This window comes from Streptomyces flavochromogenes, assembly GCF_000717595.1.
Taxonomy (GTDB): domain Bacteria; phylum Actinomycetota; class Actinomycetes; order Streptomycetales; family Streptomycetaceae; genus Streptomyces; species Streptomyces flavochromogenes.
In genome coordinates this window covers 1-57026 of the sequence record NZ_JNZO01000036.1, presented here as the reverse complement: position 1 = coordinate 57026, position 57026 = coordinate 1, and the positions used below count along the sequence as shown (strand labels likewise).

The 57026-nt window shown below is 72.2% G+C and carries 48 protein-coding genes and 1 pseudogene (1 of these 49 running past the window's edge); 30 read left to right on the top strand and 19 right to left on the bottom strand.

Features of this window, described 5'->3' with window-relative positions:
* The 4 genes from IF00_RS0134695 to IF00_RS0134680 all read left to right on the top strand — a co-directional run.
* A protein-coding gene (locus IF00_RS0134695; RefSeq protein ID WP_030325079.1) for an ABC transporter ATP-binding protein crosses the window boundary here: on the top strand, window positions 1-332 show its final stretch. Its footprint begins 3412 nt before the window's first position; only the last 332 of its 3744 coding nucleotides appear in the window; its start codon lies beyond the left edge, outside the window; its stop codon occupies window positions 330-332.
* A gap of 71 nt (window positions 333-403) precedes the next feature.
* Entirely contained in the window at window positions 404-757 is a 354-nt protein-coding gene (locus tag IF00_RS0134690) for a hypothetical protein (RefSeq protein ID WP_030325077.1), read from the top strand.
* An 80-nt stretch (window positions 758-837) separates the two neighbouring features.
* Window positions 838-1263, top strand: coding sequence for a hypothetical protein (locus IF00_RS0134685; protein ID WP_245234711.1), 426 nt, complete (start codon window positions 838-840; stop codon window positions 1261-1263).
* A 99-nt stretch (window positions 1264-1362) separates the two neighbouring features.
* Window positions 1363-2808 (top strand): alpha/beta hydrolase family protein, encoded by a 1446-nt coding sequence (locus IF00_RS0134680; RefSeq protein ID WP_030325073.1) that lies wholly within the window; start codon window positions 1363-1365, stop codon window positions 2806-2808.
* A 53-nt stretch (window positions 2809-2861) separates the two neighbouring features.
* Here the strand turns inward: IF00_RS0134680 and IF00_RS0134675 are convergent, their stop codons facing one another.
* Window positions 2862-4688 (bottom strand): glycoside hydrolase family 3 protein, encoded by a 1827-nt coding sequence (locus IF00_RS0134675; RefSeq protein ID WP_030325071.1) that lies wholly within the window; start codon window positions 4686-4688, stop codon window positions 2862-2864.
* 113 nt (window positions 4689-4801) lie between these two features.
* Window positions 4802-5731: a LysR family transcriptional regulator gene (locus IF00_RS0134670; protein WP_030325069.1), complete on the bottom strand. Its 930-nt coding sequence runs from the start codon at window positions 5729-5731 to the stop codon at window positions 4802-4804.
* 110 nt (window positions 5732-5841) lie between these two features.
* Here IF00_RS0134670 and IF00_RS0134665 point away from each other — a divergent pair, with 110 nt between their 5' ends.
* Window positions 5842-6810, top strand: coding sequence for an EamA family transporter (locus IF00_RS0134665; RefSeq protein ID WP_030325067.1), 969 nt, complete (start codon window positions 5842-5844; stop codon window positions 6808-6810).
* Window positions 6807-7370 carry an AAA family ATPase gene (locus tag IF00_RS0134660; protein ID WP_030325066.1) on the top strand — a complete coding sequence of 188 codons (564 nt, stop codon included), beginning with the start codon at window positions 6807-6809 and terminating at the stop codon, window positions 7368-7370. The genes IF00_RS0134665 and IF00_RS0134660 overlap by 4 nt, the downstream gene beginning before the upstream one ends.
* A 60-nt stretch (window positions 7371-7430) precedes the next feature.
* Here the strand turns inward: IF00_RS0134660 and IF00_RS0134655 are convergent, their stop codons facing one another.
* The 3 genes from IF00_RS0134655 to IF00_RS0134645 all read right to left on the bottom strand — a co-directional run bounded on the left by IF00_RS0134655 (window position 7431) and on the right by IF00_RS0134645 (window position 12146).
* On the bottom strand, window positions 7431-9716 hold the full coding sequence (locus IF00_RS0134655) for a S9 family peptidase (RefSeq protein WP_030325058.1): 2286 nt from the start codon (window positions 9714-9716) through the stop codon (window positions 7431-7433).
* A gap of 68 nt (window positions 9717-9784) precedes the next feature.
* A complete protein-coding gene (locus tag IF00_RS0134650) occupies window positions 9785-10444 on the bottom strand; it encodes a DUF4097 family beta strand repeat-containing protein (RefSeq protein ID WP_030325056.1) in 660 nt (219 codons plus the stop codon).
* Between the two features lie 655 nt (window positions 10445-11099).
* Window positions 11100-12146: a LacI family DNA-binding transcriptional regulator gene (locus IF00_RS0134645; protein ID WP_030325054.1), complete on the bottom strand. Its 1047-nt coding sequence runs from the start codon at window positions 12144-12146 to the stop codon at window positions 11100-11102.
* 110 nt (window positions 12147-12256) lie between these two features.
* Here IF00_RS0134645 and IF00_RS0134640 point away from each other — a divergent pair, with 110 nt between their 5' ends.
* The 3 genes from IF00_RS0134640 to IF00_RS0134630 are packed head-to-tail and all read left to right on the top strand — an operon-like array spanning window position 12257 to window position 15374.
* On the top strand, window positions 12257-13408 hold the full coding sequence (locus IF00_RS0134640) for a Gfo/Idh/MocA family protein (RefSeq protein ID WP_030325052.1): 1152 nt from the start codon (window positions 12257-12259) through the stop codon (window positions 13406-13408).
* Window positions 13405-14571, top strand: coding sequence for a dihydrodipicolinate synthase family protein (locus IF00_RS0134635; RefSeq protein WP_030325050.1), 1167 nt, complete (start codon window positions 13405-13407; stop codon window positions 14569-14571). The genes IF00_RS0134640 and IF00_RS0134635 overlap by 4 nt, the downstream gene beginning before the upstream one ends.
* Window positions 14571-15374: a sugar phosphate isomerase/epimerase family protein gene (locus IF00_RS0134630; RefSeq protein ID WP_030325049.1), complete on the top strand. Its 804-nt coding sequence runs from the start codon at window positions 14571-14573 to the stop codon at window positions 15372-15374. Before IF00_RS0134635 ends, IF00_RS0134630 begins: the two co-directional genes overlap by 1 nt.
* Window positions 15375-15403: 29 nt before the next feature.
* Here the strand turns inward: IF00_RS0134630 and IF00_RS0134625 are convergent, their stop codons facing one another.
* From IF00_RS0134625 to IF00_RS0134615, 3 genes are all read right to left on the bottom strand, one after another.
* The gene (locus tag IF00_RS0134625) at window positions 15404-15820 is read right to left on the bottom strand and encodes a PIN domain nuclease (protein WP_030325047.1); all 417 of its coding nucleotides are present in this window, start codon (window positions 15818-15820) and stop codon (window positions 15404-15406) included.
* Window positions 15817-16053, bottom strand: coding sequence for a type II toxin-antitoxin system VapB family antitoxin (locus tag IF00_RS0134620; RefSeq protein ID WP_030325045.1), 237 nt, complete (start codon window positions 16051-16053; stop codon window positions 15817-15819). Before IF00_RS0134620 ends, IF00_RS0134625 begins: the two co-directional genes overlap by 4 nt.
* A 78-nt stretch (window positions 16054-16131) precedes the next feature.
* The gene (locus IF00_RS0134615) at window positions 16132-16602 is read right to left on the bottom strand and encodes a DUF937 domain-containing protein (protein ID WP_037639769.1); all 471 of its coding nucleotides are present in this window, start codon (window positions 16600-16602) and stop codon (window positions 16132-16134) included.
* A 323-nt stretch (window positions 16603-16925) separates the two neighbouring features.
* Between IF00_RS0134615 and recD2 the strand changes: the two genes are divergently transcribed.
* Together recD2 and IF00_RS0134605 are read left to right on the top strand one after the other, a co-directional pair.
* The gene (gene recD2 / locus IF00_RS0134610) at window positions 16926-19157 is read left to right on the top strand and encodes an SF1B family DNA helicase RecD2 (protein WP_030325041.1); all 2232 of its coding nucleotides are present in this window, start codon (window positions 16926-16928) and stop codon (window positions 19155-19157) included.
* 179 nt (window positions 19158-19336) lie between these two features.
* Window positions 19337-20626, top strand: a complete 1290-nt coding sequence (locus IF00_RS0134605) for a citrate synthase (protein ID WP_026057844.1) — start codon at window positions 19337-19339, stop codon at window positions 20624-20626.
* 431 nt (window positions 20627-21057) lie between these two features.
* Here the strand turns inward: IF00_RS0134605 and IF00_RS0134600 are convergent, their stop codons facing one another.
* Both IF00_RS0134600 and IF00_RS0134595 read right to left on the bottom strand, forming a co-directional pair.
* Complete coding sequence (locus IF00_RS0134600; RefSeq protein WP_030325039.1) at window positions 21058-23307, bottom strand: heavy metal translocating P-type ATPase; 2250 nt, start codon at window positions 23305-23307, stop codon at window positions 21058-21060.
* A 73-nt stretch (window positions 23308-23380) separates the two neighbouring features.
* Complete coding sequence (locus IF00_RS0134595) at window positions 23381-23605, bottom strand: heavy-metal-associated domain-containing protein (protein WP_030325038.1); 225 nt, start codon at window positions 23603-23605, stop codon at window positions 23381-23383.
* Between the two features lie 126 nt (window positions 23606-23731).
* On the opposite strand from IF00_RS0134595, the pseudogene IF00_RS44255 reads away from it, so the two are divergent.
* Window positions 23732-24154, top strand: a pseudogene (locus IF00_RS44255) (cation:proton antiporter domain-containing protein); the annotation flags it as partial.
* A gap of 5 nt (window positions 24155-24159) precedes the next feature.
* Here the strand turns inward: IF00_RS44255 and IF00_RS0134580 are convergent.
* Window positions 24160-24846 (bottom strand): TetR/AcrR family transcriptional regulator, encoded by a 687-nt coding sequence (locus tag IF00_RS0134580; protein WP_245234709.1) that lies wholly within the window; start codon window positions 24844-24846, stop codon window positions 24160-24162.
* 162 nt (window positions 24847-25008) lie between these two features.
* On the opposite strand from IF00_RS0134580, the gene IF00_RS0134575 reads away from it, so the two are divergent.
* A complete protein-coding gene (locus IF00_RS0134575; protein WP_037639759.1) occupies window positions 25009-27303 on the top strand; it encodes an MMPL family transporter in 2295 nt (764 codons plus the stop codon).
* Between the two features lie 134 nt (window positions 27304-27437).
* Here the strand turns inward: IF00_RS0134575 and IF00_RS0134570 are convergent, their stop codons facing one another.
* On the bottom strand, window positions 27438-27635 hold the full coding sequence (locus tag IF00_RS0134570) for a helix-turn-helix transcriptional regulator (RefSeq protein WP_030325034.1): 198 nt from the start codon (window positions 27633-27635) through the stop codon (window positions 27438-27440).
* A gap of 272 nt (window positions 27636-27907) precedes the next feature.
* A complete protein-coding gene (locus IF00_RS0134565; protein ID WP_030325031.1) occupies window positions 27908-28837 on the bottom strand; it encodes a sugar phosphate isomerase/epimerase family protein in 930 nt (309 codons plus the stop codon).
* A gap of 188 nt (window positions 28838-29025) precedes the next feature.
* On the opposite strand from IF00_RS0134565, the gene iolC reads away from it, so the two are divergent.
* The 4 genes from iolC to mmsA are packed head-to-tail and all read left to right on the top strand — an operon-like array spanning window position 29026 to window position 34210.
* Window positions 29026-29982 carry a 5-dehydro-2-deoxygluconokinase gene (gene iolC / locus IF00_RS0134560; protein WP_030325029.1) on the top strand — a complete coding sequence of 319 codons (957 nt, stop codon included), beginning with the start codon at window positions 29026-29028 and terminating at the stop codon, window positions 29980-29982.
* Between the two features lie 9 nt (window positions 29983-29991).
* Window positions 29992-30816, top strand: a complete 825-nt coding sequence (iolB, locus tag IF00_RS0134555) for a 5-deoxy-glucuronate isomerase (RefSeq protein ID WP_030325027.1) — start codon at window positions 29992-29994, stop codon at window positions 30814-30816.
* The gene (gene iolD, locus IF00_RS0134550) at window positions 30813-32684 is read left to right on the top strand and encodes a 3D-(3,5/4)-trihydroxycyclohexane-1,2-dione acylhydrolase (decyclizing) (protein ID WP_030325025.1); all 1872 of its coding nucleotides are present in this window, start codon (window positions 30813-30815) and stop codon (window positions 32682-32684) included. Before iolB ends, iolD begins: the two co-directional genes overlap by 4 nt.
* A gap of 14 nt (window positions 32685-32698) precedes the next feature.
* Complete coding sequence (gene mmsA / locus IF00_RS0134545) at window positions 32699-34210, top strand: CoA-acylating methylmalonate-semialdehyde dehydrogenase (RefSeq protein ID WP_030325023.1); 1512 nt, start codon at window positions 32699-32701, stop codon at window positions 34208-34210.
* A 128-nt stretch (window positions 34211-34338) separates the two neighbouring features.
* Here the strand turns inward: mmsA and IF00_RS0134540 are convergent, their stop codons facing one another.
* The gene (locus tag IF00_RS0134540) at window positions 34339-34788 is read right to left on the bottom strand and encodes a GNAT family N-acetyltransferase (protein ID WP_030325022.1); all 450 of its coding nucleotides are present in this window, start codon (window positions 34786-34788) and stop codon (window positions 34339-34341) included.
* 134 nt (window positions 34789-34922) lie between these two features.
* Between IF00_RS0134540 and IF00_RS0134535 the strand changes: the two genes are divergently transcribed.
* Together IF00_RS0134535 and IF00_RS0134530 are read left to right on the top strand one after the other, a co-directional pair.
* A complete protein-coding gene (locus IF00_RS0134535) occupies window positions 34923-37595 on the top strand; it encodes an alpha/beta fold hydrolase (protein ID WP_030325020.1) in 2673 nt (890 codons plus the stop codon).
* Window positions 37592-38485: an ABC transporter permease gene (locus IF00_RS0134530; protein ID WP_051820767.1), complete on the top strand. Its 894-nt coding sequence runs from the start codon at window positions 37592-37594 to the stop codon at window positions 38483-38485. The genes IF00_RS0134535 and IF00_RS0134530 overlap by 4 nt, the downstream gene beginning before the upstream one ends.
* Before the next feature lie 182 nt (window positions 38486-38667).
* Here the strand turns inward: IF00_RS0134530 and IF00_RS0134525 are convergent, their stop codons facing one another.
* Window positions 38668-39387: a hypothetical protein gene (locus IF00_RS0134525; protein WP_030325016.1), complete on the bottom strand. Its 720-nt coding sequence runs from the start codon at window positions 39385-39387 to the stop codon at window positions 38668-38670.
* Between the two features lie 216 nt (window positions 39388-39603).
* Between IF00_RS0134525 and IF00_RS0134520 the strand changes: the two genes are divergently transcribed.
* From IF00_RS0134520 to IF00_RS0134505, 4 genes are all read left to right on the top strand, one after another.
* Window positions 39604-41214, top strand: coding sequence for a vWA domain-containing protein (locus tag IF00_RS0134520; RefSeq protein ID WP_030325013.1), 1611 nt, complete (start codon window positions 39604-39606; stop codon window positions 41212-41214).
* Window positions 41215-41247: 33 nt separating this feature from the next.
* On the top strand, window positions 41248-41715 hold the full coding sequence (locus IF00_RS0134515; RefSeq protein ID WP_030325011.1) for an anthrone oxygenase family protein: 468 nt from the start codon (window positions 41248-41250) through the stop codon (window positions 41713-41715).
* A 410-nt stretch (window positions 41716-42125) separates the two neighbouring features.
* Window positions 42126-43007, top strand: coding sequence for an AfsR/SARP family transcriptional regulator (locus IF00_RS0134510; protein ID WP_030325010.1), 882 nt, complete (start codon window positions 42126-42128; stop codon window positions 43005-43007).
* Between the two features lie 213 nt (window positions 43008-43220).
* Complete coding sequence (locus IF00_RS0134505) at window positions 43221-45251, top strand: helix-turn-helix domain-containing protein (RefSeq protein ID WP_030325008.1); 2031 nt, start codon at window positions 43221-43223, stop codon at window positions 45249-45251.
* Window positions 45252-45286: 35 nt separating this feature from the next.
* Here IF00_RS0134505 and IF00_RS0134500 read toward each other — a convergent pair whose 3' ends face one another.
* On the bottom strand, window positions 45287-46558 hold the full coding sequence (locus tag IF00_RS0134500) for an IS701 family transposase (protein WP_037639756.1): 1272 nt from the start codon (window positions 46556-46558) through the stop codon (window positions 45287-45289).
* A gap of 384 nt (window positions 46559-46942) precedes the next feature.
* On the opposite strand from IF00_RS0134500, the gene crcB (IF00_RS0134495) reads away from it, so the two are divergent.
* Together crcB (IF00_RS0134495) and crcB (IF00_RS0134490) are read left to right on the top strand one after the other, a co-directional pair.
* A complete protein-coding gene (gene crcB, locus IF00_RS0134495) occupies window positions 46943-47386 on the top strand; it encodes a fluoride efflux transporter CrcB (RefSeq protein WP_030325004.1) in 444 nt (147 codons plus the stop codon).
* The gene (gene crcB, locus IF00_RS0134490; protein ID WP_030325002.1) at window positions 47383-47736 is read left to right on the top strand and encodes a fluoride efflux transporter CrcB; all 354 of its coding nucleotides are present in this window, start codon (window positions 47383-47385) and stop codon (window positions 47734-47736) included. The genes crcB (IF00_RS0134495) and crcB (IF00_RS0134490) overlap by 4 nt, the downstream gene beginning before the upstream one ends.
* A 9-nt stretch (window positions 47737-47745) precedes the next feature.
* Here the strand turns inward: crcB (IF00_RS0134490) and pucL are convergent, their stop codons facing one another.
* Window positions 47746-48663, bottom strand: coding sequence for a factor-independent urate hydroxylase (gene pucL / locus IF00_RS0134485; RefSeq protein WP_030325000.1), 918 nt, complete (start codon window positions 48661-48663; stop codon window positions 47746-47748).
* A gap of 456 nt (window positions 48664-49119) precedes the next feature.
* On the opposite strand from pucL, the gene kdpF reads away from it, so the two are divergent.
* From kdpF to IF00_RS0134460, 4 genes are read left to right on the top strand one after another with little or no spacing between them, the layout of a single operon-like run.
* Window positions 49120-49209: a K(+)-transporting ATPase subunit F gene (gene kdpF, locus IF00_RS43260; RefSeq protein ID WP_033204243.1), complete on the top strand. Its 90-nt coding sequence runs from the start codon at window positions 49120-49122 to the stop codon at window positions 49207-49209.
* An 8-nt stretch (window positions 49210-49217) separates the two neighbouring features.
* Window positions 49218-50882 carry a potassium-transporting ATPase subunit KdpA gene (gene kdpA / locus IF00_RS0134470; RefSeq protein ID WP_030324998.1) on the top strand — a complete coding sequence of 555 codons (1665 nt, stop codon included), beginning with the start codon at window positions 49218-49220 and terminating at the stop codon, window positions 50880-50882.
* On the top strand, window positions 50879-52984 hold the full coding sequence (kdpB, locus tag IF00_RS0134465; RefSeq protein ID WP_030324996.1) for a potassium-transporting ATPase subunit KdpB: 2106 nt from the start codon (window positions 50879-50881) through the stop codon (window positions 52982-52984). The genes kdpA and kdpB overlap by 4 nt, the downstream gene beginning before the upstream one ends.
* Window positions 52985-52986: 2 nt before the next feature.
* Window positions 52987-53661, top strand: coding sequence for a potassium-transporting ATPase subunit C (locus IF00_RS0134460; RefSeq protein ID WP_030324994.1), 675 nt, complete (start codon window positions 52987-52989; stop codon window positions 53659-53661).
* Between the two features lie 48 nt (window positions 53662-53709).
* On the opposite strand, the gene IF00_RS0134455 is transcribed toward IF00_RS0134460, so the two are convergent.
* A complete protein-coding gene (locus tag IF00_RS0134455; protein WP_030324992.1) occupies window positions 53710-54861 on the bottom strand; it encodes a winged helix DNA-binding domain-containing protein in 1152 nt (383 codons plus the stop codon).
* A 159-nt stretch (window positions 54862-55020) separates the two neighbouring features.
* Between IF00_RS0134455 and IF00_RS0134450 the strand changes: the two genes are divergently transcribed.
* A complete protein-coding gene (locus IF00_RS0134450) occupies window positions 55021-56358 on the top strand; it encodes an esterase-like activity of phytase family protein (protein WP_030324990.1) in 1338 nt (445 codons plus the stop codon).
* Window positions 56359-56390: 32 nt separating this feature from the next.
* Here the strand turns inward: IF00_RS0134450 and IF00_RS0134445 are convergent.
* On the bottom strand, window positions 56391-57026 hold a 636-nt coding region (locus tag IF00_RS0134445; protein ID WP_030324988.1), incomplete at its 5' end, for a class E sortase.

Genomic DNA, 57026 nt, shown 5'->3' with positions numbered 1-57026 from the left:
CAGGTCAGCGCCAGCTCATCGCCCTCGCCCGCGCCGAGCTCGTCGACCCGGACATCCTGCTCCTCGACGAGGCCACGGCGGCCCTGGACCTGGCCACCGAGGCCCAGGTCAACCAGGCCACCGACCGCCTCGCCGGCCGCCGGACGACCCTGGTCGTCGCGCACCGGCTGACCACCGCCGCCCGCGCCGACCGGGTGGTCGTCATGGACCACGGCCGGGTCGCCGAGGACGGCACCCACGAGGAGCTCCTCGCCCTGGACGGCCGGTACGCGACGCTGTGGCGGACGTTCATCGGCGAGGCCGTGGACGAGGAGGAGCCGGAGCGGGTGTGAGTACCCGCCCGTCCGGCAGGTGAGTACCCGGGCGGATACCGGGGAGCGCGGGCGGCGGGTGGGATGGGGGCATGAGCCACGAGCCCCGCCCCCGCGCCGCCTCGCCCCTCCCGATCACCCCGCCGGACGTCGAGGGCCCGCGCCTGCGGAAGCTTTCGATGATCGGGGCGGGGCTGTTCGTGCCCGCGACCCTGCTCGCCGGCATCCTCGTGCTCACCCGCGAGAACACCGCCCGCTGCCTCACCTACGGGGAGGCCTGCGACGGCACCCCCGGCTTCCTGTACGTCGCCGCCCTGGCGATCGCCTTCGCGGCGCTCGTCACCGTGCAGAGCACCTCCCGCCCCGAGGCGCGCCGGGCGGCGCTCCGGACCCAGCTCGGCGCCGAGGCCGTCTTCCTGCTCCTCCTCCTCACCGCGTTCGCCTAGCGATGCCCACAGCGGAGGCAACCATTCCGGGGGTGGGTGCGTCGTACGCCTGTACGTCGATCCGTTCGGGAGGGAAACGCATGTCCATGGACGCGCAGCACGCACGACGTGGCCCACGGCTGTTCGCCCGAGTCCTCGCGCCGCTCCTCGCCGCCCTCGCCCTGGTCCTGACCCCGGCCACCCTCGTCCCCGGCGCCGCCGCCGGCACGGCCGAGGCCGTCTCCGTCTGCCAGGGCCGCCCCACCCGGACCCTCACCTTCGCCACCGGCGAGCTCCGCCTCTACCGCACCCGCCACTACGTCTGCGCCGTCACCGTCGCCAAGCGCCCCGGCGCCCGCCGTCCGATGGCCGTCTCCCTCCAGCCGCGCGGCGGCCGGCCCGCAGTCCAGGCCGGACGGTTCGACCGCCAGGCCGGGCCCGTCACCGTCCACGCCCTCAACCGCTGTGTCCGGGCGAGCGGTTCGGTGGCCGGGCGGGGCACCTCCACCGGCTGGATCCTGTGCTGATGTACAGGAAAGTCCAAGGGTAAGGAGCAACTGGGGCTGGCGGTCCACACGTTGCCCCCGCTAGGTTCGCGACACCGTTGTGAACCAAGGGGAGGGTGAATGCGCAAGTCGCTGAGATGGGCGCTGTCGCTTTCGGTGCTCATAGGCACCGTGGCACCGACCGGCGTGGCTACCGCCGCGGACACGGACACGGGCAGCACGGCCGTCGTCGACTCGCAGAGCACGGACATCAAGGACCGCATCCTGGCGATCCCCGGGATGAGCCTGATCGAGGAGAAGCCGTACGCGGGCTACCGCTTCTTCGTCCTGAACTACAAGCAGCCGATCGACCACCGGCGCCCGTGGGCCGGCACGTTCGACCAGCGGATCTCCGTCCTCCACAAGGACACGAGCCGCCCGACCGTCTTCCGCACCAGCGGATACTCGCTGAGCACCACCCCGAGCCGCGCCGAGCCGACGCGGATCATCGACGGCAACCAGGTCTCCATGGAGTACCGTTTCTTCACGCCGTCCCGTCCGCAGCCCGCCGACTGGTCGAAGCTCGACATCTGGCAGGCGGCCAGCGACCAGCACCGGATCTTCACCGCTCTGAAGAAGATCTACGGCCAGAAGTGGCTCTCCACCGGCGCTTCCAAGGGCGGCATGACCGCCACCTACTTCGAGCGCTTCTACCCGCGTGACATGGACGGTGTCGTCGCCTACGTCGCTCCGAACGACGTGGTCAACAACGAGGACTCGGCCTACGACCGGTTCTTCGAGACCGTCGGCACCAAGGAGTGCCGCGACCGGCTGAACAACCTGCAGCGCGAGGCCCTCGTCCGCCGCGCGCCCCTGGAGGCCAAGTACCAGGCATGGGCCGAGTCGGAGGGCGCCACCTTCAACACGGTCGGCACGCTCGACAAGGCCTTCGAGGCCGTCGTCCTCGACTTCGTGTGGGGCTTCTGGCAGTACTACGGCGAGGACGTCTGCGACCAGATCCCGGTCGCGAAGACCGCCACCGACGACGAGGTGTACAACACGATCGACGCCTACTCCGGCTGGGCCGCCTACACCGACCAGGGCCTGGAGCCGTACACGCCGTACTACTACCAGGCGGCGACCGAGCTCGGCTCGCCCACGATCACGCAGCCGCACCTCAAGGGCCTGAGCCGCTACGGCTACCAGCCCGCGCGCAACTTCGTGCCGCGCGAGATCCCGATGAAGTTCAAGCAGCACGCGATGCGTGACGTGGACACCTGGGTCCGCAAGAACGCGAACAAGATGCTGTTCGTGTACGGCGGCAACGACCCGTGGGGCTCCGAGAAGTTCCACCTGGGCAAGGGCGCGCGCGACAGCTACGTGTACGTGGCGCCGGGCGCCAACCACGGTGCGAACGTCGCCGGGCTCGTCGAGGCCGAGCGGAACAACGCCACCGCCCGCATCCTCGCCTGGGCCGGCGTCCCCGCCCCGGCCGTCCAGGCGGCGCAGCCGCTGGCCCGCTTCGACGCGCGCCTCGACCGGCAGGTCGACGAGGACGCGACGAAGGAGCACGGCCTGCGGCCGTAACCGCTTCGAGGAGGGTGGGGTGCGTCCGGCGGCGCACCCCACCCTCCGTCGTGTCAGCGGTACGACAGGCCGTGTCCGACCGGGTAGAGGACCTTCGCCGGGTCGTCGGCGCTCTGCACCGGGACCGGCAGGCGGCCCCTGGGCCTGGCCTTGCCCGCCAGGACCCGTACGGCGGCCCTGAGTTCGACATCGGTCCAGGAGTAGGCGGCGAGCGTCGCCCGCTGGCCGTCGATCCGGGCGATGTCGTACGGGTTGCGGATCGCGATCGTCACGACGGGCACCCCGGTCGCCACGAGCCGCGCCACGAGCGTGCGCTGCGGGCTCGTCGCGGTGACGTTGTACGTGCCCACCACGACGACGTCCTTGCCCGCTGCCGCCGCCACCGCCTCCTCGATCTTCGCGGCCGTCGGGGTGATCCCCGTGGAGAGCGCGGTCGCGCTGAACCCGAGATCCGTCAGGGCGGTCGCGAGCGTCGTCGTCGGCGGTCCCGTCGTACCGGACGGGGAGGCCGGGTCGGCGCCGACGACGAGGACCGAGCGCTGCCGGGCCGGGCTCAGCGGCAGGAACCCGCCCTCGTTGAGGAGCAGGGTCGTGGTGGCCTCGGCGATCCGGTCGGCCTGGGCGAGATGGGCGGCCGTGCCGACCACCCGCTCGACGCCGGCCCGGGTGACGTACGCGTTCCGGAACAGACCGAGCTTCGACTTGAGCCGCAGGATCCGCAGGATCGATTCGTCGAGCCGGGCCTCCGTCAGTTCGCCGTCCCTGACGGCCTTCAGGACCGCGTTCCAGGCCACGTCGAGCTTCGGCGGGTTGAGCAGCTGGTCCACACCGGCCTTCAGGGCGAGGACCGGGACGCGCTCGTCGCCGTACTTGGTGCGCACCCCCTCCATGCCGAGCGAGTCGGTGACCACCACACCGTCGTAGCCGAGCTCCTCGCGGAGGATGCCGGTGAGGATCGGCCGGGACAGCGTCGCCGGGTCCTCGCTCGCGTCCAGCGCCGGCACCACGATGTGCGCGGTCATGATCGAGTCGATCCCGGCGGCGATCGCGGACCGGAACGGAGGGGCGTCCAAGGTGCTCCACTGCGCCCGCGTGTGGGTGATCGTCGGCAGGCCGTAGTGGCTGTCGACGGCGGTGTCGCCGTGCCCCGGGAAGTGCTTGGAGGTGGCCGCGACCCCGGCCCGCTGGTAGCCCTTGACCTGCGCGGCGACCATGCCGGCGACCGCCGCCGGGTCGGAGCCGAAGGAGCGGACGCCGATGACCGGGTTGGCCGGGTTGACGTTGACGTCCGCGACCGGGGCGTAGTTCTGCCGGATGCCGACGGCCGCGAGCTCCGCGCCCGCGATCTGCGCCGCCCTGCGGGCGTCCGCGTGCGAACCGCCGGCGCCGAGGGCCATCGCGCCGGGCACCAGGGTGGCGGGCTCGCCCACCCGGCAGACGATGCCGTGCTCCTGATCGGTGGAGATGAGCGCGGGGACCGGCGTGGGCTGCGCGAGCGCCGCCTGCTGGATGCCGTTGGAGAGCGCGGCGATCTGCTGGGGGTCGCGGGTGTTGTGGGCCCAGGAGAAGTAGATGACGCCGCCCACGTGGTAGCGCTCGACCAGCTCGGCGGCCGTACGGACACCGATCTCCGCGAGGTTGGCGTCGATGTCGGCCTGGTCGGGTGCGGTGGCGGAGTGGCCGTACACCCGCATCACGAAGAGCTGGCCGACCTTCTCCTCAAGGGACATGCGGTCGATGATCCGCCGGAGCTTCCGGTCGTCGTGCCGGTCCTGCCCGGCGAGGGCGGGGGTGCTCATCCCGGTGACGGCGGCCGCTGCCGCGGCGGCGGTCACCGTGAGGAGGGTGCGTCGGGAGGGGGCGGGGGCGCGGTGGTGCACTGATGCTCCTTCCGGCCGTGCGAGGTTGAAGGGATCCATGCGCGAAATCCTCGGAAGCCGCCTCTGAAGGAAACTTCCAAGGAGTCACGGATAGCCCGAAAGTAACTGCCAGGTCAAGGACCCGCGCACGAATCGCCCACGGCGGCGATCCCGGGCCAGAGCTCCTGGAGCGTACGGACCGTCTCCCGGATCGCGGGGCGCCGCGCCGCCCCGGTCCGCCACATGGCGTGCAGGCGACGCGTCGGCATCGGGTCGAGCCGCACCGGCGCCACCTCCGCAGGCAGCGCCCCGCGCCCCAGGCGCGGCACCAGCGCGATCCCCAGACCGGCCGCGACCAGGGCGACCTGCGTGTGGTTCTCCTCCGCCTGATGGACGATCAGCGGCTCGAAACCCGTCTCCCGCAGCGTCCGCGTCAGCCAGTCGTGGCAGACCGTCCCCGGCGGCTGCGAGATCCACCGCTCCGCCGCCAGCTCCTCCCGGCGCACCGAGTCCCGCGCGGCGAGCGGATGATCCCGGTGGACGAGGATGTCGCACAGGTCGTCGCCGATCACCGCCTGCTCGACCCCCGGCGGCACGGGAAGCGGGGCGATGTCCCAGTCGTGCGCCACCGCAAGGTCGATGACCCCGCGCGCCACCAGGTCGATCGACACATGGGGGTCCACCTCCGAGAGCCGGGCGTCGACATCGGGATGGACCCGGCCCAGCTCCGCGAGCACCCGGGGCATCAGCCCGCGCGCCGCGCTCGCGAAGCAGCCGATCGCGAGCCGCCCGGCGGGCCGGCCGCGCCGCTCCTCCAGCCGTACCTCCGCCTCCTCCACCAGGGCGAGCAGCTGCCGGGCGGTGGCGGCGAGGTGATGGGCGTCGTCGGTGAGACGGATGCCGCGACCGCTGCGTTCGAGCAGGGTCGTACGGGTCTCCCGCTCCAGCTTCGCGATCTGCTGGGAGACCGCGGACGGCGTGTAGCCGAGGGCGGTGGCGGCGGCGGCGACGCTGCCGTGGACGGCGACGGCATGCAGGGCGCGCAGACGGCCGAGATCCAGCACGGACGCTCCTCCTCTTCGATGCGCGGGACGGATGGATGAAGCGCTGCTACATCCCACCATGAAGGAACCCGTGCTGGTGCTACACAGTCGGGACGACCATCCTCGACAGCATGCGCCCCGCCCACCTCGCCCTCGCCGCCCTGGTCGCCGCCGTCTGGGGAGTCAACTTCGTCGTCATCGAGATCGGCCTCGACCACTTCCCGCCGCTGCTCTTCTCCGGCCTCCGCTTCCTCGCCGCCGCTCTGCCCGCCGTCTTCCTGGTGGGCCGGCCCACCGTCGCCTGGAAGTGGATCCTGGCGGTGGGACTCGTCCTCGGCGTCGCCAAGTTCGGGCTCCTCTTCACCGGCATGGACCTCGGCGCCCCCGCCGGGCTCTCCTCCCTCGTCCTCCAGGTCCAGGCCGTCTTCACCGCCCTCTTCGCCTTCGCCGCCCTCGGCGAACGCCCCGGCCGCCTCAAGCTCGCGGGCATGGGAGTCGCCCTGGTGGGCATCGGCGTGGCGGCGGCCGACGAGGGCGGCGCCGGGTCCCTCACCGGCTTCGCCCTCGTGATCGCCGCGGCGGCCTGCTGGGGCGTCTCCAACGTCCTGACCCGCAAGGCCTCCCCGCCGGACGCGCTCAACTTCATGGTCTGGGTCAGCACCGTGCCCGTCCTGCCGCTGCTCGGCCTCTCCCTCCTCCTGGAGGGCCCGGAACGCGACCTCGCGGCCCTGCGCGGGCTCGACTGGACCGGCGTCGGCGTCATCGTCTACGTCGCCTGGATCACGACCGTCTTCGGCTTCGGCGCCTGGGGCCGGCTGCTCCGCCGCTACCCGGCCTCCTCCGTCGCACCCTTCTCCCTCCTCGTGCCCGTCTTCGGGATGTCCGCGGCGGCGCTCGTCCTGGGCGAGGACGTGAGCCCGGCCCGCTGGTGCGCGGCGGCGCTGCTCGTCGGGGGAGTGGCCCTGACATCGTTCGCGCCGGGCCGGCGGGCCACCGGGGCCGGGAACTCCGTGGCGGCGCCGGAGCCCGTGGCCGTATCGTCGACCGGCCGTCCGCTCGGCGAGGAACGGCGTACGAATCCCGAGGAAAGGCCCGTATGACCTTCGAGAACATCACCGTCGACGCCCCGGAACCCGCCCCCGGAGCCGTGCTGCTCGCCGGTATCCCCGGAAGCGGGAAGTCCACCGTCGCGGCCGCCCTCGCGGCCCGCTTCGCCCGAGCCGCGCACATCGAGGTCGACGGCCTCCAGTCCCTCATCGTGAGCGGTGGCCACTGGCCGAGCCCGGACGGCGACCCGGAGGCGGACCGGCAGATCCTGCTGCGCGCCCGCAACGCCTGCCTCCTCGCCGGCAGCTTCGCCGCGGCCGGCTTCCTCCCGGTCCTCGACGACGTGGTCGTACGCCGCTCGCACCTGGACCACTACCGCGCCCACTCGACGGCGGCCGCGCTCCACGTGGTGATCCTGGCCCCCGGCCCCGACAAGGCATGGGAGCGCAACAACGCCCGGGACAAGCGCCTGACGACCAACTGGGCCTTCCTGGACGAGGCGATGCGCGCGGAGCTGTCGGGCGAGGGCGTCTGGATCGACAACGCGGACCTGACGGTGCCGGAGACGGTGGACGCGGTCCTCGCGGCGACGGGCCTCACCCCCGAGAAGTAGCCCGTCGGATCCCCCCGGGGTGGGGGTCCGACGGGCTCGCTCCTGTTCGTGGTGTCGTGGTCAGGCAAACATGTCGGCGAGCAGCTCGGGGCCGATCACGATGGGCGCCGGGCGGTAGGCGGGCGGCAAGGTGCCCATCAGCTCGCGGACCAGGAAGTCCCAGCAGCGGGTGCGAACATGGGCCAGGCAGTCGATGAAGGTGTGCTCGGCGCCCGGCACGACGTGCAGTTCGAAGTCCTTTCCGGCCGCGAGGAGCCGGTCGGCGAACCGCAGGGTCTGGTGCGGGTGGACCTGGTCGTCCATGTCGCCGTGGACGAGCAGCAGCTTGCCGGTCAGCCGGTCGGCGAGGTCCAGGTTGGACGTCCGTGCCCAGGCCTCCGGGTTGTCCGCGCCGTCGTAGGACTCGACGAAGCCGGCGTTGAACGAGCGGGCGTCGTGCGAGCCGGAGAGCGCGGCCCCGGCCCTGTACGTCTCGGGGAAGTCGAGCATCGCGCGGGCCGCGGCGAACCCGCCCCCGGAGTGGCCGAAGACGCCGACCCGCTCCAGGTCCATCCACGGCCGGGTCTCGGCCAGCTGCCCCAGGGCCGCGACATGGTCGGTCAGGGAGCCGGCGTCGGCCAGGTGGCCGAAGGAGGCGTCGTGGAAGGCCTTGCTCCGGCCCGGGGTGCCCCGGCCGTCGAGCGCGATGACCACGAAGCCGAGTGCCGCCAGGGGTTCGGCGTCCATGCCCATGCCGCCGGGGTCGAAGCACGGGGCGACCCGGTTGACCTGCGGGCCGGGGTAGAGGTTGTCGATCACGGGGTAGGACCGGGCGGGGTCGAAGTCCCGCGGCCGGTACAGCACTCCGTAGAGGTCGGTCTCGCCGTCGGCCGCCTTGACGCGGAAGCGCTCCGGAGCGGTCCACCCGGTGGCGGTGAGCCTGGTGATGTCGGCGCGCTCCAGCTCGACGAGCACCCGCCCGGTCCAGTCGCGGACGGTGGTGACGGGGGCGGTGTCGACGGTGGACGCGGAGTCGATGAAGTACTCCTGGTCGTACGGGGCTTCCGGCAGCGCCGCCATGTGGTCGAGCGTGTCGCCGGTGACCCTGGCGAAGCCGGAGCCGTCCAGGCCGACCCGGCACACCGTGCGCCGGTACGGGTCCTCGTCGACGAGACCGGAGGCCGTGAAGTACACGACGCGCTCGGCCTCGTCGACGCGCAGGATCTGCCGCACCAGCCACGGCCCGGAGGTGACCCGGCCGAGCAGCTCGCCGGTGTGCAGGTCGTAGCGGTAGAGGTGGCCCCAGCCGTCGCGCTGCGAGAACCACAGCACCTCGTCGGCGAGCACGCGCACGAGGGGCGGCTCGGTCATCCACTGGTTGGGCTCCACCCGGGTCTCCCCGGACTCGCCGATCACGGTGGTGACCTCGCCGGTGACCGGGTCGAGGCGGTTCAGGGCGAGGGAGTGCTGATCCCGGGGGCGGGCGAGGAAGTAGACGGCGGAGCCGTCCGCGGCCCACCACGCCCACTTCACGGTGATCGGCGACACATGGGTCATGATGAGCGGCTCGGTCCGGGCGCGGACGACCGTACCCTCGGCGACGTCGAGAACGACCAGCTCGGCCAGCGGCAGGTGCTCGTCCCCGGCGTACGCGAACGGCTGGGTGTGCAGGCGGGGCGCGCCCCCGTCGGCGGGCATCGCCTCCACGAGGTGGGTCCTGCGGACCGCGCGCTCGTCGGTCCGGTGGGCGAGGACCTTCGTCGAGTCCGGCGACCAGGCGACCGCGGGCGGCAGGTAGGGCACGCCGAGCTTGCGCAGCAGGGTGGCGTTGCCGGTCGCGGCGGGACCCGGTCCGTAGGCGTGATCGGGTGCGCCGTCGGTGGTCAGCGGCCACTCGCGGCCGTCGGACAGCGAGCGGGCCCACAGGTCGTGCCCCCGCTGGGACACCGCGGACTTCCCGTCGGGCGACGTCACGTCCAGCGGGTTGCCCGGGGCGGGGAACTCGGCCGGCTCACAGACGTAACTGTCCAGATCGCAGCGCCAGTAGGCGCCGAACGCCACGAACGTGACCTCGTTCCCGGCCGGTTCGATGCCGAGGAACGGCAGGGCCTCGGGATCGACCTGCTGCTCGGCGGCGGTGGCCAGCGCGGCGGCCAGCCGGGCGTGGTCGAAGGCCGGCTCACGCGTGCCCGCCGCCGGGTCGACCAGCATGAAACGCCGGCCGGTCCCGTTGCTCACCGCGTACCAGAACCGGGCGCCCCCGTCGATCCACTGGGGCCTGACCTTGTCACCGACGACGAGCTCGCCCGGGCGGGCGGGACGACGGAGAAGCTGCTCGGCGGCCTGGTAGTTCTGAGTGGTACTCATTCTGCTTGTCCGTCCTCGGAGTCGGTCGATGGAGATCGTGGGGGCGGCGGTCATACCGCCGGGGCGGTTCAGAGGCTGCGGGCGGTGATGTCGCCGTACGAGGTGGTGGCGTGGATGGTCAGGCCGGCGGCGGCGCCGGCGGTGTTGGCGAGCGCGTTGTGGACGCGGCCGTAGGCGGTGCCGGCGTTCAGGGTGGCGGAGACGCCGCGGGCGGCTCCGACCGCGATCTCGCCCGACTCGGTACGCAGCACGACCGCGCCCTGCGTGGCCTCGTCGATGCGGAGGTCGCCCTTCTTGGTGCTGATCTCGGCGGCGCCGCCGAGGCGGCCGACCGTGATGTCGCCGGCGAGCAGGGTGAGGTGGGCGCTCGCGGTCTCGTCGAGCTCGACCGTGCCCTGCGCGCCGTCGAAGACGACGTCGCCGAGCCGTCCGACGCCGCGGAGTTCGGCGGCGGCGCTCTTCGCCTCGACGCGGGAGCCGGCCGGGAGCCGGACGGTCACCTCGATGGAGCCGGAGTCGCCGAGGGTCTTGTTCTTCGCGGGGGCGGCGGCGATCCGCAGGACGCCGTCGGTGAAGTCGACGGTGGTCTCTTCGGCGGCCTTCACGTCGTTGCCCTTGGCGGCGTTCGCGGGGCGGACGTCGACGGTGGCGTCGGCGCGGTCGGCGGCGATGAGCTGGATGCGGCCGGCGGGGATGTCGAGGACGGCGGTGGTGGCGAACTTCTGCACGGTGCTTCTCCTTCTTGGGGGCGGGCCCGTTCTCGGTCCCGCCGTTTCCGATGAGGGAAAAGCTACGTTGCGTTCATGGGTCTGGCAACAAGCTCGTTGCGCTAAATAGCCATAACTGCAGGTGGGTTGAGTGATTTCGTTGCAACGGTTTCGAGGCTAATGCAACACTCCAAGTGTTGTTCGTTGCAATGGAATGAAGGTGAACGCACTGTGGGCACGCCGGGCGTCCGTGCGGACGGGGAGCCGGGGCATGGGTGCCGAGGACGATGGGGCGATGCGTGGATCCGGCGGTGCGGCGGGGGGTGCGACGGTGCGGCGGTGCGGCGCACGGCGTTGCCGCGGTACGGCGCACGGCCGCACGGAGGTGCGGCGATGACGCGTTCGTCCCGGGTGTCGCCTGTCGGGCCCGGGCGGCGGGTGGGCCCGACCTGATGCCGGGCGCGGCGCGGCGTGACGCCGCGTGACGCGGCGCCTGAGCCTCCGGACCCCGGCGTGGCCCCGTCACGTCGCGGCGCCGCGCCGCGCCGGAGTCGGCCCTCGCCGGCGCGTGGTGGGCCTGATGGTCGTCTCTCGAATGATGTCCGGGGCCCGGGGCCCGGGGCCCGGGGGTCGCGGTCGGGGGCCGGCCCTCGCCCGCACCCGGCGGGCCGCCCGCCTACCCCCGGGGCCGCCCCGTGGAGCCCCGTACCACCAGCTCCGCCGGGACACGGGCCAGGCCGCCCGCCGGGGGGTCCTCCGTGCCCATCGCCAGGCGGCCCGCTCGTGTCCCCGCCTCGTGCAGCGGCAGATGGACGGTCGTCAGGGACGGGACCGCGTCCACCGAGAACGGGAGGTCGTCGAAGCCCGCCACGGACACGTCGCCCGGGATCGACAGGCCGCGTTCCCGCAGGGCCGCGCAGACGCCGAGGGCGACCGTGTCGTTGGCGGCGACGACCGCCGTGAGGTCCGGGTCGCGGGCGAGGAGCTCGGCCGTGGCCCGGTAGCCCGCCTGTCGGTCGTACGGGCCGTGGACCGTCGGCCCCTCCGCGATCCCCGCCGCCGTGAGCGCCGCCCGGTGGCCCTCCAGGCGGTGCCGGGTCGTGGTCCGGTCGGCCGGGCCGGCCGCGTAACCGATGTGCCGGTGGCCGAGTTCGAGCAGGTGCTCGGTGAGGCGGCGCGCGCCGCCCCGGTTGTCGAAGACGAGCGCGGCCGCGTTCGCGTCGCCGGTGACCGGCGGGCGTCCGCAGAGCACGACCCGGGTCCCGGCCTCCGCCAGCTTGGCCAGCTTGCCGGTCGTCGCCGCCAGGTGCTCGGGGTCCTCCAGGGAGCCGCCCATGAGGATCACGGCCGCGGCCCGCTGCCGCTGGAGCAGCGTGAGGTAGGTCAGTTCGCGTTCGGGGGAGCCGCCGGTGTTGCAGACGACGGCGAGCTTCTCGCCGCCGCCGCGCCCCGATCCGCCTTCCCCGATGGAGCTCTGCGCCGCGCTCGCCATGACCCCGAAGAACGGGTCGGCGATGTCGTGGACGAGGACGCCGACGAGGTCGGAGGTGGCGGCGGCGAGTGAGCTGGCGGGCCCGTTGAGGACGTAGTCCAGCTCGTCCACGGCTCGCAGGACCCGCTCGCGGGTCGACTCGGCGACCGGGTAGTTGCCGTTGAGGACGCGGGAGACGGTGGCGGGCGAGACCCGTGCGCGAGCGGCCACGTCCGCCAGGGTGACGGTCATCGTGTGCGTACCTCCAGGGCCTTGTCGACGGCGATGTCGGCAGGCTAGCGTCATCGCCGATGGAAAGCGCTTTCTATCGAGGCGCGGAACACCGGGGAGAGGAACCTTTCGTGACACGCAGGACAGTCCGCATCGCCATGAACGGCGTCACCGGGCGCATGGGACACCGCCAGCACCTGGTCCGTTCGATCCTCGCCCTGCGCGAACAGGGCGGCCTCGACCTCGGCAACGGCGAGACCCTCTGGCCCGAGCCGGTCCTCGTCGGCCGCCGCGAGCCCGCCCTGCGCGCGCTCGCCGAGCGCCACGGCCTCACCGAGTGGTCCACCGACCTCGACGCCGTCCTCGCCGACGACACCGTCGACATCTACTTCGACGCCCAGGTCACGTCCGCCCGCGCCGAGGCGATCACCAAGGCCGTCCACGCCGGCAAGCACATCTACACCGAGAAGCCCACGGCCGCCGACCTCGCCGGCGCCCTGGAGCTCGCCCGGCTCGCCGCCGAGAAGGGCGTCAAGCACGGCGTCGTCCAGGACAAGCTGTTCCTGCCGGGCCTGCTCAAGCTCAAGCGCCTCATCGACGGCGGCTTCTTCGGCGAGATCCTGTCCGTACGCGGCGAGTTCGGCTACTGGGTCTTCGAGGGCGACTGGCAGGACGCCCAGCGCCCCAGCTGGAACTACCGCTCCCAGGACGGCGGCGGCATCGTCGTCGACATGTTCCCGCACTGGGAGTACGTGCTCCACGAGCTGTTCGGCCGCGTCACCTCCGTCACCGCCCAGGTCGCCACCCACGTCCCGCGCCGCTGGGACGAGCAGGGCAAGCCGTACGAGGCCACCGCCGACGACGCCGCCTACGGCATCTTCCAGCTGGAGGGCGGCGCCATCGCCCAGATCAACTCCTCCTGGACCGTCCGCGTCAACCGCGACGAACTCGTCGAGTTCCAGGTCGACGGCACCCACGGCTCCGCCGTCGCCGGACTGCGCAACTGCCGCGTCCAGCACCGCTCGGCGACGCCCAAGCCCGTCTGGAACCCCGACATTCCGGCCACCGAGCCCTTCCGCGACCAGTGGCAGGAGGTCCCCGACAACGCCGAGTTCGACAACGGCTTCAAGGCCCAGTGGGAGCTCTTCCTGCGGCACGTCGTCCTCGACGAGCCGTACCACTGGGACCTCCTCGCGGGCGCCCGCGGTGTCCAGCTCGCCGAACTCGGCCTGAAGTCCGCCGCCGAGGGCCGCCGTCTCGACGTCCCGGAGGTGAGCCTGTGATCCGCCTGCCCGAGACCGGCGGCGGCGTACGGGAGTACGCGCCGCGCACCGAGCCGCTGACCGCGGGCGGGGGCGGCCCCCTGACCTCCCGTACGGTCTTCTCCGCCGCCCACGTCGTCGCCGACCCGTACGCCGACACCACCCCCGACTCGCCCGCGGCGGTCGACTGGGACGCCACCCTCGCCTTCCGCCACCACCTCTGGTCCCACGGCCTCGGGGTCGCCGAGGCCATGGACACCGCGCAGCGGGGGATGGGCCTCGACTGGACGGGGGCGGCCGAGCTGATCCGCCGCAGCGCGGCGGAGGCCAAGGCGGTCGGCGGCCGGATCGCCTGCGGCGTCGGCACCGACCAACTCGCCGGATCCGACCGGCTCACCGGCCCCGCCGGCCTGGCGGCGGTCCGCAAGGCGTACGAGGAGCAGCTCGCGCTCGTCGAGGAGACCGGGTCCCAGGCCATCCTGATGGCCTCCCGTGCCCTCGCCGCGGCGGCCTCGGGACCGGAGGACTACCTCGACCTGTACGGCCACCTCCTCCGCCAGGCGAGCGAGCCGGTCGTCCTGCACTGGCTCGGCCCGATGTTCGACCCGGCGCTCGACGGGTACTGGGGCTCGGGCGACCTGGACACCGCGACCGAGACGTTCCTGGAGGTCATCGCCGCGCACCCGGACAAGGTCGACGGCATCAAGGTCTCCCTCCTGGACGCCCGGCGCGAGGTCGAACTGCGCCGCCGCCTCCCGGAGGGCGTGCGCTGCTACACGGGCGACGACTTCCACTACCCGGAGCTGATCGCGGGGGACGAACAGGGCTTCAGCCACGCCCTGCTGGGCATCTTCGACCCGCTGGCGCCGCTCGCGGCGGAGGCGGTACGGGCTCTCGACACGGGTGATGTAAACGGTTTCCGTGCCGTCCTCGACCCGACGGTCGCCCTGTCCCGGCACCTCTTCCGGGCGCCGACCCGCTTCTACAAGACGGGAGTCGTCCTCCTCGCCTGGCTCGCCGGCCACCAGGACCACTTCACGATGGTCGGCGGCCTGCAGTCCGCCCGCTCGCTGCCGCACCTCGCGAAGGCGTACGAACTGGCGGACGGCCTGGGCCTGTTCCCGGACCCGGCGCTCGCGGAATCGCGCATGCGCTCCCTCCTGACGGTCCAGGGAGGCCTGTGATGAACCTCGACCGCTTCAGCGTCAACCAGATGACGGTCAAGCAGCTGTCCCTCCCCGACCTGGTCGCCCACTGCGTCCGGCTCGGCATCCCGGGCGTGGGACTGTGGCGCGAGCCGGTCCAGGAGTACGGCGTCGAGGCGGCGGCCGAGCTCGTGCGGGACGCGGGCCTGACGGTCACCACCCTCTGCCGCGGCGGCTTCTTCACCTCGGACGGCTGGGAGGAGGAGAACCGTACGGCGATCGACGAGGCGGTCACGCTCGGCACGGACACCGTCGTCCTGGTCTCCGGCGGCCTCACCCCCGCCTTCCCGGACCTGCCCTCGGCCCGCGCCCGCATCACCGAGGCGATCGGGGCGCTGGCCCCCTACGCGGGCGAACGCGGAATCCGCCTGGCGGTCGAGCCCCTCCACCCCATGTACGCCGCCGACCGCTGCGCGGTGTCCACCCTGGACCAGGCGCTGGCCGTCGCCGAGCACTTCCCGCCCGAGCAGGTGGGCGTGGTGGTCGACACGTACCACCTCTGGTGGGACGACCGCGCCCCGGCGGCGGTCGAACGCGCGGGCGCGGCGGGCCGCATCCACTCCTTCCAGCTCGCCGACTGGACCACCCCCCTCCCGGCCGGCGTCCTGACCGGCCGAGGCCAACTGGGCACCGGCGCGATCGACCTGCGGGCCTGGGCGGACCTGACGGAGAAGGCGGGCTGGACGGGCCCGGTGGAGGTGGAGATCTTCAACGACGACCTGTGGTCGAGGAACGGCGTCGAGGTCCTGGAGGAGACGCTGGAGGCGTTCCTGTCGGTGTGAGGTACGAGGGGCCTGCGGTGGGCGGGCGGTCACTCGCCCAGGTGCCGCACGTCCTGCTGCTCGACCTCTTTGAGGACGCGGGCGACGGTGGCGAAGTCGTTGTCCCTGTGAAGGAGGGTCAACCCGTGGTGGACCGCCGTGGCGCAGAGAAGCAGATCCACGACGCCCGCCGCGCGGTGCTGCCCCTTCTGCGTCAGCTTGTACTGGGCGGTCTCCACCCATCGCCACGCGTCCTTGGGGACGCGCACCGGCGCGAACAGGGCCGCGAGGTCCTCTTCGGTCTCATCGCGATCGTCCGCGGTCACGGCGCTGAAGAGGATCTCCGTCCGGGTGGCTTCGCACATGCCGATGGAGCCCGTTTCGATCTCGGCGTCCCAGCGTCGATGTGCGGCGGGATCGGTGCCGAGGTGGACGTATGCGCTGGTGTCGATGAGGTAGGCGATCACTCCGCGCCCTCGCCGTGCTGGGCGGCCTTGCGGGCTTCCCAGTCCCGGCGCGTGCGCTCCAGGTCGCCTCGCGCGCCGCGTTCCGCGAGACGCCCGAACGCCGCGCGGCGGTGATGACGCCTTATGACCTCTTCCAGGGCAGTGTTGATGGTGTCCTTCTTCGTGGTCGTGCCGAGGAGTTTCGCGGCTTCGGCGAGTACGTCGTCGTCCACGTCCACGTTGGTCACGCCCATGGTCGGCCTCCATGTGTGTCATGTGGGAGCTTTGCCCACTTCTCCCACATGGTAGCGGCGACCTCTGCGGGCGCCGCGCTACTTCCCCGGGCCGCCCAGGAGGTCGCCCAGGCCGTCCGCCGCCGCGCCGCCGCTCCTCTTCGTCGCCGCGCGCTTCGTCATGACCGCGAGGACGACCGGCACCAGGATGTCGACCGCTCGGGACACCGCGGCCGCCGGGATGCCGGTCTTCCTCGCGATCGCGTTCGCCGCCGGGCGGGCCAGTCTGCCCAGGACTCCGGCCATCAGGCCGCCGGCCGCGAGGCCGCCGAAGCCGGCGACGCCCTGGAGCGGGGGTTCGGCCGAGGTCACCTCGTCGACGGCGGCGCGGACCTCGTCCGCGCTGGCCGGCTCGGCCGCCGCCTGGCGCAGCTCGCCGGAGAGTTCGGCCACCGAACGGCCCACGACCGGCCGCGCCCCCGCGGGGTCCGTGCCGAGCAGGCCGGCGATCTCCTGGAGGCGGTCGTCGCCCAGCTCGTTCAGGACCTCGTCCTCGAAGGTTTCGCTCATGCCGGAAACGCTACGACCTGCCCTCTTGTGCGGCACCCGGAGCGCCTTGCCGGGGGACCCTCCGACCCGCCCGGCGTCCTGGAAGGCGGGCGCGGGGGCCGTGCCGGACTGGCTGTGGGCGGTGTTGATGCCGTCGGGTTGATCGGGACGGGTCTCGGCGGACTCCTGATCCCGGCGAAGCTGGGGACGGACCGGCCCGTGGAGCACCACAGCGTGGAGCGGAAGGAGTGGAATCCGGGCGGCTGAGCCGAGCCGGGCGCCCCGGAGGGGGAGTTGTCCACACGGGCGCACACGCTGTCCGACCGGTTCGCTACCTTCGGGGCATGTCCAACGAAGGTCGTGGTCCGGGGTCGGCCGTACTCGAAGGGGTCCTGGAGCGGATCACCTACGCCAACGAGGAGAGCGGGTACACGGTCGCCCGCGTCGACACCGGGCGCGGCGCCGGGGACCTGCTCACCGTGGTCGGGGCGCTGCTCGGGGCGCAGCCGGGGGAGTCGCTGCGGATGGAGGGCCGTTGGGGCTCGCATCCGCAGTACGGCAAGCAGTTCACCGTCGAGAACTACACGACCCTGCTGCCCGCCACGATCCAGGGCATCCGCCGCTATCTCGGCTCGGGTCTCGTCAAGGGCATCGGCCCCGTCTTCGCCGATCGCATCACCCAGCACTTCGGCCTGGACACCCTCCGGATCCTTGAGGAGGCCCCCGGCCGCCTGATCGAGGTCCCGGGCCTGGGTCCCAAGCGCACGAAGAAGATCAGCGCGGCCTGGGAGGAGCAGAAGGCGATCAAGGAGGTGATGGTCTTCCTCCAGGGCGTCGGTGTCTCCACCTCCATCGCGGTCCGGATCTACAAGAAGTACGGGGACGCCTCGATCTCCATCGTGCGGAACCAGCCCTACCGGCTCGCCGCCGACGTCTGGGGCATCGGCTTCCTCACCGCCGACAAGATCGCCCAGGCCGTGGGCATACCCCACGACAGCCCCGACCGGGTGAAGGCCGGCCTGCAGTACGCCCTCTCGCAGTCCAGCGACCAGGGGCACTGCTTCCTCCCCGAGGAGCGGCTGATCGCCGACGCGGTGAAGCTCCTCCAGGTCGACACGGGGCTTGTCATCGAGTGCCTCGCCGAGCTGGCCGAGGACCCCGAGGGGGTCGTACGGGAGACGGTGCCGGGTCCCGAGGGGACACCGGTCACCGCCGTGTACCTGATCCCCTTCCACCGGGCCGAGCTGTCGCTCGCCGGACAGCTCCGGCGGCTGCTGCGGGCCGAGGAGGACCGGATGCCGGCCTTCCGGGACGTGGCCTGGGACAAGGCCCTCGCCTGGCTCGCGGACCGGACGGGGGCCTCGCTCGCGCCGGAGCAGGAGGAGGCCGTCCGGCTCGCGCTCACCCGGAAGGTCGCCGTGCTCACCGGCGGCCCCGGCTGCGGCAAGTCGTTCACGGTCCGCTCCATCGTGGAGCTGGCCCGCGCCAAGAGGGCCAAGGTCGTCCTCGCCGCTCCCACGGGGCGGGCGGCCAAGCGGCTCGCGGAGCTGACCGGCGCGGAGGCCTCCACCGTTCACCGGCTCCTGGAACTCAAGCCGGGCGGCGACGCGGCCTACGACCGGGACCGGCCGCTCGACGCGGACCTGGTCGTGGTCGACGAGGCCTCCATGCTCGACCTGCTCCTGGCGAACAAGCTGGTCAAGGCGGTGGCACCGGGGGCCCATCTGCTCCTCGTGGGCGATGTGGACCAGCTCCCGTCGGTCGGCGCGGGCGAGGTCCTCGGCGATCTGCTCGCTCCGGGAAGCCCCGTACCGGCGGTCCGGCTGACCCGGATCTTCCGTCAGGCGCAGGAGTCCGGGGTCGTCACCAACGCGCACCGGATCAACGCCGGCACCCCGCCGAAGACCGAGGGCCTGCCGGACTTCTTCCTCTTCGTCGAGGAGGAGACCGAGGACGCCGCCCGGGTCGCCGTGGACGTCGCGGCCCGGCGGATTCCGGCCAAGTTCGGCCTCGACCCCCGCCGTGACGTGCAGGTTCTCGCCCCCATGCACCGGGGCCCGGCCGGTGCGGGCTCGCTCAACGGACTGCTGCAGCAGGTCATCACTCCGGGCCGCCCCGATCTGCCGGAGAAGCGGTTCGGCGGCCGGGTCTTCCGCGTAGGTGACAAAGTCACCCAGATCAGGAACAACTATGACAAGGGGGCCAATGGGGTCTTCAACGGCACCGTCGGCGTCGTGACGCAGCTGGACCCCGTCGAGCAGAAGCTGACGGTGCGGACGGACGAGGACGAGGAGGTGCCGTACGACTTCGACGAACTGGACGAGCTCGCCCACGCGTACGCGGTCACCATCCACCGTTCGCAGGGCAGTGAGTATCCGGCCGTGGTGATCCCGGTCACGATGAGTGCCTGGATGATGCTGCAGCGGAACCTGCTCTACACCGCCGTGACCCGCGCGAAGAAGCTCGTGGTCCTCGTCGGCTCCCGCCGGGCGATCGCCCAGGCGGTCCGGACGGTCTCCGCGGGTAGACGCTTTACCGCACTCGCGTTTCGGCTCACAGGCGGTGCCCCCGTGTGAAAGATCACGGAGGACTACCGGAACCGGGGCGAAGGGGGCAGGATATGAAGGTTGGCGGCACTGAGTGCCGCCGATTGGCCCAATGGTCGACCCCGAGTGCACTCTCCTGAGCCAAATGGGGGATGGTAGAGACAGTCAGGGCACCTCGAAGAAGAGGCACTACGTCGGTGAGGGATGACGTGAGCGACAACTCTGTAGTACTGCGGTACGCGGACGGTGAATACACCTACCCGGTGGTCGAGAGCACCGTCGGCGACAAGGGCTTCGACATCGGGAAACTCCGAGCCCAGACCGGTCTGGTCACCCTGGACAGCGGATACGGCAACACCGCCGCCTATAAATCCGCGATCACCTACCTCGACGGTGAGCAGGGGATTCTGCGGTACCGCGGTTACCCCATCGAGCAGCTGGCCGAGCGCTCCACCTTCCTTGAGGTGGCGTACCTGCTGATCAACGGTGAGCTGCCCAAGGTCGACGAGCTGGCGACCTTCAAGAACGAGATCACGCAGCACACGCTCGTCCACGAGGACGTCAAGAACTTCTTCCGCGGTTTCCCGCGGGACGCCCACCCGATGGCGATGCTGTCCTCGGTGGTCTCCGCGCTGTCCACCTTCTACCAGGACAGCCACAACCCGTTCGACGAGGAGCAGCGTCACCTCTCCACGATCCGGCTGCTCGCGAAGCTGCCGACGATCGCGGCGTATGCGTACAAGAAGTCGATCGGCCACCCGTTCGTCTACCCGCGCAACGACCTCGGGTACGTCGAGAACTTCCTGCGCATGACCTTCTCGGTCCCGGCGCAGGAGTACGACCTGGACCCGGTCGTCGTCAACGCGCTCGACAAGCTGCTGATCCTGCACGCGGACCACGAGCAGAACTGCTCGACCTCCACCGTGCGTCTGGTCGGCTCCTCGCAGGCGAACATGTTCGCCTCGATCTCCGCCGGCATCTCGGCCCTGTGGGGCCCGCTGCACGGTGGCGCCAACCAGTCGGTCCTGGAGATGCTCGAGGGCATCAAGGCCAACGGCGGCGATGTCGACTCCTTCATCCGCAAGGTGAAGAACAAGGAGGACGGCGTCCGCCTGATGGGCTTCGGCCACCGGGTGTACAAGTCCTTCGACCCGCGCGCCAAGATCATCAAGGCGGCGGCGCACGACGTCCTCTCGGCCCTCGGCAAGTCCGACGAGCTGCTGGACATCGCGCTCAAGCTGGAGGAGCACGCGCTCTCCGACGAGTACTTCGTCTCGCGCAACCTCTACCCCAACGTGGACTTCTACACGGGCCTCATCTACCGCGCGATGGGCTTCCCGACCGAGATGTTCACCGTCCTCTTCGCGCTCGGCCGCCTGCCCGGCTGGATCGCCCAGTGGCACGAGATGATCAAGGAGCCCGGCTCCCGCATCGGCCGCCCGCGCCAGATCTACACCGGCGAGGTCCTCCGCGACTTCGTCCCGGTCGAGGCGCGCTAGAGCCTTCGCCGTGACCGGGGGCGTTCCCCCTGGTCGGTTCACGATGCCTGTGGAGGCGAACCGAGCCTCCGAAAAAGAGGAAGCGCCCCGCCGTCGATCCCCCCACGGGTCGACGAGCGGGGCGCTTCCCATGTCCCGGTGCGGATTCCCCCCACGGGATCCGGGCCGGGCGTCTGCGGGTGTCGCAGAAGCTACGCGGGTCGGCGCGGCGCGGTCTGCCGGGGTACGTACGGGAGGGCCGCTCAAAGCTCCCCGGTGCACGTGCCCCGGCCAACGCTTGCCTGGAACGTCCCCCAAGACATTCCATGAACGTCCCCCAAGACGTTCTCGGCATCGCCCACTTAGACTCGCGAACAGCCCAGATGGTTACCCCCCAATATCTGTGATCTAGGTCTCTTTGTGAAGGTCCTGTGCGTCACGCGTGGGTGAATTCACGTGAAGCGGCGGAGACGAAGGCTGTTGGATACGACGAAGACGGACGAAAAGGCCATCGCCAGGCCCGCGATCATCGGGTTCAGGAGTCCGGCCGCGGCGAGCGGCAGCGCCGCCACGTTGTAGCCGAAGGCCCAGCCCAGATTTCCCCTGATCGTCGCCAGGGTGCGGCGGGCGAGCCGGATCGCGTCGGCCGCGACCCGCAAATCGCCCCGTACCAGGGTCAGATCGCTCGCCTCGATCGCCGCGTCCGTGCCCGTCCCCATCGCCAGGCCCAGGTCCGCCGTCGCGAGGGCCGCCGCGTCGTTCACCCCGTCGCCGACCATCGCGACCGTCCGGCCCTCCGCCTGGAGCCTCCGGATCACCTCGGCCTTCTCCTCCGGCAGCACCTCGGCGATCACCTCGTCGATGCCGACCTCCGCCGCCACGGCCTCCGCCACCACCCGGTGGTCCCCGGTGAGGAGGACCGGCCGCAGGCCGAGGCCCCGCAGCCGGGCCACCGCCTCCGCGCTGGTGTCCTTGACGGTGTCCGCGACGGTCAGGGTGCCCCGGGCGACCCCGTCCCAGGCGACGTGGACGGCACCGGGCTCCCCGCCCGCCGGCACGTCGACGCCCTCCGCCGTCAGCAGCGCGGCACGGCCGACGAGGACCAGGTGGCCCTCGACCGAGCCGCGGACGCCGAGCCCGGGGACGTTCTCGAAGGTCTTCGGTACGGGGAGCTCCCCGCAGCGCTCGACGGCGCCGCCCGCGACCGCGCGGGCCACCGGGTGCTCGGAAGAGTGCTCCAGGGCCCCGGCCAGCCGTAGCAGCTCGGTCTCGTCGGTGGCGTCGGTGCCGTACTTACCGCCGTACACGCGCACACCGGCCAGCCGCATGCGGCCCGTGGTGACCGTGCCCGTCTTGTCGAGGACGATCGTGTCGACGCGGCGGGTGGACTCCAGGACCTCGGGGCCCTTGATCAGGATGCCGAGCTGCGCGCCGCGGCCGGTGCCGACCATGAGCGCGGTCGGGGTCGCGAGGCCCAGGGCGCAGGGGCAGGCGATGATCAGGACGGCGACGGCGGCGGTGAAGGAGGCCGTCGGGTCGTCGGTCAGCAGCAGCCAGGTGACGAGGGTGCCGAGCGCGACGAGCAGGACCACCGGCACGAAGACGGCCGAGATCCGGTCGGCGAGCCGCTGTACCTCGGCCTTGCCGTTCTGGGCGTCCTCGACGAGCTTCGCCATGCGGGCGAGCTGGGTGTCGGCGCCGACACGGGTGGCCCGGACGACGAGGCGGCCCGAGACGTTGACGCAGCCGCCGGTGACGTCGCTGCCCGCGGCGACGTCCAGCGGCAGTGACTCGCCGGTGAGCAGGGAGGCGTCGACGGCCGACGCGCCCTCGGCGACGGTGCCGTCGGTGGCGATCTTCTCCCCGGGCCGTACGACGAAGAGGTCGCCGGTCCGCAGCGCGGCGACCGGCACCCGCACTTCCGTGCCCCCGCGCAGGACGGCAACGTCCTTGGCGCCGAGTTCCATCAGGGCCCGGAGTGCCGTGCCCGCCTTCCGCTTGGCACGGGCCTCCAGGTAGCGGCCGAGGAGGATGAAGGTGACGACCCCCGCCGCGACCTCCAGATAGATCGCGGACGAGGCCTCGGAGCGGTCGACGGTCGGGTCGAAGCCGTGCCGCATGCCGGGCATGCCCGCGTCGCCGAGGAAGAGGGCCCAGAGCGACCAGCCGAAGGCGGCGAGGGTGCCGACCGAGACGAGGGTGTCCATGGTGGCGGCGCCGTGCCGGAGGTTGGTCCAGGCGGCCCGGTGGAAGGGAAGCCCGCCCCAGACGACGACGGGGGCGGCGAGGGTGAGCGAGAGCCACTGCCAGTTGTCGAACTGGAGGCTCGGGACCATGGCGAGCAGGACGACGGGCGCGGAGAGCAGCGCGGAGACGGTGAGCCGCTGCCGGAGGGAGGCGAGTTCGGGGTCCGGGGCGGTCTCCCGATCCTCCGCTACGGCGGTCGGTTCGGGCTCCGGCGGCGGAGGTTCCTCCGCCGTGTAGCCGGTCTTGACGACGGTGGCGATCAGCGTGTCGACCCCGACCTCCGGGGGGTGCTCGATCCGCGCCTTCTCCGTGGCGTAGTTGACGGTCGCGGTCACCCCGACGATGCGGTTGAGCTTCCTCTCGACGCGGGCCGCGCAGGAGGCGCAGGTCATCCCGCCGATCGTCAGCTCGGTGACCGCGACATCGACGGGGGGTGCGGTGGTGCTGGAGGTCATGTGCGGTTCCAAAGGGGAGCAGGGCCGTACCCGGTAACGGTACGGCCCTGCGGCGTGTCGACGGGGTGAGCGGTCAGACCAGCTCGTAGCCGGCCTCGTCGACGGCGGCGCGGACGGCCTCCTCGTCGAGCGGGGCGGCGGAGACGACGGTCACCTGACCCGTGGAGGCGACGGCCGTCACCGACGAGACGCCGGGAAGCTCGGAGATCTCGCTCGACACCGCGCCCTCGCAGTGGCCGCAGGTCATGCCCTTGACCTGGTAGACGGTGGTGAGGTCGGTCTTCGTCTCTGCGGTCATGGCGTTCTCCTCGTGGGGTTCAGGACCGTACGTCGGCATTTTATACCCCTAGGGGGTATAAAATCCAGTCGAGTCCGGCCGTGCCGCGCTCGCGACCCCGGCCGGACTCCAGGGTAGATAGCCGACATGTCGCAATCGGGGACCGCGCTCATCCTGATCATGGCGATCACCGTCCTGGCGCCGCTGCTCGCCTACGGAGTCGGGTGATGGCTCCCCGTCCCCCTCGTCATCTTCGAGATCCTGCTCGGCATCGGCCCCGACGTCCTGGACCGGGCGCGCCCGGACGCGCTGATCGACGGGCTCTCGGAGCTCGGCCTCGCCATGCTGATCTTCCTCGCGGGATACGAGATCGAGTTCGGCAAGGTCCGCGGCGACGCCCTCCGGCGATCCGTCCGGGCCTGGCTGATCGCCCTCGGGCTCGGACTGGCCACCGGTGTCCTCCTCGGCGGCGGCTACACCAAGGGCGTCTTCATCGGCGTCGCGCTGACCAGCACCGCGCTCGGCACCGTCCTGCCCGTGCTCCGGGACGCGGGAGGGCCTTCCGGCCGAGCGGATCAGCGGCTCGGAGTCGTGGTGACCGGACTCTCGACCGAGTGGGACTCGACCGAGTGGGACTCGACCGAGGGGGACTCGACCAAGGGGGAGAGGTAGCGCAGGAGGAGCGTCTTGAGCTCCGCGATCGTGGCGTCCCGCTCGGCCCCCTCCGGCGCGGCGAGGACGAGGTCCAGGCCCCCCTTGAAGGCGGCGAAGGCCATGCCCGCCGTCCGGAGGCGGTCCTCGGCGGGAAGCGCGGGCGCGTAGTGGGCGATCACCTCCTGCACGCGGGTGAGCAGGGTCGCGTGCAGTTCGTCGTGCTCCTCCGCGATCCGGCCGGGGACCTCGGAGCCGTGCATCAGGGCGAGGAAGGCCGGGTTGGCGCAGTTGAACTCGATCAACGGGTCGACGACGGCGTCCAGCAGTCCGGGCAGCGGCAGGGCGAGGTTCTCCGGGGTGAACGCCTGGCCGTGGGCCTCGCGCATCTGGTGCAGCAGGCGCTCGCCCAACTCGATCGCGATGGCTTCCTTGTTGGGGAAGTACTGGTAGAGCGTGCCGGGCGAGACATGGGCCTCGCGGGCGATCGCGTTGGTGCTGGACGCCGTGTAGCCGTTCGCACAGAAGACGCTCGCGGCGGCCTGGAGCAGCTGCGCGATACGGCGCTCGCCCCGCGCCTGACGGCGGCGCGGCTTCGGTTCTTCGGACATGGCTGTCCCCAGCTCTCCTCACACGTTTGACAAACACGAGAGGTCGCTCGCATTCTTGTGAAACGCGAGTGATCACTCGTGTTTGCCAGTCTATGGCAATGGGCGACCCATGTGACCTGCCGGGAAGCGAGCGCAGGGGTCAGGTGAAGGGGACACCTCGTCATGGCCGAAGTCAAGAAATCAGCGCCCGGCGGGGCCGGATCCAGCGAGCCCCCGGCGGGTGGCGGCGGATCGCCGAAGGGCGAGGGGGCGGGCGGCTGGACGCGGTTCGTGACCGTCCGGCCGCGCCTCACCCTGCTCGTCGCCCTCGTCCTCACCGCCCTCGCGGTCCTGGCCGGCGGCGGGGTCGCCGACCGGATGGGCAGCGGCGGCTGGGAGGACCCGGCCGCCGAGTCCACGTACGCGACCGAGGCCCTCGGGCGCCAGTTCCCCGGCTCCCAGCCCAATCTGCTCCTGCTCGTCGACGCCGGAGCGGCCGGCGCCGACGCGCCCGCGGTCGCCGCCGAGGCGCGCCGGCTCGCCGAGCGGCTCGACGCCGAGCCGGGCGTCGACGGCGTCGGCTCCTACTGGTCCACCGGCTCCCCCGCCCTCCGCTCCGGGGACGGCCGCAAGGCCGTGATAGCCGCCCGGATCGCCGGCGAGGAGAAGGACGCCGCCGCGGTCCTCGACCGGATCGCCCCCGAGTACCGGGGCACCCACGGCCCCGTGGAGGTCTCCCTCGGCGGCGGACTCGCCGTCCGTCACGAGATGCAGACGGTCATCCAGGAGGACCTGCTGCGGGCCGAGCTCATCGCCCTGCCCCTCACCCTGATCCTGCTCGTCATGGTCTTCGGCAGTGCCGTCGCCGCCCTGCTGCCGCTCGGCGTCGGCATCGTCGCCATCCTCGGCACCAACGCCGTCCTGCGCGGCATCACCGAGTTCACCGACGTCTCCGTCTTCGCGCAGAACCTGACCACGGCCCTCGGCCTCGGGCTCGCCATCGACTACGCCCTGTTCGTCGTCCGCCGCTACCGCGAGGAACTCGCCACCGGGGCCGACACGTACGCCGCCGTCCGCACCACCCTGCGCACCGCCGGGCGGACCGTGCTCTTCTCCGCCCTGACCGTCGCCGTCTCCCTCGCCGCGATGCTGGTCTTCCCGCAGTACTTCCTGCGCTCCTTCGCGTACGCCGGGATCGCCGTGGTCCTGCTCGCCGCGACCGCCGCCCTCACCCTGCTCCCGGCGGCCCTCGTGCTGCTCGGCGACCGGGTCAACGCGCTCGACCTGCGGCGCCTCCTCCGGCGCGGCGGAGCGCCGGGCGCGGGCCCCGCCGGGGACGGCGAGGGCGCGGGCTGGGGGCGGGCAGCCGCGCTCGTGATGCGCAGGGCGCCGGTCTTCGCCGTCCTCACCACCGCCGGACTCGTCCTCCTCGGACTGCCCTTCCTCGGCGTGAAGTTCGGCACCGCCGACGACCGTCAGCTCCCCGTCACCGCCGCCTCCCGGGTCGTCCAGGACGAGCTGCGGCACGGTTTCCCCGGCGACCCCGGCGGCACCCTCACCGTCCTGGCCGAGGGCGAGGCCACCCCGGCGCAGTACGCGGCCTTCCGGGACCGGATCGGCGCACTCGGCGGTGTGGTCCGGGCCGACGGGCCGGTGACCGCCGCCGGCGGCCACGCCTACTTCACCGTCGTCCCCGAGGGTGAGACCGTCGGAGCCCAGGCCCAGCGGACCGTGGCCGAACTGCGCGCCGCACCGGCCCCGTTCGAGACCTCCGTCACCGGACAGGCGGCCGTCCTCGTCGACTCCAAGGACGCCCTCGCCGAGCGGCTGCCCTGGGCCGCGGCGATCATCGTGATCGTCACCCTGCTCCTCGTCTTCCTGCTCACCGGCAGCGTCCTCATACCCGTCCAGGCCGTCGTCCTCAACGCCCTCAGCCTCACGGCGATGTTCGGGGCGGTGGTCTGGGTCTTCCAGGACGGGCATCTCGCCGGACTCCTCGGCTTCACCTCCACCGGGGACATCGAGACCACCCTGCCGGTGCTCATGTTCTGCGTGGCCTTCGGACTCTCCATGGACTACGGGGTGTTCCTGCTCTCCCGCATCAAGGAGGAGTACGACCGCACCGGCGACCACGAGCACTCCGTCCGCTTCGGCCTGCGCCACACCGGCGGCCTCATCACCGCGGCCGCCGTGATCCTCGCCGTCGTCATGGTCGCCATCGGCACCTCCCGCGTCACCAACACCAAGATGCTCGGCCTCGGCGTCGCCCTCGCCGTCCTCATGGACGCGATGGTGGTCCGCAGTCTCCTCGTCCCCTCCGTGATGAAGCTGACCGGCCGCCTCACCTGGTGGGCCCCCGGCCCGCTGCGGCGGTTCCACGACCGCTTCGGCATCAGCGAGTCGGACGCGCCCGCGCCGGTGCCGGACGGGGGCGCGGTGGTCGAGGAGCGCAAGGAGATGGCCCCGCTCCACCGGTGACACGCCCTCGTGACGCGCCTGCGTGACAGTCCTTCGCGGCGGTCCTTCGTGGCATGTCTTCGCGACAGGCGCGGGGCCGGACCCGGGATCACCGGGTCCGGCCCCGCGGGGGAGAGAAGGGGCGGTACGTCAGGTCAGTCGCGGCGGCCCCGGTTGCCGGGGCGGCTGGCGACCCAGGCGCGGATCGTGTCCGCGTACCAGAAGGGCTTGCCCGACTCCACCTGGTCGGGGGCCGGCAGCAGTCCGTGCTTCCGGTAGGAGCGGACCGTGTCGGGCTGCACCCGGATGTGTGCGGCGATGTCCTTGTACGACCAGAGCGTTCTGTCCGTCATGCCTGGTACCTCCCTGCGCGCCACGCAGCGGCGGCGGGGGTGCCGTTCGGGGGCGCTGCGGGCATGCGATGGCGATCACTGAGCCATTGCCCCCTGCAACGACCCCGCCAGACAGGAGGGGAGCGCCTGTCGAGGGCCTGTGACGGAAAGCCCGCGTAACGGAGATATGCGTGACGCCGAAGGGACGCGCGTGACGAAAGTGTGGCAGCGGGGCATCGGTGTGTCCGCGTGCGGCGTCCCCGGCCGGAGAGATAAGGGCCCGCGCGCGCCGGTCACACGCCGCAGGAGCGGAGATAGCGCCGGGTACGGAGCGCGATCGGGTACGGAACGTCCGGCTCGCAGGGGTACATGTCCTGCTCGACGATCGCGAACAGGTCCACGTCCAGGGCCGAGGCGGCCGCGAGCACCGGCTCCAGGGCCGGCACCCCTGCCGGCGGCTCGCACATCACACCGCGCGCGACCGCCGGCCCGAACGGCACCCCCTCGGCCACCACGCCCGCCAGGATCTCCGGGTCGACCTGCTTGAGATGCAGGTAGCCGATCCGCTCGCCGTACGTCTCGATCAACGCGACGCTGTCCCCGCCGGCGTACGCGTAGTGCCCGGTGTCCAGACAGAGCGAGACCGCCTCCGGGTCGGTCGCGTCCAGGAACCGCGTCACGCTCTCCTCGCCGTCCAGATGCGTGTCGGCATGCGGATGGACGACGATCCGCAGCCCGTACCGCTCGCGCACCTCCCGGCCGAGCCGCTCGGTGAGACCCGTCAGGTCCCGCCACTGCGCGGCGGTGAGCGTGCGGTCCTCCAGGACCTCGCCCGTCCGGTCGTCCCGCCAGAACGACGGGATGACGACCAGATGGCCCGCGCCCACCGCCTGCGCCAGGGCCGCGTTCTCGGCGACGTGCGCCCAGGTCCGGTCCCAGACGCCCGGGCCGTGGTGCAGGCCGGTGAAGACCGTCCCCGCCGACACCCGCAGCCCGCGCCGCGCGGTCTCCTCCGTCAGGACGGCCGGATCGGTGGGCAGATAGCCGTACGGGCCGAGCTCGATCCACTCGTAGCCCGAGCCGGACACCTCGTCCAGGAAGCGCTGCCACGGCACCTGCCGGGGATCGTCGGGGAACCACACCCCCCAGGAGTCCGGGGCGGAGCCGATCCGGATACGGGGCGGGGACGGGGGCGAGGGCGGCTGCGGTGACGACGTCGTCATGCCTGCCACCTTGACCGGGGCCCGTGAGCAGCGTCAAGGAGGCCGCTCCGGCCCGCACGGGCCCGTCCGGTCGTCAGAATGTCCGGACATATCATTGACACGCCTCCCGGCGGACGGCTAGACCTGGGTGCGGAAGCCGGACGCGAGAGGTGGCGCGGGTGGAGTCGGAGCCGTACGACCTGATCACCATGGGGCGCCTCGGCGTGGACCTGTACCCGCTCCAGACCGGGGTCGGGCTCGACCGGGTCGACACCTTCGCCAAATTCCTCGGCGGCTCCCCGGCGAACGTCGCCGTCGCCGCCGCCCGGCTCGGCCTGCGCACCGCACTCGTCTCCCGCACCGGCGCCGACCCCTTCGGCACCTATCTGCGCCGCGAGCTGAAGGGCTTCGGGGTGGACGACCGCTGGGTGACCGAGGTCGACGCGTACCCCACCCCCGTCACCTTCTGCGCCCTCTTCCCGCCCGACGACTTCCCCCTCACCTTCTACCGCCGCCCCAAGGCCCCCGACCTGGAGATCCATCCGCACGAGCTGGACCTCGACGCGATCCGCGCCGCCCGGGTCCTCTGGGCGACCGGCACGGGCCTGTGCGCCGAGCCGAGCCGCGCCGCGACCCTGGAGGCGCTGCGGGCCAGGTCCGGGCGGGAGGTGACGGTCCTCGACCTGGACTGGCGGCCGATGTTCTGGACGGACCCGCCCGCCGCCCGCCCGTACTACGCCGAGGCGCTGCGGCACGCGACCGTCGTCGTCGGCAACGTCGACGAGTGCGAGGTGGCGACCGGGGAACGCGAGCCGTACGCGGCCGCCCGCGCGCTGCTCGCCGCCGGAGGGGACACCGGCCTCCGGCTCGCCGTCGTCAAGCGGGGCCCCGGGGGCGTCCTCGCGCTCGCCGCCGACGGGACGAGCGCCGAGGTGCCGCCGCTGCCGGTGGAGGTGGTCAACGGCCTCGGCGCGGGCGACGCGTTCGGCGGGGCGCTCGTCCACGGACTGCTCGCCGGCCGGGACCTGGAGTCCACCGTGCGCCACGCCAACGCCGCCGGCGCGATCGTCGCGGGCCGCCTCGCCTGCTCGTCCGCCATGCCGTACGCCGCCGAGATCGCCGAGGCACTCGCGACGGGCTCCGGAACCCTGGCGGAAAACGGGTAGGGGTGAGTCATGAGCACCCGTCACCCCCCGTCCCTCCACCTCCCCGCCGGAACCGCCGCCCGCGGCCCGTACGGGCTCGACATCGACCCCGGGCGGGCCGGCTGGACGTACTCCGCCCTCCGGGTCCTCACCCTCGGACCGGGCGGGATCCACTCCTTCGGGAGCGGGGATTCCGAATGGGTCGTGCTTCCCCTCTCCGGTGCCTGTAGCGTGCGCGTCGACGGAGAGATCCTCGAACTCCAGGGCCGCACGAGCGTGTTCGACGGAGTGTCCGACTTCGCCTATGTACCGCGCGACGCCCACGCCCAGATCGCCTCCGGTGCGGGAGGCCGCTTCGCTTTGGCAGGAGCGAAGTGCGAGCGACGACTCCCCGCCCGCTACGGCCCCGCGCCGGAGGTTCCCGTCGAGACCCGCGGCAGCGGCAACCGCGCCCGCCGGGTACGGAACTTCGCCTCGGCGGACGCCTTCGCCTGCGACCGGCTCATCGCCGTCGAGGTCGTCACGCCCGGCGGCAACTGGTCCTCGTACCCGCCGCACAAGCACGACGAGCACCGCCCCGGCGCCGAGTCCGTCCTCGAAGAGATCTACTACTACGAGATCGAGGGCCCGGGCGCCCTCGCCTACCAGCGGATCTCCCCCTCCCGGCCCGGCGGCGCCGAGCTCCTCGCCGAGGTCCGGGACGGTGACGCCGTCCTCGTACCCGACGGCTGGCACGGCCCGTCGATCGCCCAGCCCGGACACCCGCTGTACTACCTGAACGTCATGGCCGGCCCCGGCCCCGAACGGGAGTGGCGGATCTGCTTCCACCCCGACCACACGGAGGGATACGCATGAGCGTCCGCCTCACCGTCGCCCAGGCCCTGGTGCGTTTCCTCGCCGCGCAGTACACCGAGCGCGACGGCGTACGGCAGCGGCTGATCACCGCGACCTGGGGCATCTTCGGCCACGGCAACGTCGCAGGCATCGGGCAGGCGCTCGTGGAGTACCCCGACCTCATGCCCTACCACCAGGGGCGCAACGAACAGGCCATGGTGCATGCCGCCGTCGGCTACGCCCGCCAGTCCAACCGGCTGCGCGCCCACGCCGTCACCACCTCCATCGGCCCCGGCGCCACCAACCTCGTCACCGGCGCCGCCCTCGCCACCGTCAACCGGCTGCCCGTCCTGCTGCTGCCCGGCGACACCTTCGCCACCCGCCCCGCCGACCCCGTCCTGCAGCAGCTCGAAGTCCCGTACGCGGGCGAGATGTCCGTCAACGACTGCCTGCGGCCCGTGTCGCGCTACTTCGACCGGATCACCCGCCCCGAGGTGCTGGTCCCGGCCGCCCTCGCCGCCGTACGCGTCCTCACCGACCCCGCCGACACCGGGGCGGTCACCCTCGCGCTGCCGCAGGACGTGCAGGCCGAGGCGTACGACTGGCCCGAGGAGTTCCTCGCCGAGCGGACCTGGACCGTGCGCCGGCCGCGGCCCGACGAGGCCGAACTCGACGCCGTCGTACAGGCGGTCGGGAAGGCCCGCCGGCCGATGATCATCGCCGGCGGCGGAGTCAGGTACAGCGCCGCCCAGGACGCCCTGAGCACCCTCGCCGGGTCGGCCGACCTCCCCGTCGCCACCACCCAGGCCGGCAAGGGCGTCCTGCCCTGGGACCACCCCTGCGACGTCGGCGGCATCGGCCACACCGGCACACAGACCGCCAACGCCCTCGCCCGCACCAGCGACCTGATCATCGGAGTCGGCACCCGCCTCACCGACTTCACCACCGCATCCGGCACCCTCTTCCGCCCCGACACGCGGCTCGTGAACCTCAACATCACCGGATTCGACGCCCACAAGCAGGCCGCGCTGCCGCTCGTCGCCGACGCCCGGGCCGGACTCGAGGCGCTCACCGAGGCGCTCGGCGGCCACCGGCACGGCGGACGGCACGACACGGCGCAGTGGTCCTTCGCCAAGCAGGAATGGCAGGAGCGGACCGACGCCGCCTACGCCGCACCCGACCCGCGCGCCCGACCCACCCAGGTCCAGGTCCTCGGCGCACTCGACACTCTGGTCGACGGCAGCGACATCCTGATCAACGCCGCCGGCTCGCTCCCCGGCGACCTGCACAAGCTGTGGCGCGCCCGGTCCCGCGACCAGTACCACGTCGAATACGGCTACTCGTGCATGGGCTACGAGATCCCCGCCGCCATCGGCGTCGCCCTCGCCGCCCCCGGCCGGCCGGTCTGGGCCCTCGTCGGCGACGGCACGTACCTGATGAATCCCACCGAGATCGTCACCGCCGTCCAGGAGGGACTCCCCATCAAGGTCGTCATCCTCCAGAACCACGGTTACGCCTCCATCGGCGGCCTCTCGGAGGCCGTCGGCGCCGAGCGGTTCGGCACCGACTACCGCCACCGGGACCCCTTCGGCGGCTTCACCGGCCCGCCGCTCCCCGTCGACCTCGGCGCCAACGCCGCCTCCCTCGGCATGCGGGTGCTGCGCCCCCGCACCGTGCGTGACCTGCGGGAAGCCCTCGCGGACGCGCGGACCGCGACCGTTCCCACATGTGTCTACATCGAGACCGAAACGCCAGACACTGTGTCGGGCCCGCCCCCGGCCCAGGCATGGTGGGATGTGCCCGTGGCCGAGACCTCGACCCGCCCGTCGGCGGTCAAGGCCCGGGAGGAGTACGACCGGCACGTCACCGCCCGACGCCGCCATCTCTGAAGGAGCATTTCGTCATGACGAACACCGTCAAGACCGTCAACCACTGGATCGGTGGCAAGACCGTCGAGGGCACGTCGGGCAACTGGGGCCCGGTCACCGACCCGGCCACCGGCGCCGTGACCACGAAGGTCGCGCTCGCCTCCGTCGAGGAGGTCGACGCCGCCGTCGCCGCCGCCAAGGACGCCTGGGCGACCTGGGGCACCTCCTCGCTCGCCCAGCGCACCACCATCCTCTTCGCGTTCCGCGCGCTCCTCGACGCCAACCGCGACGCCATCGCCGAGCTGATCGTCGCCGAGCACGGCAAGGTCCACTCCGACGCGCTCGGCGAGGTCGCCCGCGGCCTGGAGATCGTCGACCTGGCCTGCGGCATCACCACCCAGCTCAAGGGCGAGCTCTCCACCCAGGTGTCGAACCGCGTGGACGTGGCGTCCATCCGCCAGCCCGTCGGCGTCGTCGCCGGCATCACGCCCTTCAACTTCCCGGCCATGGTGCCGATGTGGATGTTCCCGATCGCCATCGCGACCGGTAACACCTTCATCCTCAAGCCGAGCGAGAAGGACCCGTCGCCGTCCCTCAAGATCGCCGAGCTGCTCGCCGAGGCGGGTCTCCCGGACGGTGTCTTCAACGTCCTGCACGGCGACAAGGTGGCTGTGGACCGCCTCCTGGAGCACCCGGACGTCTCCGCGATCTCCTTCGTCGGCTCGACCCCGATCGCCCGGTACATCCACACCACCGCCTCCGCCAACGGCAAGCGCGTCCAGGCGCTCGGCGGCGCGAAGAACCACATGCTGGTCCTCCCCGACGCCGACCTCGACGCGGCGGCCGACGCCGCCGTCTCCGCGGCGTACGGCTCCGCCGGCGAGCGCTGCATGGCCATCTCGGCCGTCGTGGCCGTCGGCTCCATCGGCGACGAGCTGGTCCAGAAGATCCGCGAGCGCGCCGAGAAGATCAAGATCGGCCCCGGCACCGACCCGACCTCCGAGATGGGCCCGCTCATCACGGCCGTCCACCGCGACAAGGTCGCCTCCTACGTCCACGGCGCCGCGGACGAGGGCTGCGAGGTCGTCCTGGACGGCACCGGCTACACCGTCGACGGCCACGAGGACGGCCACTGGATCGGCCTCTCCCTCCTGGACCACGTGCCGACCACCGCCAAGGCCTACCAGGACGAGATCTTCGGCCCGGTGCTCTGCGTGCTGCGCACCGAGACGTACGAGGAGGGCCTCGCCCTCATCAACGCCTCGCCGTTCGGCAACGGCACCGCGATCTTCACCCGCGACGGCGGCGCCGCCCGCCGCTTCCAGCTGGAGGTCGAGGCGGGCATGGTCGGCGTGAACGTGCCGATCCCGGTGCCGGTCGGGTACCACTCCTTCGGCGGCTGGAAGGACTCGCTCTTCGGCGACCACCACATCTACGGCAACGACGGCGTGCACTTCTACACCCGCGGCAAGGTCGTCACCACCCGCTGGCCGGACCCGTCCGACGCCCCGGCGGGCGTGGACCTGGGCTTCCCGCGCAACCACTGACGCGGGCGGCTCACGGGCGACGGCCCCCGGGGTGCTGACAGCACACCCCGGGGGCCGTACCCCGTTCCCGGCCCCGTGGAGGGACGCTCGCGGCCCCTTCGGCCGACCAAGCGGCTCAGCCGATTCGCTCAGCCCGACACGCCGTCCGGCGCCTCGGTCTCCACGTCGTCCAGCGGCCAGCCCAGCATCGCGAACACGCCCTCGTCCACCGAGCCCGCCGCGCGGTACGTCGCGAGCGCGGGATCGTTGTCCGTGTCCACGCCCACCCACGCGCCCCGGCACCCGCGCTCCCGGGCCGCCGCCAGCAGCGCCTCCGTCAGGGCACGCCCGGTCCCGCGCCTCCGGTGGCCCTCGTCCACGGACAGTTCGTAGAGGCACATCTCCGCCCCCTTGTCCGGGTGCAGCATCTCGATCCCGGAGACGAACCCGGCCGGGAACCCGTCCTCGGCGTACGCGATCAGCATCAGATGGCCCGGTGCCGCCAGGAAGCGCGCCGCCCAGTCCTCCCGGGGCGGGTCGTCGTACAGGTGTCCCGCCGCCAGCAGCTCCGCCACCGTCGCCGCCCGCCGGATCTCCATGCCGCCTCCGTCTGTTCACGTGCCCGCGTACCGCGCCTGCGGTACGCGGACCGTACTGCGTACGACCGGAGGAGGTGCGGCACGTCCGTCTCCGGGCAGCCGTGGCGCACAGGCGGCACGCTTAGGCTCGAACCATGCGACTCCGACTTCCCCGGTGGGCCGCGGTCACCGCCGTCCTCGCCGTCATCGCGGGTGCCGGCACCTGGACCGCCGTCGCCTCGGACGATCCGCCGCCCGTCCACCGGGCGGACCGGATGCTCGACCTCGACGGCGCCCGTATCGACACCTCGTACTTCACCGGCGACGCCGACGGACGCCGGCCGGCCGTCCTCCTCGGCCACGGCTTCGGCGGCTCCAAGGACGACGTCCGCGCCCAGGCCGAGCAGCTGGCCCGGGACGGCTACGCCGTCCTCACCTGGTCCGCGCGCGGCTTCGGCGCCTCCACCGGCGAGATCGGGCTCAACGATCCCGACCACGAGGTCGAGGACGCCCGGAAGCTGATCGACTGGCTCGCCGCCCGGCCCGAGGTCCTCCTCGACAAGCCGGGCGACCCGCGCGTCGGCGTCACCGGCGCCTCCTACGGCGGCGCGATCTCCCTGCTCGCCGCAGGACACGACGGACGCGTCGACGCCATCGCCCCGCAGATCACGTACTGGAACCTCGCCGACGCCCTCTTCCCGAACGATGTCTTCAAGAAGCTCTGGGCCGGGATCTTCTTCTCCGCGGGGAACCAGCCCGGAGCCGCGTCCGCGGGCGCACCGGGGAAGGCCCCCGCGGGGAAGACGGCGGCCTGCGGCCGGTTCACCCCCGAGCTCTGCTCCCTCTACGAGCGCGTCGCGGTCTCCGGGAAGCCCGATGCCGCCGCCCGTGCCCTCCTCGAAGCACGCAGCCCCTCCGCCGTCGGCTCCCGGATCAAGGTGCCCGCGCTGCTCGTCCAGGGCCAGTCGGACTCGCTCTTCACCCTGGCCCAGTCCGACGCCATGGCCCGCACCCTCACCGCCAACGGCGCCCCCGTCGCCGTCGACTGGATCTCCGGCGGCCACGACGGCGGCGACCGCGAGACCGAGCGCGTCGAACGACGGATCAGCACCTGGTTCGACCGCTGGCTGAAGAAGGACACCTCCGTCGACACCGGCCCCGCCTTCCGCGTCAGCCGTACCGGCGGCGTCGACTCCACCGACGGACAGGCCACCCTGCGCGCCGCGACCGACGACCGCTATCCCGGTCTCACCCCGGGCGCCACCGACATCCCGCTCGCCGGACCGGCGCAGACCTTCGCGAACCCGGCCGGCGCCGCACCGCCCGCCGTCTCGGCCGTCCCCGGCCTCGGCGGCGGAGTCGCCGGACTCTCCTCCCTCGGCGTCGGCCTCTCGCTCGACTTCCCGGGCCAGCACGCCCGGTTCGACGCGAAGCCTCAGGACGAGCCGCTGCGGATCACCGGCACCCCGACCGTCCGGACCAAGGTCACCTCCACCGCCACCGACGGCTCCGCCGTCCTCTTCGCCAAGGTGTACGACGTCGGGCCCGACGGCCGGCAGCAGGTGCTGCCCGCCCAGCTCGTCGCGCCCGTCCGCGTCGACGGCGCCACGGCCGGGAAGAGCGTCACGCTCACCCTGCCCGCGATCGACCACGAGGTGGAGGCCGGACACCGGCTCCGGCTCGTCGTCGCCGCCACCGACCTCGGCTACGCCTCACCGAGCGTCCCCGCCGCCTACACCGTCGCCGTCGAGGGCCCGCTCACCGTCCCCACCGCCCCCGGCCTCGACACCCAGGCCGCCGCCCTGCCCTGGTGGGTCTGGGGCCTGCCGCTCCTCGGCCTCGCCGGCGCCGCCGCGCTGCTGCTCACCGCCCGCCGCCGCACCGCCGCCCCCGCGCCCGACCCCGCACTGGCCGCCGTACCGCTCCAGATCACCGGGCTCTCCAAGAAGTACAAGGGCGGCGACCGGTACAGCGTCAAGGACCTCACCTTCCGCGTCGAGCAGGGCCAGGTCCTCGGCCTCCTCGGACCCAATGGCGCCGGAAAGACCACCACCCTGCGCATGCTGATGGGCCTGATCACCCCCGACGAGGGCGAGATCCGGGTCTTCGGCCAGGCCATCCGGCCCGGCGCCCCGGTCCTCTCCCGCGTCGGCTCCTTCGTCGAGGGCGCCGGCTTCCTGCCGCACCTCAACGGCCGGGAGAACCTGGACCTGTACTGGAAGGCCACCGGCCGCCCCGCCCAGGACGCCCATGTCGACGAGGCGCTGCGCATCGCCAACCTGGGCAACGCCCTCGACCGGGCCGTCCGCACCTACTCGCAGGGCATGCGACAGCGCCTCGCCCTCGCCCAGGCCATGCTCGGCCTGCCGGACCTGCTGATCCTGGACGAGCCCACCAACGGACTCGACCCGCCACAGATCCGCGAGATGCGCGAGGTGATGATCCGGTACGCGGCCGGCGGCCGTACCGTCATCGTCTCCAGCCACCTCCTCGCCGAGGTCGAGCAGTCCTGCACCCACCTCGTCGTCATGGACCGGGGACAGCTCGTGCAGGCCGGACCGGTCGCCGAGATCACCGGCTCCGGCGACACCCTGCTCGTCACCCTCGGGGAGGCCGTCCCCGACGCCCTCGTCGAGAAGGTCGGCGCCCTCCCGGGCGTCGCCACGGCGACCCGGACCGACGGCGGCATCCTCGTCCGCCTCGACACCCTCGACCCGACCGCCCTCATCGGCGAACTCGTCGGCCTGGACGTGCCGCTGACCGGCGTCGGACCGCACCGGCGTCTCGAAGACGCGTTCCTGACCCTGATCGGAGGAGGAGCCGCATGAGCCCGCTGCTCGACACCCCCACGGCTCCCGCGACGGCGGCGCCCGTGGAGTCCGCCCCCGGCTACCGGGCCGGACGCACCCTGCCGCTGCGCGTCGAGGCCCTGCGCCAGTGGAAGCGCCGCCGCACCCTGATCATGGGCGGCATCCTGGTGGCCCTGCCCTTCGTCCTGCTGATCGCCTTCGCGATCGGCGGCGACCAGGACGGCGGCCGCAACGGCCGCATCACCCTGATGGACACGGCGACCGCCTCCGGCGCCAACTTCGCCGCGACCAGCCTCTTCGTCTCGGCCGGGTTCCTCCTCGTCGTCCCGGTCGCGCTGTTCTGCGGGGACACCGTCGCCTCCGAGGCGAGCTGGTCCTCCCTGCGCTACCTGCTTGCCGCGCCCGTGCCCCGGTCCCGGCTCCTCGCCTCCAAACTGACGGTCGCCCTCGCCTACAGCGCGGCCGCGATGATCCTGCTGCCGCTCGTCGCCCTGGCCGTGGGCACGGTCGCCTACGGCTGGGGACCGCTCCGACTGCCCACCGGCGGCGCCGTGCCCGCCGGGGACGCGGTGCTCCGCATCGGCATCGCCGTCGCCTTCGTCTTCGCCTCCCAACTGGTCACCGCAGGACTGGCCTTCTGGCTCTCCACCCGCACCGACGCCCCGCTCGGCGCGGTCGGCGGAGCCGTCGGCCTGACGATCGTCGGCAACGTCCTGGACGCCGTCACCGCGCTCGGCGACTGGCGCGAGTACCTGCCCGCGCACTGGCAGTTCGCCTGGATCGACGCGCTCCAGCCGCAGCTGGAGTGGGGCGGCATGGTGAAGGGCACGGCGATCTCACTGACGTACGCCCTCGTCCTCTTCGCGCTCGCCTTCCGCGGCTTCGCCCGCAAGGACATCGTGTCGTAGGCCCCGACCGGCGACTCCCGACCGGCACAGGTCACCGGCTCTCCCGGCCGGGGCCCTGGGGCCTTTCGTCACCGTCCCGTCCGCCCCGCGACGCTCCCGGCTCCGCCGGGAGGTGCCCCAGGCACGCGCGGCCGCCCTTCGGGCGACGACGGGAAGGTGACGAAAGGCCTAGCGTCTTCTGCTCACAGCCACCCCCTTCGAGCCGCTTCCGCGCCCGCGCGGAAGCGGCTCGTCGTGCCGAGGGCGGCCATCAGCTCGCCCACCCGCCGGCTGTACGTCCGGGCGGACATGCCGAGCCGGGCCGCCGCCGTCTCGTCCGTGACCCCCGACAGCAGGGCGTCGAGCACCGGACGCAGCTGTGGCGGCAGATCGCACGGCGGCCGCGGGGGCGGTGGCGCGTACGTCAGCTCCTCGGCCGTCGCCCAGCAGGCGTGATGCGCCCGGGCGAGGGCCTGCACCACCACCGGGTCGCGGATCAGCAACAGCCCGTTGTAGAGCAGCTCCAGGTCGAGCGGGACCGCGGCCACGGTCCGGTCGACGACGATCATCTTGAACGGGATGGCCTCCGCGAGCCGGGCCCGGCCGGGGATCCGGAGCCCGCCCTCGATGTGGGGCAGCGCGTGCCGCGGCACGATCCGCCGGACGTCGCCGGCCCGCTCCGCCGCCGCCCGCATGCAGGCCTCCGCCAGCTCCAGGAACGGCTCGGGGATCGCGCAGGCCGCCGACGCGACCGGGTCGTCGAAGGTCAGCAACTCGTACCGCGTGGAAGCGGCCAGCCCGGCGAGCGCCGCGCTGATGCGCCGCGCACCCCGGACCGGGCGCCCCGCGGGCCGCTGTCCCTCGGTCGCGGCCCGGTTCATCGCCGAACGGGCGAGCATCACGGAGCCTGCGCTCTCTGCCACCGCTGACCACCCCCGCCCGATCGATGTCCACTCCATGTACGCATGTGACTGCACACGGTGACAACCCCTGTTGAGAAGGATGGCGACTCCATGCCACACGTCGTCCCCCCCGATCGCCGTTGCCGCATCGAGATCCATCCGCAACTCCTTCGACTGCTCCCAGCGGGCCTCTCGTTCGTCACATTCACAAGTGGCTTACCAAGAGGGGGAGATGACATGGGACGACAGGACAAGACGGCGGCAGGACGTCGCCGGGCCCGGTTCTCGGCCACCGTCGCGGCTCTGCTGGCGGCCGGACTGGCCGTCGGGGGCTGCGGCGCGGGCGGCGAACGAAGCAGCGCGGACCGGGCCAAGGGGGAGGGCGGCCGGACCGCCCCGGCGGCCCCCGACGGGGGAGCGGGCACCGTGAACCCCGAGGGAGCCGAGGGCGCCGCGGAGGACCGGCGGCCGTCCTCCGCGCCCGCCGCGGACTACCTCTCCACCTTCGCCCTGGACGTGGACACCGCCTCGTACGGCTACGCCCGCCGCACCCTCGCCGAGGGGAGGCTGCCCGACCCGGCGACCGTGCGCCCCGAGGAGTTCGTCAACAGCTTCCGTCCCGACTACCCGCGTCCGGAGGACAACGGCTTCAGTGTGACCCTCGACGGGGCCCGCGCCGGTCAGGACGGCTGGTCCCTGGTCAGGGTCGGCCTCGCCACGCGCGCTGCGGACCGCGGCGGCGAACGCCCGCCCGCCGCCCTCACCTTCGTCGTCGACGTCTCCGGCTCGATGGCCGAGCCTGGCCGGCTCGACCTGGTCAAGGAGTCGCTCGGACTGCTCGCCGACGAGCTCCGCGACGACGACTCGATCGGCGTCGTCACCTTCAGCGACCAGGCCGAGACCCGGCTGCCGCTGACCAGGGTGGGCGATGCCCGCGGCCGGATCCGCGAGGTGGTGGACTCCCTCGCGACGAGCTCCTCCACCAATCTCGAGGCGGGTGTCCGCACCGGCTACGACGTGGCCGTCGAAGGCCACCGCGAGGGCGCCACCAACCGGGTCGTGCTGCTCTCCGACGCGCTCGCCAACACCGGCGCCACCGAGGCCGGGACGATCCTGGAGCGCATCGACGCCGAGCGGAAGCGGTACGGGATCACCCTCTTCGGCGTCGGCGTGGGCAGCGACTACGGCGACGCGCTCATGGAGCGGCTCGCCGACCGGGGCGACGGCCAGACCACGTACGTCTCCGACTCCGCGCAGGCCCGCAAGGTCTTCGTCGATCAGCTGCCCGCCCATGTCGAGCTGCGCGCGCGGGACGCCAAGGCGCAGGTCTCCTTCGACCGGCGGACCGTCGAGAGGTTCCGGCTGATCGGCTACGAGAACCGTGAGGTCGCCGACGAGGACTTCCGGAACGACCGGGTCGACGGCGGTGAGGTCGGTGCCGGTCACACGGTCACCGCGCTGTACGCGGTCAGGACCAGGGCCGGGGCGACCGGTCCGGTGGCCACCGCCACCGTCCGCTGGCTCGACCCGGCCACGCGCGCGCCCCACGAGCGGTCCGGCTCGGTCGGCACGGCCGCCCTCGCCGGTGACCTGTGGGCCGGCGGGCACGACAGTCTGCAACTGACGGCGATCACCGCCTACTTCGCGGACTCTCTGCGGGGCGGCGACCTGCCGGGCGCCCCGGGTCTTCCGGCACTGGCGGAGCGCGCCGAGTCGATCGCCGGCCGGTCGGGTTCGGCGGTGGTGCGGGAGCTGGCGGACGCCGTACGGCAGGCCAACGGACTCCGCGGACCGAGCGAAGGGCCCACGCGCGAAGGGGAGTTGAAATCCGGCGACCCGTACAGCTGACGCGTGGGGCGGGCAGCGGGTGAGAATGGCCGCATGGCCTCCCTGCTGCTCGCCCTCGCCATCGGATGCACCGGCCTGTACGCCGGTTTCATGCTGATCTTCCAGACCGGGATCATGCCCGCGCTCGCCCGTCTGACGGACGCCGAGTTCGTCACCGCGATGCGCCGGATCAACGAAGCCGTCCCGAGGGGCGTGTTCCTGATCGTCTTCCTCGGGGTGGTCGCCTTCCCCGTCGCCGCGTTCTTCGTCCCCGTCGACGGCCGGACGGACACCCAGAAGTGGCTCGTGCTCGCGGGGCTCGTGTGCGCGGCCCTCAACCACGCGGTCACCATCGGCGGCAACATCCCGCTCAACAACGCGCTGGCCGCGTCGGAGACCACGGGTGACGAGCCGTCGGCCGTCCGGGCCGCCTTCGAGAAGCGCTGGAACGGTTTCCACCGTGTCCGCACGCTCCTGATCGTGGTCGCCTTCGGCCTGCTGACCGCCGCCGCCGTCGTCTAGGGCGCCCGCCCCGCGCCCCCTCCCGCGTCCTTCGGCCCTCCCGCCCCCCCGGTCCGTCGGGCGGCCCCGACGGGCCGCTCGGCCGACCGACCCCGGAGCCCGCCGGCCGCGAAACCGTACCCGGCGGACGGTTTCTGGCGTGAACTCGTGCGTGTCGGCCTCTTCACCCTCCACAAGGGTCCCGCGAAAGCGTACCTACGAGTCCGGAAACAGTCTTCGGGTGTGCGTTGGTCTGCGCCAGTGACGAAAATCCTACGCCCTTATAGCCACCCAAAGGGGGTGAATCACCCCGATATCCCGGGTTGGGTTTCCGTACCCTCCGGTTTCTTATTGACATGCCTACGGGGGTCTTTTCTAATCATCGAGAGTCATCCCGCGCGCTGACACCGCACAGGCATGGAGGGGGCAAGGTGGACGTCCGGATTCTGGGGGGACTGTCGGTACGTGAGCACGGGGTGTCGATCACGCCGACAGCCGCCGCGCCCCGGCAGCTCCTCGCCCTGCTCACGGCCAGTGCCGACCAGGTCGTCCCCGTGACGGTGCTCACCGAGGAGCTGTGGCCGTCCGGTGCGCCGCGCGCCGCGCGCGCCGAACTCCAGGCCCACATAGCCGAGTTGCGCATCCTCATCACCGGCGCGCTGCGCGGCGCACCGTCGGCCGAGCCCGGGCCCGGCTGGTCCGACCGGCGCACCGCCGACGCGATCCTCGTCTCCCAGCCCGGCGGCTACCGGCTCGACACCGGCGGCGGCACCAACGACGTCCGGCAGTTCGAGCGGGCGGCCGGCGCCGGATACCGCGCCATGGAGGCCGGCGACCTCGACCGCGCCGCGCTCCGCCTCGGCGAGGCACTCGCCCTGTGGCGCGGCGAACCCTACGCGGGAGTCGCCGCCGGACCCCGTCTCCGCAGAGAGGTCGAGCGGCTCGAAACCTCGCGGCTCAGCGTCCTCGACCAGTGGGTGGAAGCCCAGTTGGGCCTCGGCCGGCACGCCGAACTCGTCTCCGAACTCTCCGGACTCGTCGCCCGCTACCGCACCAACGAGCCCCTCCACGCCCACTACATGGTGGCCCTGCTGCGCTGCGGCCAGTACGACGAGGCCCTCACCGTGTACGAGCGGCTGCGCGCGGCCCTCAAGGGGGAGAGCGGCATGGAGCCCTCGGCGCGGCTGCGGCGCCTCCAGCGCTCGGTCCTCGCCGTACGGGACACCGAGGTCCGCCCCCTCTACGCGCCCCGCATCCCGGCCCAGTTCAGCCCCGCGCGCGCCCGGCTCGTACCGGCGGGATCCGTGGGCTGACCGCCCGGCGCGGCCCGGAACGATGCCGCGCGATCGACACGACAGCCCCCGGAGGACGGCCGGCCTGACCAGCCGGACGCCTCCCGGGGTCTTCACCGGGAACGAAGTGCGGCAACTCACCGTTGACCGACTCCCGAAGCCGAATTAGTTTCGGCGAGCAGTACGGGTTTCCTCCCAGGTGCCCGATTTCGTTCGACAACGGGGGACGGGGCCATGACCTTGCACGGCGCGGACGGAGCCGGTGGTGCCGACGCGCTGCTCACGGTCCTCGAACTGCTGGCACGGCAGGCCCCGCCCGCGCACTTCGACGCCCTCCTCGACGAGGCCCGGCTCACCGGCCCCGGAGGAGCGGAACTCGACCGCCTCGAACGGGCCGTCGCGCTCGCCGGCGAGGTGAACGCCGGACGCGAGCAGGACGCGCGCCGTGAGGCCGGCCTCGCCACGCTCACCGACACCGCCCGCGACCTCACCCTGTCGTACGACCTCGACAGCCTGTTGCGCGTGATCACCCGCCGAGCCCGCAGGCTCCTCGGCCTCGACCTGGCGTACGTGACCCTGCGCGGCCCGCACGGAGCCTGCTACGTCCACACCACCGAGGGCTCCCGCACCGGACAGGCCGGCGGCCCGCGAATCGCCCCCGGCCTGAGGATCGCCGAGGGGTACGGCCTCGGCGGCGCCGTCCAGTCGCACGGCGAGGCCGTGTGGACCGCCGACTACCTCGCCGACGAACGCTTCGCCCCCTCCGGCTCCCTCGACGCGGGCGTCCACGCACCCGCCTTCGACGAGGCCGCCGAAGCGGCCCTGCGCGCCGAGAACCTCCACGCGATCATGGCCGCGCCCCTGCGCAGCGGCGACACCGTCATCGGCGTCCTGCACGGCGCCGACCGGCGGGTCCGCCACCACACCGGCGAGGAGATCGGGCTCCTCACCGCGCTCGCCGACCTCGCCGCACTCGCCGTCGAGAAGGCCGGACTCCTCGACCGGACCCGGGCCGAGGTCTCCGAACTCGAACGGGACAGCTCCCGGGTCCGCACCAGCCTCACCCGGATGCGGCACGTCAGCGAGGCCCACGGCCGGATCATGAACCTCGTGCTCGCCGGCGGGGACCTGGGCAGCGTGGCCAAGGCGGCCGCAGACGCCCTCGACGCGACGGTGATGATCCGCGACCAGGGCGGCCGCTGCCTCGCCACCGCCGGAGACATACCCGGCCTCGTCGAGGAGGCCGTCGCCAAGGCCTCGCTCGACGCGCACGCCCGCCGCCGCCCCGTCCTCGCCGACGACGACACCTGGGTCGCCCCCGTCATCGCCGGCTCCGAAGACCTCGGCGGCCTCGTCATCCGCGCCGCGGGCGGCCTCACCGGCGAGGACGAGCGCCTCCTCGAACTCGCCGCCCAGTCCGTCGCCTTCCTCCTCCTCATGCGGCGCTCCACCGCCGTCGCCGAGGGACCCGTCCGCGACGAACTCCTCGACGACCTCATCGCCGACCCGCCGCACGCACCCCAGCAGATCGCCCAGCGCGCCCGCCGCCTCGGCGTCGACCTGCGCAGACCGCACGTGCTCGTGCTCGCCCGGCCGGAGGGCGGTGAACAGGGCAGGGCCGTGGTGTGGGCGTCGTCGTACGCGTACCGCCTCAGCGGTCTGAAGACCGTGCAGGGCGGCTGCATCGTGCTGCTGCTCCCCGGCATCGACGCTTCGGCCGCCGCCAGGGCCGTCGCCGACGAACTGTCCCCGCTGCTCGGCCACCCCGTCTCCGTCGCCGCCGCCGGACCCGGTCAGAGCCCGGACGGCGTGGCCCGGATGCACCAGGAGGCCGGGCGCTGCCTGGACGCCATGAGCGCCCTCGGCGGCACCGGCTCGGCGGCGTCCGTGCAGGACCTGGGCTTCCTCGGGCTGCTGCTCTCCGACGACAACGACGTCGACGGCTTCGTCGAGGCGGCGATCGGACCCGTACTCGACTACGACGCCGAGCGGTTCACCGACCTCACCCACACCCTGGAGGCGTACTTCGCCTCCGGCGGCAGCCCGACCAACGCGGCCGAGGCGCTCCACGTCCACCCCAACACGGTCTCGCGCCGCCTGGAACGGATCGGTGAACTCCTCGGCCCCGAGTGGCAGAAGCCCGGCCAGGTCCTCGAGGTCCAGCTGGCGCTGCGCCTCCAGCGCACCCGCGAGGTCCTGGCCAGGGGCCGCGCCGCGGCGGACCCGGGCCGACCGGCGCCGGGTCCGCCGGAGCGGAGCGTCTGATCCCCGCTCGGGGGCCGTGTGACCGTCCGCGCGGCTCAGCTCGCCGTACGCGCGGTCCGTCCTGATCCATAGCCGGAGCCGTAGGACGCCTCCCAGTCGGTGGCGGCCATGACCGTCGCCGCGTGGGCCGCCGAGGCCAGCGTGATGTGCCGGTGCCAGCCGCGGAACGAGCGGCCCACGAAGTCCCGCAGACCCGCCCCCTCGCCGACCTCCACGAAGTCCCGCTCCACCCGGCGGGCCAGCTTCGTCAGCCGCAGCAGGGAGCCGACCGGCGAACCGGTCAGATCGCTGATCCACACCCGGGCCGGGGGACGCCGAGGGTCGTCCCACTCGCCGAGCAGCACCAGCGGACGCATCCGCTCGCCGCCCGGCGTGGGCAGCGCCACCCGTACCGCCGTGGCCAGCGAGGTGCGGGAGGTCCGCGCGCCGGCCACCGTGTCCACCCAGCTCACCGGCCTGCGCAGGCCCTTGAGCGACTCCAGGATCTGGAGCGCCGACAGCGGGCCGGCCCCGAAACCGGGCAGCGAACGGTCGGCGATCGCCAGCCGGGAACCCGGACCGATCCGGGCCACGACCGGCACCCCGGCACCGGCGAGCCGGGTCAGCGCCGCCCGCCCCGCGCCGCCCCGGATGTCGAGCAGCACCGGCTTGCGGGTCACGTCCGACCAGCGGGCCGTGTCGAGCGCCGCCGCGACGGCGCACTCCTCCAGGGTCTCCTCACCGGCCTCCTGGGGAACCTCCGCGCGGTCGCGCCGCGTGCGGTCGTTCACCCAGGGGTCCGGCAGGAACAGACGCCAGTTGACGGGAACGCTCAGCTCGTCGCTCGCGAACCACACGCCGAACGCCTGCTGGCCGTGGAAGACCTGCCCGCGCTCCGGGTCGAAACGCCGGTCCACACCCACCGAGTGCTCCCCGGCCTTCGGTATCGGCATCGGGCGCACCACCCAGGCCTGCGGGCAGCTGTTCCGCTCCAGGTACCGGGCGAGCGCCGCCCGCATCGGCTGCCAGTCCCAGGTGGAGCTGGACACGAAGTGGTGGAGGCTCTGCTCGGCGGCGGGACCGCCTATCTGAGCGGCGATGTTACGGATGGACTTGCGGCCCTGCGCGGTGAGCAGGCCGTGCAGATACTGCTCGGCCTTCAGACGCTGGTCCCGGCGCGGGAAGCCGGAGAACAGCGCGGCACACAGCTCGGCGTAGACGTCCTCGCGCGAGCCGGGCGCGCCGACGGACCTGACGACGTCCAGGGGAACGGCCGGCGGAACGGACCCGGTCACGGCCCTGCGCTTGGTTGCGACGGATGTACTCACGACACTCCTGCCCGAAGGTTGCGCAGCTCCCTCCCGCTGCCCCACCACCGTCGCCCGACATGCCCTCCGGCGGCGAGGTGTACCCGGCACCCGAATCGGCCGTCGGATGGTGACCGGACCACCTCCCGACGTGTCGTCGCAGGTCGGAGGCGTGTCCAAGGGCCCCTCGCGGCCCACCGCCGCAGGCCGGTCCGCCCCTCGCCGCGCCCTCCGGAATACCCCGAGGGGGATCTGACAGACTCGCCGGCCCGGCTTTGACCCGTCGCACGGCGTGGCCGGACCATCGCAGAGCGAGGCTGCACGGGCCGGACCCCGGTTAATGCCCCAGGCCGGGGGCCGTGCCTGTGCGCCTCGCCTTGATCCGTCCCTCGTAGGCTTGTGGCCATGGGACTGCGCGCGGAACTGCCGGTCGTGGGTGTGGTGGCCGCCGGCGGCGCCCTCGGCGCATCCGCCCGCTACGGCGCGGGGCTGCTCTGGCCGACGCCGGAAGGCGCCTTCCCGTGGACGACGTTCACGGTGAACGTGATCGGGTGCGCGCTCCTCGGCTCGCTGATGGTCCTGGTGACGGAGCGGCCGACCGAGTGGTCGACGGCACCCCCGCACCCGCTCCTCCGGCCCTTTCTCGGCACCGGATTCTGCGGCGGGTTCACCACCTTCTCGACGTACAGCCTCGAAACCGAGCGACTGCTGAGCGCCGGGGACCCGACGCGCGGTCTGCTCTACCAGGGCGCCACCCTGGTCACCGCGCTCGCCGCCGTCCTGGCCGGGGTCGCCGGCACCAGGGCCCTGCGCGCGAGGGCCGGGCGGGGCCGGGTGGGGAGCGCGTGAACTGGCTGCTGGTCGTCGCGGGCGCCGCCGTCGGCGCGCCCCTGCGCTACCTCACGGACCGCGCGGCGCGTGCCCGCTTCGGCCCCGGTTTCCCCTGGGGCACGTTCCTCGTGAACGTCGTCGGCTCGTTCGTCCTCGGGCTGCTCACCGGGGTGACGTCGGCGCAGGTCCATCTGCTGCTCGGCACGGGCCTGTGCGGGGCGCTCACGACGTACTCGACCTTCTCGTACGAGACGCTGAAGCTGTACGAGGACGGGGCGAGGGGGTACGCGGCGCTCAACATCGGCGCGAGCCTGGCCGCCGGGCTCGGAGCCGTGTGGCTGGGAGTGGAGACGGCCAGGCTGTGGTGATCCGGTGCGTCAGGCGGTGATCCAGTCGCTGGTCGCGATCACCGGCCGCACGCCGTCACGGTGGATGGTGCCCTCGATGAGGCCGTACATCCGGTCCGCCGCGAAGTAGACCTCGTTGTCGTTCTTGAGGCCGAAGGGCTCCAGGTCCACCAGGAAGTGGTGCTTGTTCGGCAGGTTGAGCCGGACCTCGTTGACCGTGGAGACGTTGTCGAGGACCCGGTCGGCCATCGCGTGCAGCGTCTGCTGGAGCGAGTAGCTGTACGTCTCCGCGAACGCCTCCAGCATGTGACGGCGCACCTTCTGGTACGAGCGGTCCCAGTCGTGCTCCTCGTCCGCGGCCGCCGGGGCCGAGTTCGCCCAGCGGGCGGTGACCTTGGTGGCGAGGATCCGGTCGTACGCCTCCTGGAGCGTCGTGTACCTGTCCTTGATGAAGCCGTGGAACTCGGAGTTCGTCGAGTTCATGACCGTGAGGTCCTTGAGGCCCGAGAGGACCTGGAGCCCGGTGTTCGCCGAGTAGGTGATCTGTGCGGTGCGGACCTCCTGACCCTTGCGGGCGAAGGAGTGCTGCTCCTTGCGGGTGGGGACGGAGATCCGCTCCCAGGCGTACTCCTCGACCCGGACCTGCGCCTCGTGGATCACCGCCTGCGAGGTCACGAAGTGCTTGGCCAGGAGGATGCCGAAGGCCTCGGGGGAGGCCACGCCGTGCTCCTTGGCGAAGGCGTAGACCGTGTTCTTGGTGGTGTCGGTCGGCAGGCAGTTGCCGTTGTCGCCGGTCAGATGGACGTCGCGGTACTCACCGCGCAGCGCCACCGACACGTTCAGGTCGCGGATCTCGTGCCATGCGCCGTTGTCGCCCTTGCGGGTCACGGCGACGATGCGGTTCTCGGCCTTGCCGTACTGGTTCTGCGCCAGGACGTGCTTGCTCATGTGCTGCTCAGCTCCTGCGGGTACGTGGATACGGATATCCCGTACGCCCGGCGTCCAGCGTCCCCCGTCGTCCCCGAGGGTTCCGCTCCCCGCCGTCCGACCCGTGAACGGCGGGCCGCCCCGGGACTGACGAGCATCCCGGTCCGTAGGTTTCGCTCGAAGATATGTCCCCTTCCGGCCACTGGCAATGGGGGAGCGCCGAACCCGGGGGAGCCCGAAATCCGTGGGCCAGGTCACCCGGACGTACGGGAGGCGTCAAGACGGGCATGGGGGGCGTTAGGGGCACGTCAACGGAGGCGGCGAAGCGGCCGGGGAGAGGTTTCCTCGACTCGTCCGAGAATCCGTTCTTCCTTCTTCCTGCATCCGGGAGCTCACGATGGCCGACGTGGCCTTCGTCGTCACCACGATCGCGGTCTTCGCGCTGGTGGCCTTCATCGCCAAGGGGGTGGCCAAGCTGTGAGTGCCGAGAACATCGTCGGTCTGCTGGTGGCCGCCGCCCTCCTGGGCTACCTCGTCCTCGCCCTCGTCAAGCCCGAGAGGTTCTGAGGCCGATCATGAGTCCCGTTCTTGCCGGCGCCCTCCAGCTCCTCGCCCTTCTGGTCGCGCTCGGCCTGTCGTACCGCCCGCTGGGTGACCACATGGCCAGGGTCTACTCCTCCGAGAGGCATCTGCGGGTGGAGAAGTGGATCTACAAGGGCATCGGTGCCAACCCTTCGGTGGAGATGCGCTGGCCCGCGTACCTGCGCGGTGTCCTGGCCTTCTCCGCGGTGAGTGTCCTCTTCCTTTATCTGCTCCAGCGGGTGCAGGGGTCGCTGCCCGGCTCGCTCGGCTTCGTGTCGATCGATCCGGACCAGGCGTTCAACACGGCCGCGTCGTTCGTGGCGAACACCAACTGGCAGTCGTACTACGGCGAGCAGGCCATGGGCCACGTCGTGCAGACCGGCGGCCTCGCGGTGCAGAACTTCCTGTCGGCGGCGGTCGGCATCGCGGTCGCGGTCGCCCTGGTGCGCGGCTTCGCCCGGTCCCGTACCGGCGAGCTCGGCAACTTCTGGTCCGACCTGGTCCGCGGCACGGTCCGCATCCTGCTCCCGATCTCGGTGATCGGCGCACTGGTCCTGGTCGCCTGTGGCGCGATCCAGAACTTCGCCGGCATCCACGAGGTCGGCCAGTTCACCGGCGGCTCGCAGCAGTGGAACGGCGGGGCGGTGGCCTCGCAGGAGGTCATCAAGGAGCTGGGCACGAACGGCGGCGGCTACTTCAACGCCAACTCCTCCCACCCCTTCGAGAACCCCGACGGTCTCTCCAACCTCTTCGAGATCTACCTGATCCTCGTCATCCCGTTCGCCCTGACGCGGACGTTCGGCCGCATGGTCGGATCGCTCAGGCAGGGGTACGCGATCCTCGGCACGATGGCCGCGATCTGGCTCGGCTTCACCGCGCTGATGATGTGGACCGAGTTCGCCCACCACGGCCCCGCCTTCGACCTCGCAGGCGGTGCCATGGAGGGCAAGGAGACCCGGTTCGGCATCGGCGGCTCGTCGATCTTCGCGGTCGCCACCACCCTGACCTCCACGGGAGCGGTGAACTCCTTCCACTCCTCGTACACCGGCTTCGGCGGCGGCATCACGATGCTGGGCATGCAGCTCGGCGAGATCGCGCCCGGCGGCGTCGGCTCCGGCCTCTACGGCATGCTGATCATGGCGATCATCGCGGTGTTCATCGCCGGCCTGATGGTCGGCCGCACCCCGGAGTACCTGGGCAAGAAGATCGGCACCCGCGAGATCAAGTTCGCCGCCTGCTACATCCTGATCACCCCGGCCCTGGTGCTCGGCTTCACGGCGGTCGCGATGGCGCTGAACACGCCCTCGAACTCGATGACCAACTCCGGCGCGCACGGCTTCTCCGAGATCCTCTACGCCTACACCTCGGGTGCCAACAACAACGGTTCGGCCTTCGCCGGTCTGAACGCGGACACCCAGTGGTTCAACTCGACCATCGGCATCGCCATGCTGCTCGGCCGGTTCCTGCCGATGGTGTTCGTCCTCGCGCTGGCCGGTTCGCTGGCCGAGCAGACGCCCGTCCCCGAGACGGCGGGCACCCTGCGGACCGAGAAGCCGCTGTTCACGGGCCTGCTGGTCGGCACGATCCTCATCATCACCGGTCTCACCTACTTCCCGGCCCTCGCGCTGGGACCGCTCGCCGAAGGGCTCGCAGCATGAGCACCATCACTCCCACCCGGCCCCCGCAGTCCGGGGCGCCCGGCGCCCGGCCGGCCGAGGCCGGACGCGTCGGCGGCGGACTGTTCGACGCGAAGCAGCTGGTCACGTCCTTCCCGGACGCGGTCAGGAAGCTCGACCCGCGGGTCATGGTCAAGTCCCCCGTCATGTTCGTGGTGTTGATCGGCTCGATCGTCACGACCGTGCTCGCGGTCAAGAACCCGGGGGACTGGTTCGGCTGGGCGATCACGGCCTGGCTGTGGCTGACGACGATCTTCGCCAACCTGGCGGAAGCGGTGGCCGAGGGCCGTGGCAAGGCGCAGGCCGACACCCTGCGCAAGGCCAAGACCGACACGGTCGCCCGCAGGATCATCGGCACGAACGAGGAGCGGGTCCCGGGAACGGAGCTGCGCATCGGCGACCTCGTGGTCTGCGAGGCGGGCGACGTCATCCCCGGCGACGGTGACGTCGTCGAGGGCGTCGCCAGCGTCGACGAGTCGGCGATCACGGGCGAGTCGGCCCCGGTGATCCGCGAGTCCGGCGGCGACCGGTGCGCGGTGACGGGCGGCACGAAGGTGCTGTCGGACCGGATCGTCGTGAAGATCACGACGAAGCCCGGCGAGACCTTCATCGACCGGATGATCGGCCTCGTCGAGGGCGCGGCACGGCAGAAGACGCCGAACGAGATCGCGCTCAACATCCTGCTCGCCTCGCTGACCGTCGTCTTCCTGCTCGCCGTGGTCACCCTGAAGCCGTTCGCGATCTACGCGGGTGCCGACAAGCAGACCTCGCTCATCGTCCTCACGGCCCTGCTGGTGTGCCTGATCCCGACGACGATCGGCGCGCTGCTCTCCGCGATCGGCATCGCGGGCATGGACCGGCTGGTCCAGCGCAACGTCCTCGCGATGTCGGGCCGCGCGGTCGAAGCGGCGGGTGACGTCTCCACCCTGCTCCTCGACAAGACGGGAACGATCACCCTCGGCAACCGCCAGGCCTCGGAGTTCGCCCCGGTGGCCGGGACGACGGAGGCCGAACTGGCCGACGCCGCCCAGCTCTCCTCTCTCGCCGACGAGACGCCCGAGGGCCGCTCGATCGTGGTCCTGGCGAAGGAGCGGTACGGCCTCCGCGAGCGTCACCAGGGCGAGTTGTCCGGCGCCGAATGGATCGAGTTCACCGCCCAGACCCGCATGTCGGGTGTGGACGTGGACGGGCGCAAGGTGCGCAAGGGTGCGACCGGTTCGGTCGTGGCGTGGGTGAAGGAGCGGGGCGGCAGTGTCTCCGAGGACGCGCAGGCGCTCACGGACCGGATTTCCCAGGCTGGTGGCACGCCGCTGCTTGTGGCTCTGGAGGACGGCGAGGGCGCGCGCGTTCTCGGCGTCCTCCACCTGAAGGACGTCGTGAAGGAGGGCATGCGGGAGCGGTTCGACGAACTGCGCCGCATGGGCATCCGTACGGTCATGATCACGGGCGACAACCCGCTGACCGCGAAGGCGATCGCCGAGGAGGCCGGGGTCGACGACTTCCTCGCCGAGGCGACGCCCGAGGACAAGATGGCGCTGATCAAGCGCGAACAGGCGGGCGGGAAGCTGGTCGCGATGACCGGAGACGGCACGAACGACGCCCCCGCGCTCGCACAGGCCGACGTCGGTGTCGCGATGAACACCGGCACGTCGGCGGCGAAGGAGGCCGGCAACATGGTCGACCTCGACTCCAACCCCACCAAGCTCATCGAGATCGTCGAGATCGGCAAGCAACTCCTGATCACCCGGGGCGCGTTGACGACCTTCTCGATCGCCAACGACGTGGCGAAGTACTTCGCGATCATCCCCGCGATGTTCGCGGTCGCCTACCCGTCGCTGGACAAGCTCAACATCATGGGCCTGACCTCGCCCGAGTCCGCGATCCTCTCCGCCGTCGTCTTCAACGCGCTGATCATCGTCGCGCTGGTCCCGCTCGCCCTCAGGGGTGTGCGCTACCGGCCGTCCAGCGCGGACTCGATGCTCCGTCGGAACCTCGGGATCTACGGCCTGGGCGGCCTGATCGCCCCGTTCGTCGGCATCAAGATCATCGACGTGCTCCTCTCCCTCATCCCCGGAATCGGCTGATCATGAACAACTCCGTAGGAACCACGGGCCGTCTGCTCTGGGCGGGCCTCCGGGCCCTCCTCGTCCTCACCGTCGTGTGCGGTGTCCTCTACCCGCTGGCCGTCACCGGGATCGCCCAAGTGGCCTTCCCCGGCAGGGCGAACGGCTCCGAGGTCACCGACGCGAGCGGCAGGGTCGTCGGCTCCGAACTGATCGGCCAGACCTACGACCTGCCGCTGAAGGAGGGCGAGGAGACGGCGGCGCCGGACCTGAAGTGGTTCCAGCCGCGTCCGTCGAACGGCCTCGGCTCCAACAGCGTCAACACCCAGTACTCGATCATCCTCTCCGGTGCCACGAACCGCTCGGGCGACAACGCGGACCTGATCCAGTGGGTCAAGGACGCCAAGGCCGCCGTCGTGGAGGACAACTCGACGGCCGACTACAAGGTGAAGCCCTCGGACGTCCCCGCCGACGCGGTCACCTCCTCCGGCTCCGGCCTGGACCCGCACATCTCCCCGGAGTACGCGAAGCTCCAGGTCCACCGGATCGCCGAGGTGAACGAGCTGGACGTCAAGGCGGTCGACAAGCTGGTCGCCGACCACACCGAAGGCCGCATCCTCGGCTTCATCGGCGAGCCCCGCGTCAACGTCCTGCAGCTCAACATCGCCCTCAAGCAGCTGGTGACGGCCAAGGGCTGAGCCCCGGACGCCGGGCCGGCGACATCTGCCGCCGGCTCTCGACGGCGGTCAGCGCCCCGGAAGCAGCCGGGTCTCCACCGCGGGAAGCCCCTTGACCCACCAGTGGTCGTAGCGGCTGTAGACACGACGGTCACGGGCGGCGAGGAAGCCGTCGAGCGCCTCGGCCTCCCCCGCGAGTTCCGCCCAGGCCCGGGCGGGCAGCGGGTGGAAGGCCGAGGCCTCGATCCCTCCCTCGACGGGGCGCCAGACCCCGGCCACGTACCCGTCGACGAGCAGCGTCGGCAGCGTGTCGCCGTTCACGCGGATCACGTGCTTGCGGCACTCGGCCGGGATGACGCGGCTGCGGTCCGCGTAGGCCAGCAGGACGCTGTCCCACATCGCGAGGAGACGGGGCGGCGCCGGGACGTCCTCGTCGGGCCGCGGCGCCCCGGGCACGTCGTACAGAAGGATCCCACCGGGCCCCTCCCACCGCTCCAGCTCGTCCTCAAGGAGCCGTACCGCCTCGCGCACCTTCCCCCGCGGCGCCATCGTGAACTGCGCCATGTCGGGGACGGACGCCGGCCCGAACCCCTCCAGATAGCGCCGGATCAGGACGGCGAGCCCCGCCGTCGCCGCCTCCGGATCGCCGAGCACGGGCAGTGGCGCGTGCGCCGTCACGAACGACTGCGCCGCCCCGAACGACCACGGCGGCCCCGTCGGCGCGTGCCACAGCGGCGCGTACTGCCGCATCATCCGCCACACCACGGCCTCCACCGGGCCGCCCCGCGCCGCTTCGAGGCGCTCCCGCATCCGGGCCCCGCTCCTGGCCTCCCCGGCGTAGTCGAGGAGAGCGGGCAGCAGCGCGTCGGCGTCGTCGGCCGTGAACCCCGCCGCCTTGAACCGGGGGTCGTGGAGCCGTGAACCGCGCAGGGTCGGCTCCATGGCCTCCCGGAACGCCCGGTAGTCCTCGGCGTGCACCAGATGCAGCGTGAGCCGCATCAGGGTCGACCTCACCAACTCGAAACCCTCCACGGCCTTGTCGAGCAGCGCGGGATCGAAGTCGGCGACGCGGTTCCACAACGCCACGTAGGGCGAGCCCGGTTGCTGCGCCTGCAGCGCCACCACCCGGCGCACGGCTTCCCCGACACCGATCGGGACCCGGTCGAGGAGAAGCTGCCGGGCGAGAGTGGAGCGGTTGAGGGCGCGCGCGGTGATCACCATGGCGCGATTGTCCCCCGGTCCTGTCGCCCGCGGGCCGGAGTCGCGCGTTCACCCAGGACTCGCCCCGACGTCGCACACCCGACGTCCGCCGTTGTGGCCGGAACTGCACCATGAGCCCGCCTCCACGGGCGACATTCCATGTGTTCAAAGGGAGTTCAGATGAATCCGCGCCTCATGCGCCGGCCCGCCGTCGTGGTCCTTCCGCTGTCCACCGCACTCGCGCTGACGGTGGTCATGGGCACGGCCGAGGCGGAGCCGGCACGGCACGGCTCCGCCGCCCGGGTCGTCTCCACCTCGACCCTGCCGGACATCCCGCTGGCCGCCTTCAGCAACGGCCTGCTGCCCGGCAGCGTCGACGACGACCGGGACATCGACCTGGGCGGCATCGGCAGCGACCTGTACCCGGCCGAGCGGAGAGGCGAGTACTGGACGGTCACCGACCGGGGCCCCAACGGCCAGATAGCGGTCGGCAAGGAGAAGCGGCGCACGTTCCCGGTGCCCGGCTTCGACCCGGCGATCGTGAAGGTCCGCGCGGTCGGCGGCCGGATCCAGGTGCTGAAGTCCATCCCGCTCACCACCGCCTCCGGCGCGCCCGTCACGGGCCTGCCCAACCAGCCGGGCCGCGACGAGGCCCCGTACGACCACAACGCCACGACCCCGCTCGCGTACAACGTGAACGGCCTCGACACCGAGGGGCTCGTACGGGACCGGGACGGCAGCTTCTGGCTGGCGGACGAGTACGGCCCCTCGCTGGTGCACGTCTCCGCCAAGGGACGGGTCCTGGCCCGCCACGTCCCCCAGGGCCTCGGCCTGACCGGCGCCGACTACCCGGTGATCGAGTCGCTCCCGTCGATCTTCCTCAAGCGCAAGATCAACCGCGGCTTCGAGGGCCTGGCGCTGCTCCCCGACGGCGACCTGGTGATGGCGCTGCAGAGCCCGCTGCTCAACCCGGACAAGACCGCCGGCGAGGGCTCCCGCAACACCCGCCTGCTGCGCTTCTCGACCCGCACGAACCGGGTCACGGCGGAGTACGCGTACCGCTTCGACCCGGTGGGAGTCGTCGAGCCGGGCCAGACGAAGACGTCGGAGCTGAAGATCTCCTCGATCGTGGCGCTGGGCGGCGACCGCGTGCTGGTCCAGGAGCGCACGGACACGTCCTCCCGCGTCTACGAGGTACGGCTGCGCCGCGGTTCCGACATCCTCGGCTCCCCGTGGGACACGACGGCGAACCCGGCCCTGGAGCAGCTCGACGACGACGCGGCCGCCGGCGCCCCGGTCCTGGCCAAGCGCCTGGTGGTCGACCTGAACACGGTCGAGGGCGTCCCCGGCAAGATCGAGGGCATCGCGGTGGAGGGCTCCTCGACCCTGGTCCTCCTCAACGACAACGACTTCGGCATGACGGACGGCCCGGCGGCCTTCGACGCGAACGGGCGCCTGGTCGACAGCGACGTGGACACCACGCTGGTGCGCGTCCGCCTGCCGCACCGGCTGCGCTGACGCCGCCGGTGACGGCCCGGCCCCCGAGGCTCCTACGCGGGCCGCGTGGACGTCAGGACGCCGATCTTGTCGATGCGGTGCTCGGGGTTGTGCTGGGCGTCCCGCCAGAAGTTGCCCGCGGCGTTGTCCTCGGGGGTCGCGCAGGTGGAGAGCGTGATCATGGCCCGGGTGGGCTTCTCGCCCGGCTCGCCCGGCACGGCGGCGCGCTGCTCGGCGAGCGAGCGGGCCGAGCGGAAGGACGTGCTCCGGGTCTCGACGATCTCGTAGGTGTAGACGGTGCCGTCAGCGGTGACGTGCACCACGTCTCCCACCTCGACCGAGGGCAGCTCACGCAGGGGCCCGCCGGCGGAGAGCCGGTGGGCGGTCACCAGGTAGTTGCCGACCTCGCCCGGCCCCACACCACCGCGCGCGCCGTGGGGACTCGCGGCGACGCCACGGTCCTGGATGCGGGTGCCCGCGCGGTCGTCGGTCGTCCCCTCGTACGGCAGGACGTCCAGGTCCTCGACACCGATCGAGGGTATGGACAGCTCGGCGGCGACGGGCCCGCGGGGCGAGGGGGCCGCCGAGGTGGACGGAGCGGTCCGGCAGGTCGGGCTTGTACGTGATGCCGAGCAGCAGGACCCGGGCGCCGCGGGCCGACTTGCCGTGCTCGTTGAGAAGGGTGGCGG

What these genes read in the sequence shown, in the direction of transcription:
- IF00_RS0134505 (WP_030325008.1), top strand. Translation starts at nt 43,221, where the DNA reads ATGACCTTGCACGGCGCGGACGGAGCCGGTGGTGCCGACGCGCTGCTC.
- IF00_RS0134460 (WP_030324994.1), top strand. Translation starts at nt 52,987, where the DNA reads ATGAACAACTCCGTAGGAACCACGGGCCGTCTGCTCTGGGCGGGCCTC.
- IF00_RS0134660 (WP_030325066.1), top strand. Translation starts at nt 6,807, where the DNA reads ATGACCTTCGAGAACATCACCGTCGACGCCCCGGAACCCGCCCCCGGA.
- pucL (WP_030325000.1), bottom strand. Translation starts at nt 48,663, where the DNA reads ATGAGCAAGCACGTCCTGGCGCAGAACCAGTACGGCAAGGCCGAGAAC.
- IF00_RS0134690 (WP_030325077.1), top strand. Translation starts at nt 404, where the DNA reads ATGAGCCACGAGCCCCGCCCCCGCGCCGCCTCGCCCCTCCCGATCACC.
- crcB (WP_030325004.1), top strand. Translation starts at nt 46,943, where the DNA reads ATGGGACTGCGCGCGGAACTGCCGGTCGTGGGTGTGGTGGCCGCCGGC.
- IF00_RS0134450 (WP_030324990.1), top strand. Translation starts at nt 55,021, where the DNA reads ATGAATCCGCGCCTCATGCGCCGGCCCGCCGTCGTGGTCCTTCCGCTG.
- kdpA (WP_030324998.1), top strand. Translation starts at nt 49,218, where the DNA reads ATGAGTCCCGTTCTTGCCGGCGCCCTCCAGCTCCTCGCCCTTCTGGTC.
- IF00_RS0134615 (WP_037639769.1), bottom strand. Translation starts at nt 16,602, where the DNA reads ATGAGCGAAACCTTCGAGGACGAGGTCCTGAACGAGCTGGGCGACGAC.
- iolB (WP_030325027.1), top strand. Translation starts at nt 29,992, where the DNA reads ATGAGCACCCGTCACCCCCCGTCCCTCCACCTCCCCGCCGGAACCGCC.
- iolD (WP_030325025.1), top strand. Translation starts at nt 30,813, where the DNA reads ATGAGCGTCCGCCTCACCGTCGCCCAGGCCCTGGTGCGTTTCCTCGCC.
- IF00_RS0134535 (WP_030325020.1), top strand. Translation starts at nt 34,923, where the DNA reads ATGCGACTCCGACTTCCCCGGTGGGCCGCGGTCACCGCCGTCCTCGCC.
- IF00_RS0134540 (WP_030325022.1), bottom strand. Translation starts at nt 34,788, where the DNA reads ATGGAGATCCGGCGGGCGGCGACGGTGGCGGAGCTGCTGGCGGCGGGA.
- IF00_RS0134655 (WP_030325058.1), bottom strand. Translation starts at nt 9,716, where the DNA reads ATGAGTACCACTCAGAACTACCAGGCCGCCGAGCAGCTTCTCCGTCGT.
- IF00_RS0134515 (WP_030325011.1), top strand. Translation starts at nt 41,248, where the DNA reads ATGGCCTCCCTGCTGCTCGCCCTCGCCATCGGATGCACCGGCCTGTAC.
- iolC (WP_030325029.1), top strand. Translation starts at nt 29,026, where the DNA reads ATGGGGCGCCTCGGCGTGGACCTGTACCCGCTCCAGACCGGGGTCGGG.
- IF00_RS0134530 (WP_051820767.1), top strand. Translation starts at nt 37,592, where the DNA reads ATGAGCCCGCTGCTCGACACCCCCACGGCTCCCGCGACGGCGGCGCCC.
- IF00_RS0134630 (WP_030325049.1), top strand. Translation starts at nt 14,571, where the DNA reads ATGAACCTCGACCGCTTCAGCGTCAACCAGATGACGGTCAAGCAGCTG.
- IF00_RS0134575 (WP_037639759.1), top strand. Translation starts at nt 25,009, where the DNA reads ATGGCCGAAGTCAAGAAATCAGCGCCCGGCGGGGCCGGATCCAGCGAG.
- IF00_RS0134455 (WP_030324992.1), bottom strand. Translation starts at nt 54,861, where the DNA reads ATGGTGATCACCGCGCGCGCCCTCAACCGCTCCACTCTCGCCCGGCAG.
- IF00_RS0134520 (WP_030325013.1), top strand. Translation starts at nt 39,604, where the DNA reads ATGGGACGACAGGACAAGACGGCGGCAGGACGTCGCCGGGCCCGGTTC.
- IF00_RS0134595 (WP_030325038.1), bottom strand. Translation starts at nt 23,605, where the DNA reads ATGACCGCAGAGACGAAGACCGACCTCACCACCGTCTACCAGGTCAAG.
- IF00_RS0134620 (WP_030325045.1), bottom strand. Translation starts at nt 16,053, where the DNA reads ATGGGCGTGACCAACGTGGACGTGGACGACGACGTACTCGCCGAAGCC.
- IF00_RS0134570 (WP_030325034.1), bottom strand. Translation starts at nt 27,635, where the DNA reads ATGACGGACAGAACGCTCTGGTCGTACAAGGACATCGCCGCACACATC.
- mmsA (WP_030325023.1), top strand. Translation starts at nt 32,699, where the DNA reads ATGACGAACACCGTCAAGACCGTCAACCACTGGATCGGTGGCAAGACC.
- IF00_RS0134600 (WP_030325039.1), bottom strand. Translation starts at nt 23,307, where the DNA reads ATGACCTCCAGCACCACCGCACCCCCCGTCGATGTCGCGGTCACCGAG.
- IF00_RS0134665 (WP_030325067.1), top strand. Translation starts at nt 5,842, where the DNA reads ATGCGCCCCGCCCACCTCGCCCTCGCCGCCCTGGTCGCCGCCGTCTGG.
- IF00_RS0134685 (WP_245234711.1), top strand. Translation starts at nt 838, where the DNA reads ATGTCCATGGACGCGCAGCACGCACGACGTGGCCCACGGCTGTTCGCC.
- IF00_RS0134680 (WP_030325073.1), top strand. Translation starts at nt 1,363, where the DNA reads ATGCGCAAGTCGCTGAGATGGGCGCTGTCGCTTTCGGTGCTCATAGGC.
- kdpB (WP_030324996.1), top strand. Translation starts at nt 50,879, where the DNA reads ATGAGCACCATCACTCCCACCCGGCCCCCGCAGTCCGGGGCGCCCGGC.
- IF00_RS0134580 (WP_245234709.1), bottom strand. Translation starts at nt 24,846, where the DNA reads ATGTCCGAAGAACCGAAGCCGCGCCGCCGTCAGGCGCGGGGCGAGCGC.
- IF00_RS0134565 (WP_030325031.1), bottom strand. Translation starts at nt 28,837, where the DNA reads ATGACGACGTCGTCACCGCAGCCGCCCTCGCCCCCGTCCCCGCCCCGT.
- IF00_RS0134645 (WP_030325054.1), bottom strand. Translation starts at nt 12,146, where the DNA reads ATGACCGTCACCCTGGCGGACGTGGCCGCTCGCGCACGGGTCTCGCCC.
- recD2 (WP_030325041.1), top strand. Translation starts at nt 16,926, where the DNA reads ATGTCCAACGAAGGTCGTGGTCCGGGGTCGGCCGTACTCGAAGGGGTC.